At 48.4% G+C, this 57,671-nt stretch carries 54 protein-coding genes and 2 tRNA genes; all 56 read right to left on the minus strand.

The window, feature by feature from the left end; translation table 11 throughout:
• Window positions 1-56: 56 nt before the first annotated feature.
• Window positions 57-1,157, minus strand: a complete 1,101-nt coding sequence (gene tsf / locus DWZ61_RS02210) for a translation elongation factor Ts (RefSeq protein ID WP_022313053.1) — start codon at window positions 1,155-1,157, stop codon at window positions 57-59.
• A gap of 102 nt (window positions 1,158-1,259) precedes the next feature.
• Window positions 1,260-2,015 carry a 30S ribosomal protein S2 gene (rpsB, locus tag DWZ61_RS02215; protein WP_022153930.1) on the minus strand — a complete coding sequence of 252 codons (756 nt, stop codon included), beginning with the start codon at window positions 2,013-2,015 and terminating at the stop codon, window positions 1,260-1,262.
• 183 nt (window positions 2,016-2,198) lie between these two features.
• Window positions 2,199-2,840: a hypothetical protein gene (locus tag DWZ61_RS02220; RefSeq protein ID WP_118537275.1), complete on the minus strand. Its 642-nt coding sequence runs from the start codon at window positions 2,838-2,840 to the stop codon at window positions 2,199-2,201.
• Between the two features lie 33 nt (window positions 2,841-2,873).
• Window positions 2,874-3,542, minus strand: a complete 669-nt coding sequence (locus DWZ61_RS02225) for a DUF6115 domain-containing protein (protein ID WP_118502488.1) — start codon at window positions 3,540-3,542, stop codon at window positions 2,874-2,876.
• Between the two features lie 20 nt (window positions 3,543-3,562).
• On the minus strand, window positions 3,563-3,877 hold the full coding sequence (locus DWZ61_RS02230) for a hypothetical protein (RefSeq protein ID WP_022313056.1): 315 nt from the start codon (window positions 3,875-3,877) through the stop codon (window positions 3,563-3,565).
• A gap of 52 nt (window positions 3,878-3,929) precedes the next feature.
• Window positions 3,930-5,519 (minus strand): FapA family protein, encoded by a 1,590-nt coding sequence (locus DWZ61_RS02235; protein WP_182426966.1) that lies wholly within the window; start codon window positions 5,517-5,519, stop codon window positions 3,930-3,932.
• Window positions 5,520-5,572: 53 nt separating this feature from the next.
• The gene (locus tag DWZ61_RS02240; protein WP_022313058.1) at window positions 5,573-6,337 is read right to left on the minus strand and encodes a FliA/WhiG family RNA polymerase sigma factor; all 765 of its coding nucleotides are present in this window, start codon (window positions 6,335-6,337) and stop codon (window positions 5,573-5,575) included.
• Entirely contained in the window at window positions 6,330-6,626 is a 297-nt protein-coding gene (locus DWZ61_RS02245) for a hypothetical protein (protein WP_022313059.1), read from the minus strand. Before DWZ61_RS02245 ends, DWZ61_RS02240 begins: the two co-directional genes overlap by 8 nt.
• Before the next feature lie 25 nt (window positions 6,627-6,651).
• Window positions 6,652-7,140, minus strand: coding sequence for a chemotaxis protein CheD (locus tag DWZ61_RS02250; protein WP_022313060.1), 489 nt, complete (start codon window positions 7,138-7,140; stop codon window positions 6,652-6,654).
• Window positions 7,141-7,169: 29 nt separating this feature from the next.
• Window positions 7,170-7,790 carry a chemotaxis protein CheC gene (locus tag DWZ61_RS02255; RefSeq protein ID WP_022313061.1) on the minus strand — a complete coding sequence of 207 codons (621 nt, stop codon included), beginning with the start codon at window positions 7,788-7,790 and terminating at the stop codon, window positions 7,170-7,172.
• A 13-nt stretch (window positions 7,791-7,803) separates the two neighbouring features.
• Complete coding sequence (locus DWZ61_RS02260) at window positions 7,804-8,295, minus strand: chemotaxis protein CheW (protein ID WP_022313062.1); 492 nt, start codon at window positions 8,293-8,295, stop codon at window positions 7,804-7,806.
• Between the two features lie 17 nt (window positions 8,296-8,312).
• A complete protein-coding gene (locus DWZ61_RS02265; RefSeq protein WP_118537277.1) occupies window positions 8,313-10,421 on the minus strand; it encodes a chemotaxis protein CheA in 2,109 nt (702 codons plus the stop codon).
• A 54-nt stretch (window positions 10,422-10,475) separates the two neighbouring features.
• On the minus strand, window positions 10,476-11,558 hold the full coding sequence (cheB, locus tag DWZ61_RS02270; protein ID WP_118502498.1) for a chemotaxis-specific protein-glutamate methyltransferase CheB: 1,083 nt from the start codon (window positions 11,556-11,558) through the stop codon (window positions 10,476-10,478).
• Window positions 11,558-12,289 carry a flagellar brake domain-containing protein gene (locus DWZ61_RS02275; protein ID WP_117467252.1) on the minus strand — a complete coding sequence of 244 codons (732 nt, stop codon included), beginning with the start codon at window positions 12,287-12,289 and terminating at the stop codon, window positions 11,558-11,560. Before DWZ61_RS02275 ends, cheB begins: the two co-directional genes overlap by 1 nt.
• A gap of 15 nt (window positions 12,290-12,304) precedes the next feature.
• Window positions 12,305-13,207: a MinD/ParA family protein gene (locus DWZ61_RS02280; protein WP_118537278.1), complete on the minus strand. Its 903-nt coding sequence runs from the start codon at window positions 13,205-13,207 to the stop codon at window positions 12,305-12,307.
• A 39-nt stretch (window positions 13,208-13,246) separates the two neighbouring features.
• Window positions 13,247-14,485: a flagellar biosynthesis protein FlhF gene (gene flhF, locus DWZ61_RS02285; protein WP_118537279.1), complete on the minus strand. Its 1,239-nt coding sequence runs from the start codon at window positions 14,483-14,485 to the stop codon at window positions 13,247-13,249.
• Between the two features lie 41 nt (window positions 14,486-14,526).
• Window positions 14,527-16,566, minus strand: a complete 2,040-nt coding sequence (gene flhA / locus DWZ61_RS02290; protein WP_118537280.1) for a flagellar biosynthesis protein FlhA — start codon at window positions 16,564-16,566, stop codon at window positions 14,527-14,529.
• 73 nt (window positions 16,567-16,639) lie between these two features.
• On the minus strand, window positions 16,640-17,752 hold the full coding sequence (flhB, locus tag DWZ61_RS02295; RefSeq protein WP_337544842.1) for a flagellar biosynthesis protein FlhB: 1,113 nt from the start codon (window positions 17,750-17,752) through the stop codon (window positions 16,640-16,642).
• Window positions 17,749-18,531, minus strand: coding sequence for a flagellar biosynthetic protein FliR (gene fliR / locus DWZ61_RS02300; RefSeq protein WP_118537281.1), 783 nt, complete (start codon window positions 18,529-18,531; stop codon window positions 17,749-17,751). The genes flhB and fliR overlap by 4 nt, the downstream gene beginning before the upstream one ends.
• Window positions 18,532-18,542: 11 nt before the next feature.
• The gene (gene fliQ, locus DWZ61_RS02305; RefSeq protein WP_118537282.1) at window positions 18,543-18,815 is read right to left on the minus strand and encodes a flagellar biosynthesis protein FliQ; all 273 of its coding nucleotides are present in this window, start codon (window positions 18,813-18,815) and stop codon (window positions 18,543-18,545) included.
• Window positions 18,816-18,837: 22 nt separating this feature from the next.
• A complete protein-coding gene (fliP, locus tag DWZ61_RS02310; RefSeq protein WP_243026330.1) occupies window positions 18,838-19,713 on the minus strand; it encodes a flagellar type III secretion system pore protein FliP in 876 nt (291 codons plus the stop codon).
• Entirely contained in the window at window positions 19,694-20,059 is a 366-nt protein-coding gene (locus DWZ61_RS02315; protein WP_022313072.1) for a flagellar biosynthetic protein FliO, read from the minus strand. Before DWZ61_RS02315 ends, fliP begins: the two co-directional genes overlap by 20 nt.
• Window positions 20,059-20,421, minus strand: a complete 363-nt coding sequence (locus tag DWZ61_RS02320; protein ID WP_022313073.1) for a response regulator — start codon at window positions 20,419-20,421, stop codon at window positions 20,059-20,061. Before DWZ61_RS02320 ends, DWZ61_RS02315 begins: the two co-directional genes overlap by 1 nt.
• A 36-nt stretch (window positions 20,422-20,457) precedes the next feature.
• Window positions 20,458-21,936 (minus strand): flagellar motor switch phosphatase FliY, encoded by a 1,479-nt coding sequence (gene fliY, locus DWZ61_RS02325; protein ID WP_118537283.1) that lies wholly within the window; start codon window positions 21,934-21,936, stop codon window positions 20,458-20,460.
• Between the two features lie 2 nt (window positions 21,937-21,938).
• Entirely contained in the window at window positions 21,939-22,919 is a 981-nt protein-coding gene (gene fliM / locus DWZ61_RS02330) for a flagellar motor switch protein FliM (RefSeq protein ID WP_118537284.1), read from the minus strand.
• 37 nt (window positions 22,920-22,956) lie between these two features.
• On the minus strand, window positions 22,957-23,475 hold the full coding sequence (locus DWZ61_RS02335; RefSeq protein WP_022313076.1) for a flagellar basal body-associated FliL family protein: 519 nt from the start codon (window positions 23,473-23,475) through the stop codon (window positions 22,957-22,959).
• Window positions 23,476-23,504: 29 nt separating this feature from the next.
• Window positions 23,505-24,335 carry a flagellar motor protein MotB gene (locus DWZ61_RS02340; protein WP_118537285.1) on the minus strand — a complete coding sequence of 277 codons (831 nt, stop codon included), beginning with the start codon at window positions 24,333-24,335 and terminating at the stop codon, window positions 23,505-23,507.
• Window positions 24,335-25,132: a motility protein A gene (locus tag DWZ61_RS02345; protein ID WP_022313078.1), complete on the minus strand. Its 798-nt coding sequence runs from the start codon at window positions 25,130-25,132 to the stop codon at window positions 24,335-24,337. Before DWZ61_RS02345 ends, DWZ61_RS02340 begins: the two co-directional genes overlap by 1 nt.
• Window positions 25,133-25,157: 25 nt before the next feature.
• Window positions 25,158-25,343: a flagellar FlbD family protein gene (locus tag DWZ61_RS02350; protein ID WP_118537286.1), complete on the minus strand. Its 186-nt coding sequence runs from the start codon at window positions 25,341-25,343 to the stop codon at window positions 25,158-25,160.
• A gap of 239 nt (window positions 25,344-25,582) precedes the next feature.
• Entirely contained in the window at window positions 25,583-27,274 is a 1,692-nt protein-coding gene (locus tag DWZ61_RS02355; protein WP_118537287.1) for a flagellar hook-basal body complex protein, read from the minus strand.
• A gap of 79 nt (window positions 27,275-27,353) precedes the next feature.
• Window positions 27,354-27,770, minus strand: a complete 417-nt coding sequence (locus DWZ61_RS02360; protein WP_022311828.1) for a TIGR02530 family flagellar biosynthesis protein — start codon at window positions 27,768-27,770, stop codon at window positions 27,354-27,356.
• Between the two features lie 29 nt (window positions 27,771-27,799).
• Window positions 27,800-28,510: a flagellar hook capping FlgD N-terminal domain-containing protein gene (locus tag DWZ61_RS02365; RefSeq protein WP_022311829.1), complete on the minus strand. Its 711-nt coding sequence runs from the start codon at window positions 28,508-28,510 to the stop codon at window positions 27,800-27,802.
• A gap of 25 nt (window positions 28,511-28,535) precedes the next feature.
• A complete protein-coding gene (locus tag DWZ61_RS02370; RefSeq protein WP_022311830.1) occupies window positions 28,536-29,912 on the minus strand; it encodes a flagellar hook-length control protein FliK in 1,377 nt (458 codons plus the stop codon).
• A gap of 95 nt (window positions 29,913-30,007) precedes the next feature.
• Window positions 30,008-30,883 (minus strand): hypothetical protein, encoded by an 876-nt coding sequence (locus DWZ61_RS02375; RefSeq protein ID WP_022311831.1) that lies wholly within the window; start codon window positions 30,881-30,883, stop codon window positions 30,008-30,010.
• 54 nt (window positions 30,884-30,937) lie between these two features.
• Window positions 30,938-31,384 carry a flagellar export protein FliJ gene (gene fliJ / locus DWZ61_RS02380; RefSeq protein WP_117464786.1) on the minus strand — a complete coding sequence of 149 codons (447 nt, stop codon included), beginning with the start codon at window positions 31,382-31,384 and terminating at the stop codon, window positions 30,938-30,940.
• 5 nt (window positions 31,385-31,389) lie between these two features.
• Window positions 31,390-32,673, minus strand: coding sequence for a flagellar protein export ATPase FliI (gene fliI / locus DWZ61_RS02385; RefSeq protein WP_347475406.1), 1,284 nt, complete (start codon window positions 32,671-32,673; stop codon window positions 31,390-31,392).
• A gap of 42 nt (window positions 32,674-32,715) precedes the next feature.
• Window positions 32,716-33,573, minus strand: a complete 858-nt coding sequence (locus DWZ61_RS02390) for a FliH/SctL family protein (RefSeq protein WP_118537288.1) — start codon at window positions 33,571-33,573, stop codon at window positions 32,716-32,718.
• The gene (fliG, locus tag DWZ61_RS02395; RefSeq protein ID WP_022311835.1) at window positions 33,566-34,585 is read right to left on the minus strand and encodes a flagellar motor switch protein FliG; all 1,020 of its coding nucleotides are present in this window, start codon (window positions 34,583-34,585) and stop codon (window positions 33,566-33,568) included. Before fliG ends, DWZ61_RS02390 begins: the two co-directional genes overlap by 8 nt.
• A 14-nt stretch (window positions 34,586-34,599) precedes the next feature.
• Window positions 34,600-36,204 carry a flagellar M-ring protein FliF C-terminal domain-containing protein gene (locus DWZ61_RS02400; RefSeq protein ID WP_022311836.1) on the minus strand — a complete coding sequence of 535 codons (1,605 nt, stop codon included), beginning with the start codon at window positions 36,202-36,204 and terminating at the stop codon, window positions 34,600-34,602.
• 40 nt (window positions 36,205-36,244) lie between these two features.
• Window positions 36,245-36,580: a flagellar hook-basal body complex protein FliE gene (fliE, locus tag DWZ61_RS02405; protein WP_117464782.1), complete on the minus strand. Its 336-nt coding sequence runs from the start codon at window positions 36,578-36,580 to the stop codon at window positions 36,245-36,247.
• A 74-nt stretch (window positions 36,581-36,654) separates the two neighbouring features.
• Window positions 36,655-37,098 (minus strand): flagellar basal body rod protein FlgC, encoded by a 444-nt coding sequence (gene flgC / locus DWZ61_RS02410; protein WP_022311838.1) that lies wholly within the window; start codon window positions 37,096-37,098, stop codon window positions 36,655-36,657.
• A gap of 11 nt (window positions 37,099-37,109) precedes the next feature.
• Entirely contained in the window at window positions 37,110-37,499 is a 390-nt protein-coding gene (gene flgB / locus DWZ61_RS02415; protein WP_118502512.1) for a flagellar basal body rod protein FlgB, read from the minus strand.
• A gap of 209 nt (window positions 37,500-37,708) precedes the next feature.
• Window positions 37,709-38,497, minus strand: a complete 789-nt coding sequence (gene codY / locus DWZ61_RS02420; protein ID WP_118537289.1) for a GTP-sensing pleiotropic transcriptional regulator CodY — start codon at window positions 38,495-38,497, stop codon at window positions 37,709-37,711.
• A 123-nt stretch (window positions 38,498-38,620) separates the two neighbouring features.
• On the minus strand, window positions 38,621-40,696 hold the full coding sequence (gene topA / locus DWZ61_RS02425) for a type I DNA topoisomerase (protein WP_118537360.1): 2,076 nt from the start codon (window positions 40,694-40,696) through the stop codon (window positions 38,621-38,623).
• A 231-nt stretch (window positions 40,697-40,927) separates the two neighbouring features.
• Window positions 40,928-40,999: transfer RNA gene (locus DWZ61_RS02430), tRNA-Glu, on the minus strand.
• A gap of 88 nt (window positions 41,000-41,087) precedes the next feature.
• A tRNA-Glu gene (locus DWZ61_RS02435) sits at window positions 41,088-41,159 on the minus strand.
• 327 nt (window positions 41,160-41,486) lie between these two features.
• Window positions 41,487-46,088 (minus strand): PolC-type DNA polymerase III, encoded by a 4,602-nt coding sequence (locus tag DWZ61_RS02440; protein ID WP_118537290.1) that lies wholly within the window; start codon window positions 46,086-46,088, stop codon window positions 41,487-41,489.
• Window positions 46,089-46,093: 5 nt separating this feature from the next.
• Entirely contained in the window at window positions 46,094-47,161 is a 1,068-nt protein-coding gene (gene ispG / locus DWZ61_RS02445) for a flavodoxin-dependent (E)-4-hydroxy-3-methylbut-2-enyl-diphosphate synthase (protein WP_118537291.1), read from the minus strand.
• 66 nt (window positions 47,162-47,227) lie between these two features.
• A complete protein-coding gene (gene dprA, locus DWZ61_RS02450; RefSeq protein WP_147354664.1) occupies window positions 47,228-48,397 on the minus strand; it encodes a DNA-processing protein DprA in 1,170 nt (389 codons plus the stop codon).
• Between the two features lie 105 nt (window positions 48,398-48,502).
• On the minus strand, window positions 48,503-50,047 hold the full coding sequence (locus DWZ61_RS02455; RefSeq protein ID WP_022311816.1) for a YifB family Mg chelatase-like AAA ATPase: 1,545 nt from the start codon (window positions 50,045-50,047) through the stop codon (window positions 48,503-48,505).
• Between the two features lie 309 nt (window positions 50,048-50,356).
• Window positions 50,357-51,409 (minus strand): type IV pilus twitching motility protein PilT, encoded by a 1,053-nt coding sequence (locus DWZ61_RS02460; protein WP_022311815.1) that lies wholly within the window; start codon window positions 51,407-51,409, stop codon window positions 50,357-50,359.
• Window positions 51,410-51,421: 12 nt separating this feature from the next.
• The gene (locus DWZ61_RS02465) at window positions 51,422-52,495 is read right to left on the minus strand and encodes an HD domain-containing phosphohydrolase (protein ID WP_118537292.1); all 1,074 of its coding nucleotides are present in this window, start codon (window positions 52,493-52,495) and stop codon (window positions 51,422-51,424) included.
• A gap of 74 nt (window positions 52,496-52,569) precedes the next feature.
• The gene (sigK, locus tag DWZ61_RS02470; protein ID WP_022311813.1) at window positions 52,570-53,205 is read right to left on the minus strand and encodes an RNA polymerase sporulation sigma factor SigK; all 636 of its coding nucleotides are present in this window, start codon (window positions 53,203-53,205) and stop codon (window positions 52,570-52,572) included.
• A gap of 79 nt (window positions 53,206-53,284) precedes the next feature.
• Window positions 53,285-54,448, minus strand: a complete 1,164-nt coding sequence (gene hemW, locus DWZ61_RS02475) for a radical SAM family heme chaperone HemW (RefSeq protein ID WP_118537293.1) — start codon at window positions 54,446-54,448, stop codon at window positions 53,285-53,287.
• A 21-nt stretch (window positions 54,449-54,469) separates the two neighbouring features.
• Window positions 54,470-56,287 carry a translation elongation factor 4 gene (gene lepA / locus DWZ61_RS02480; protein WP_118502524.1) on the minus strand — a complete coding sequence of 606 codons (1,818 nt, stop codon included), beginning with the start codon at window positions 56,285-56,287 and terminating at the stop codon, window positions 54,470-54,472.
• A 111-nt stretch (window positions 56,288-56,398) separates the two neighbouring features.
• Window positions 56,399-57,553, minus strand: coding sequence for a stage II sporulation protein P (locus DWZ61_RS02485; RefSeq protein ID WP_227064079.1), 1,155 nt, complete (start codon window positions 57,551-57,553; stop codon window positions 56,399-56,401).
• Window positions 57,554-57,671: the final 118 nt, after the last annotated feature.

The following is a 57,671-nucleotide window of genomic DNA, read 5'->3' on the forward strand; positions in this document are numbered from 1 at the left end:
CATCAAACAAAAAAGGCATACTCGCGTATGCCTTTTTCTATCGTATCATCCTATAATTAACCTTTCATCTGAGCGGCAACTTCTGCTGCGAAGTCTTCATTCTTCTTTTCCATGCCTTCGCCAACTTCGAAGCGAACAACCTTAGCGATGGTCAGAGCCTTGTTAACGCTCTCCAAATACTTAGCTACGGTCTGCTTGCCATCCTCAGCCTTAACGTAGGTCTGATCTAACAGACAGATCTCCTTCAGCTGCTTGGATACACGACCGTCTGCCAGACCCTTGAAGATCTTGTCAGATACGATAGCGTCCTTGTCAGCCATAGCCAGCTCAGCCAGAGCAGCTGCAGCTTCTTTGGACAGAAAGTTGAACAGGTAGTTCATGTTGCTCTTCTTCTCTTCGTAGATAGCCTTGTCCTCATCGCTCCATGCAGAACTGTTCATAGCCTTGTCGATCAGCTTGTTCAGAATGGGCTTAGGCAGGGATGCAGGATCGTTCAGAGCTGCGTCAACAGTGATCTCCTGTAACTTAGCCAGCTCTTCTGCGGAAATATCATTTCTGCTGATGTAGGTAGGATTCATAGCTGCTACCTGCATAGCGATGTTGGTCAGTGCTTCTCTTGCTGCGTCATCAGATGCGCCGTTAGCTGCAACGATAACACCGATACGGCCGCCACCATGGATGTAGGATACTGCTACATCTCCGGCTACCTTCTCGAAACGGCGAATGGACAGCTTCTCACCGATGGTTGCAGTCTTCTCTACCAGAGCATCCTTAACGGTTGCGCCTTCGAAAGGAACTGCTAACAGTGCTTCGATATCTTCGCCATCCTTGCCACCCTGTAAATCGGAAGCAAGTGCTGCTGCATTAACAGCCTCTACGAAAGAAGTAAAGGTCTCGTTCTTTGCAACGAAGTCGGTCTCGGAGTTTACTTCGATTACGCAAGCGGTCTTGCCATCTGCGGAGATAGCTGCTCGAGCAACACCTTCTGCTGCGATACGGCTTGCTTTCTTCTCAGCCTTAGCCTGTCCGTTCTTTCTCAGGAACTCAACAGCTGCGTCCATATCTCCATTGGTCTCGTTCAGAGCCTTCTTACAATCCATCATACCAGCGCCGGTCATTTCACGGAGCTCTTTTACCATAGATGCGGTAATTGCCATTTTTTTATCCTCTCTTCTTAATTAATATATTATCCTCAAGAACCCAGACCGTAATGACAGGCATCGCAATCTGGGTTCCTATGCTTTTCTTATGGAATCGGATTATTCGGCGTCAGCTGCAACCTCTTCGATATCCTCAGCCTCGGTAGCAACGTCAGCGTCACTGTATACAGCTTCGCCCTGCTTTGCTTCGATCACAGCATCAGCCATCTTGGAAACGATCAGCTTAACGGCTCTGATAGCGTCATCATTACCGGGGATGATGTAATCCAACTCTTCAGGATCACAGTTGGTATCACCGATACCAATCAGAGTGATGCCCAGTGCATGAGCTTCCTGTACGCAGATTCTCTCCTTCTTGGGATCTACAACGAAGATAGCGTCGGGAACTCTGGTCATGTTCTTGATACCGCCCAGGTTCTTCTCCAGCTTCTCCCATTCTTTCTTTAACTGAATAACTTCCTTCTTAGGCAGTACATCGAAAGTACCGTCCTGAGACATGGTCTCGATTGCATGCAGTCTTGCGATACGGGACTGGATGGTTCTGAAGTTGGTCAGCATACCACCCAACCATCTCTCGTTTACATAGTACATACCACAACGCTCAGCCTCAACCTTTACAGCGTCCTGTGCCTGCTTCTTGGTACCAACGAACAGAATGGTGCCACCCTGTGCGGCGATCTCGGATACTGCCTTGTAAGCCTCGTCAACCTTTACAACGGACTTCTGCAGGTCGATGATGTGGATACCGTTTCTCTCGGTGAAGATGTAAGGAGCCATCTTAGGGTTCCATCTTCTGGTCTGATGTCCAAAATGAACACCTGCTTCAAGTAACTGCTTCATAGAAATAACGCTCATGTCTTTACCTCCATTTGGTTAAAATCTTCCGCATTTCTTTTCTGCCGGGACGCGTTAAGAACCCGGTTAGCTCTGGCGAAGACCTCTGCATTTTGGCAGGAGCACCATCGTCAAATCGAAAGGCGTGTTTTTTGTCACAACAGTGCGATTATAACATAGAAAAACCCCTATGACAAGGGGTTTTTAATGTTTTCCTGTGATTATTTTAGCAATTTCCTCTTCGGAAGTCCCGGGAGCGATCTCATATGTGCCGGGATTGATACTGCGGCTGTAGCCGTTGTTGCATAAATAATTGTCAAATGCCTTTGCATTCTCCACCAGTCCGGCCTCATAGAGCCGTCTGCTGGCACTGCCGGAATCATCGCCTCTCTGGATTGTTATGCTGGCGGTCTGTGTCCGCTGTGGTGCTTCGGTTACTTCCGGCTCTGCGGTTGTCTCCGGTGCCGCCGTCTTTTCAGGTTCCGCCGTCTTCTCAGGCTCTGGCTCTGCTGTAGTTTCCGGTTCCTGAGTTGTCTCCGGTTCCACCGTAGCCTGTGTCTCTGCGGGAACCGTGGTCTCCGGTTCCGCTTCTATATTGTTCTGTTCCTGTGTCTGCGTGTTTTCCTCCGCTGTGCCTTCCGTCGGCTGTTTTGCACTGTTTTGCAGTGCCGCCAGCGTCAGTTCACTGCTGTCCACCATTCCAAGTTCTGCCGCACGCTCTCTGATCTGGTCATCCGTCATGATCTGGGATGTCTGATCCTGCCGGTTGGAAAAACTGATTCCCAGGATCAATGCCGTCACGATCATACCGATTCCGAGACCTCGCAGATAATATTTTAATTTCATCGATATCTCCGTCCTTAATTCACACGATTACTGTCAGGCCTTATATAGGTCGATCACAAGCTTTACTTCACCGACACCCAGCCCCAGTTCCTTGGCAATCGCCACTGTGGATTTGCCCTGTCTGTGCATTTCCAGAATCTTCTCGTTATTGTTCTGACCTTCTTCTGCGGTCTCCCCCATGAATCCGATCTCCGGGGAGCCGGACGGCTCTATCGTCTCTGCCGGTTCCTGTACTTCTGTCAGCTGTTCTTCCGTCACATTCTCCTTCTGTGTCTTCACGTTCTCTTCCGCTTTGACCTTAGCCTTGTCTTCTGCCGCCTTCACTGCCTTATCCATTTTGGATACGGTATCTTTGATATTGGCATGCTTATTGTTCAGCATATCGTATAAAAACATGGCTTCCTCATGGTTCTTGTGAATTTCCTGCAATACCGTATCGGAATATTCACTCACTGCCATGATCTTTTCATTAGTCAGACGTTCCAAGGAACGTTCCGCCTTCTCCAGCGCATCTTCCGAGGTCTCGTCCATTTTATCCTGCATCTGACTGCGAACTGTCTGCATTTCTTCTTCCATAAGACCTTTGATCTCTTCTTTTGCTGCTTCTTTATTGATTCCGCTTTCTTTTCCGGAAGGCAATAAAAAACTTCCTATAAATATTACGATTCCTGCGATCAGCAGAACCACTTCTAATATACCCATACTGCTTTTCCTTTGTATTCTCAGATCTTAATGTCAAATCCCTGATGCTGTTTCGTCACCACCACACCATCTTTTTCGGAATTTTCTTTTTTCCGGTGTTTACCACCGTTACCGGCATACTCATTCTTTCCTTTTTCCTTGGCATCATACTGCCCCGTATACCAGTCTGCATTATCACTGCTGTGCACTTCTCTGGTCCGCTGTTCACTCTGTTTCTGTGCATGCTCTCCCAGCGTCATCTGTTGAAATGCACCCTTATTGTCTTCATTCTGCTTCATCGTCGTGTAATCCTGCGTTCGCGGGATCGACGCAACCTCCAAAGATCCAAACGACATAAGACATTCCTCTTTTCTGCCATTTTCTGTTCCTGCAACAATCTGCTGCCGGTTACAATGGTGTGGACTTCACATCTCCGTCAATGCGCTCGAACCGGCAATAATGATAGGTACTCTTCACCTGCATGGAAGAATCTCCGATGATGATCGTAGTACCCGGGTACACTTCTCCCCGTACCTGCACCATGGCCCGCTCCTGCGGATTGAACTCCAGCTGCAGTTCCTGCATACGCCGGTTCTTTTCCTCCAGACTCTTATTGAGTGTCTCCATGGAAGCTGCAGTGTTTCTGATATAGTTGATCTGATCCGGTGTAAAACGGACTCCCTTGCTCTTTTTTTCTGCAAAATTCGCAAGGATCGGCTGCAGACTGCGGATATTCTTCACAATCTCGGAGACTTCCTTCTGCATCTTCATATATTCTGCCTTTTTCTCCGGATCCACACCAACTTCCACTACCGTCGGCGCTCCCAGCATTGCCCCCAGCGTCTTAACCTCAATCTTCTGTCCGGCACGTACATGACCGCCGGTGATAAATCCTCGCTTGCCGGTTACCTGAATCTCTGTTGCCGCTATCACATTGCTGTGCAGGATCGACTCCGTGCTGACATAGCCTCCGGCACTGGCTGTAGCATTCTCCAGGAATTTTGCCACAATATTGCCCCCAGCTTTCAGCGTACCCTTTGCCATACCATTCATTCCGCGGGCAATGATGATATTGCCCCCAGCCTCAATGTAGGCACCTTCCACGACACCGCTTATGATCACATTGCCGCCTGCCCGGATGACGAAATTGGAGGAAACATTGCCATTTACCTGTACGCTTCCCTCAAAATCAATATTTCCGGTAGACAGATCCACATTTTCCACTTCGTAGACATCCGATACAAACACCTTTCCCTCTACCAGGGAAACATGTCCATCCACCAGAGAAGTGAGTCTTCTCCGGTCTTCGGAAATCTCTATATTATGACCGAACTCCAGATGGGCTTTTTTCACCTGTCTGGGCCGGATCTTGGCACCCTGTACGGTAGTTCCGTACTCTCCCTCGTCCTCCGGAATGACCTCTGCCAGCAGCTGTCCCTTTTTACAGGGGTTGATCATGTTCAGATGGAAATAATCCACCGTCCCATCATCTTTCAGTGTCGGCTGTGCGTGAACATCCGTATTAAAATAATATTTGATATAGGCGTCTGTGCCATGTCTGGGTTCTTTTCCCCGGGCCACTACCAGATCGGTGCAATAAATTCCGTCAGACATAAAATGATCCTGCAGAACACTCATCTGGATTCCATAGACAATATTCCGGAACCGGAGATCTTTGATCACACTGTCCATTGTTGCCCGTTTCCCGGTCTGTGAAGCCGGATAGAACCGTACGATTGCCTGCAAATTGTCCTCACTGACTTCTATACGACAGGATTCCTCGATTTCCGGACAATCCTTTCGTTCCAGAAAGCAGACCGCGTCTTCTTCTGCGAGTATCGCCTTTTTAATGGACATGGGATCATAAGGTATGGATTGTCTGTCCAGATAATCCATTACCTCCTGCAGTCTTACGTCCTCTCCTCCATCCTTGGGTTGGAAGATCTGTAATCCATAACCTCCCGGTGTTCTCACCACTTGAAAATAGCCATTCTGCATACGCCTTTTCCTCTGCCTTCCCATCCCGCATTCCATTACGGGTCAACGAGGTTCTACAAAAGTCCCATGTAGTCTCCCATTTTTGTCTTCATTTTCTGTAAAGCACGGGTATGTAGCTGGGATACCCTGGACTCCGACACCTCCAGAATGTTACTGATTTCCTTCAATGTCAGATCCTCATAATAATATAGCGTAACTACTTTCTTTTCCTTTTCCGTCAGAAGTTCCAGTGCTTCTCCCAGAACCTTGGTCAGTTCTTCTTTTTCCACACTTTCTTCCGGACCATCAAAACGTGCTGTCATATGTCTGCTATAATCCTGTGAGACATCACTTCCCTGATCCATATACTCGTTCAGGGATATCAGGCCGGTGATCTTCATCTGGGACTGCCAGTCCAGATATTCCTCTGAAGAAATTCCCAGTCCCGCTGCAATGTCTTCATCCGTTGCACTGCGTCCCGTGGTCTGTTCCACTTCCTTGATGACCGCGTCGATCTTCTTCTGCCGTTGTCTTATCGTTCGGGGAATCCAGTCCATTTTACGGATCTGGTCCAGAATGGCTCCCCGGATCCTCAGACTGGCATAAGTCTCAAACTTTACCTCTTTGAGGCAGTCGAACTTGTCAATGGCATCAATCAGTCCAAAAATCCCGTAACTGACCAGGTCTTCGTAATCCACATTATAGCCCAGATACATACTCAGCCGTCCCGCTACTGCCTTGACTAGCGGAGCATACTCCAGTATCAACTGTTCTCTGGTCTCCGGTCGTTTATTAGCAGCATATTCTTCTAATAACCTTTTCTTACCGGCTTCATCCATTCGAATCGCTTACACCCTTCTGCGCTGTGTCCTCCTGTGACCCAGCAGCTTCTTCCTCTTGTAAAGCCTTCTCTTTTTCTTCCTGCTCCTGTTTTGCCTTCTCTTCATTCTGTCTGTCGAACCGGTCCAGCAACAGCCGGATCACACTTCCCAGACAATAAAACAGCAGCATAACAGTAAAAAGTGCCACAAGACTTGCCAGTAACGAATAACTTCTCACCAGCGTTACGATCCAGGTACACGCACCTGCGATCAGCATCAAAAGCAATGGCATATTCTTTCTGTTCATAATTTACCCATCCGGTCATCCATCCTTAAATGATGGACTCACTCTTTCCTACCGCACGAATATGGAACTCTCCGGTCTCCGGATAAAAAGTTACGGTTCTTCCGTAATTCTTACCTGTATCCTGTGCCAAAATAGGAATACTGATCTCTTTCAGTTTCTTCTTCACAGCCTCCACGTTACGGTCCCCCACCTGCATCATGTCGTTTTTCCCCTGAAACGTGAACATAGTAGCTCCGCCAGCAATCTTGGCAACCATTCTCGCTTTTTTGGCTCCCAGCTTCTCCATCTGTCGTACCAGTTCATCGATTCCGGTATCTGCAAATTTTGCAATGTTCTGACTGCTGTTACGGATCGTAGTGCTGTCCGGCAGCATAATATGTGCCAGACCGCCTATTTTTGTCACCGGGTCGCGGATTGCGATTCCCACGCAGGAGCCCAGTCCCAGAGTTGTCACTCCATCTGGGCTTACACAGGTCTTCAGGTCCGCCATCCCTACTTTAATAATCTCGCTCATTCTGCTCCCCTTCTTCTGCGCTTCTGAATCTATGCTATAGGTATTCCCAAAGATGTCAGAATCTTCGGGTAGGATTCAATATCGGGAACCAGAATAAAATATCCGTCGATCTCAACTTCGTCATAAAACTGAGATTGTATCAGCAGAATCTTGTCTCCCAATGTTCCGAATTCAATGGCTGGAACACTGAGAATAGCTCCTGCCATATCCAGTGTCAGAGACGGTGGGGTAGGAATAATGGTCAGATTCGTCATCATGGACAGGGAATTCAGGTAAGCTCCCGTAATAATGTTGCCGATCTCCTGCATGGCAGAAAATTCGATCTCGGAGAACCCTTCCTGCTGTACCATGTCTCCCATGATCTTATGGAGAAGATGCTTGGCGCTGCCCTGTTCTACCAGAAACATCATGCTGCCGGTGATATCTCCTTCCACTCCCAGGAAGACACCGACCATTACCTGCTCTTCTCCTCCCATCAATGCTCCTACTTCGTTGAAATCCAAAAGCTTTACCTGCGGTACCTTCATATCTACCTTACAGTTCAGCATCTGGGAGAGTGCTGTCATAGCGTTGCCCGCTCCAATGTTGCCAATTTCTTTTAAAACGTCCAGATATGTTTCCGAAACTTTCTCTAAACTCAGATCTCCCATGGATCAGTCTCCTTTATGCATTTTCCTCCAATGTGATGGAATTCAGATCCAACAGAGAGATCAGTTCCCCATTGTGTTTGCCTACACCTGTAATAAAGCTCTTTTTGCTCTCAGCGGTATTCTGTGATAATTTCTCAATCTCACTGCTTCCCAGAGTCACTACTTCTCTTACTTCATCCACAATGATTCCTACACTGCCCTGCTGTTCCTGCTTCAGAATGATGATTCTGGTAGCACGGGTCAGTTCGTCTGCCTCCAGTCCCATCTTCACGCGAAGACTCATGACCGGCAGAACCTCACCACGCAGATTGATGACACCTTTTAAATATGCGGGTACCTTGGGCACTCTGGTGATATGCTGCATTCTTACAATATTGTCAATGTATCGGATATCGATACCGTACTGCTCATCTCCGAGGCGGATCACAATATACTGGAAAAAATCCTCCTCAACTTTACGCTCGTCTCCGGCCTTTAAAGTTTCTTTCATGCTAAGTTCTTCCATAACTGTCATCTCCCTCCTTACAGTAATGCGTTGGCATCCAGGATCAGTGCTACTTCGCCGTCACCAAGGATCGTTGCACCACTGATGAATTTGCACTGCTTGATGTATTTGCCAAGAGACTTTATAACGATCTCCTGCTGTCCGATCAGTTCGTCGATAACCAGACCTGCCATCTTATCGCCCTTCTTGACAATGACAACGATCAGGTTGTCCTCAGGGGATCTGGTACTCTCTACATCCAGTACCTCAGTCAGACGGATCAGAGGAATCACGGTTCCTCTCAAGTTGATCACTTCTTTGTTCTCTACCAGTTTGATATCGTTGGGAGAGATATCTTCGATCGTCTGGATGGATCCCAGAGAGATCGCATATTTTTCTCCTCCTACGACTACCATCAGTGCCTGGATAATTGCAAGGGTCAGAGGCAGTCGAATGGTCCAGGTACTTCCCTCTCCCCACTTGGATTTCACTTCCACTTCACCGCTTAAGGATTCGATCTTGGACTTAACAACATCCAGACCTACACCTCTGCCGGAAACGTCGGTCACCTTCTCAGAAGTAGAGAATCCAGGCTGGAACAGCAGGTTGATAATATCCTTCTCAGACATATTAGCAGCCTGCTCCGTGGTTACCAGATTACGTTCGATTGCTTTATTCTTAACAGCTTCTACATCAATACCGTTACCATCATCCCTTACTTCGATGACTACGTTATTACCATCCTGATAAGCATCCAGGAAGATAGATCCCTGTTCCGGCTTGCCACGCTGTGCACGTACCTCTGCGGATTCCAGACCATGGTCTGCGGAATTACGAAGCAGATGCATCAGAGGATCTCCGATCTCGTCTACTACGGTACGATCCAGTTCGGTCTCTTCACCACTCATATACAATTCCATCTTCTTGTCCAGCTTCTTGGACAGATCACGGATCATTCTGGGGAACTTCACAACAACGCTCTCAATAGGTACCATTCGTACCTTCATTACAGATTCATGAAGGTTCGTGGTTACGTTTTCCAGATACTCGATCTGCTCATTGAATGCGGAATTATTGCCCTGGTCATTGCTGGACGCAGCTACCAGAGAGTTCTTGGCAATGATCAGCTCACTTACCAGATTCATCAGGGAATCCAGTTTTTCAATATCTACACGCACGGTACGGTTGACGACCGGCTTATTGGCGGGTTTCTTTTCCGGTGCCTTGGCTGCGGCTACAGGCTTCTTTTCTTCCTTCTTGGGCTGTTCTGCAGCCTTGACCTCTGCCACTGCTTCCTTCTTCTCTTCTGCGGGTTCGATTGCTTCCTCTTCCGCATGGTAATTCTTGGTCTTCTCCAGTTCCAGTACCGCACCGGTTACCTGTGCGATCTCAGATACGCTCTCTGCGGACTTGATAATATCATCCAGAGAGTAATCAGACAGAACGATCAGTGTGAAGTCCTTGTCGAACTTCTCATCCTCTACATCCTGTGCGCTGGGCATGGATACGATGATCTCACCTTTTTCCTCCACTGCCTTGAATACCAGGAATGCTCTTGCGGCCTTCAGGATACAGCTTTCCTGTACCACTACATTGATGCCGTATACATTTTTACCCTGCTTCATAGCCTCTTTGATCACACGGATCTGGCTGTCATCAAAAGCAATGTCATTCCATTTTTCACCACCGTCTGCGCCGGATTCAGCTGCAGGTGCTGTGGCAGTGGGAGCCTCTTCCTTGGCAGCGGGAGCCTCCTCCGTCTTGCCATCGTTTAAAATATCATTCAGGGCCTTGATCAGATTCTCATTGTCGTTGGTTCCCTCATCAGAGGTCTCCTGAATATTGTTCTTGTACTCTTCCAGAGCATCCAGACACTGGAACAATACATCGATCATTTCCGGTTTTACTTTAATATTGCCGTTACGTACTTCCGAGAACACATTCTCCATGTCATGGGTCAGGTTCTGCATACGCTTGTAGCCCATGGTTCCTGCCATTCCTTTCAGGGAATGCGCGGCACGGAATATCTCATTGATATTGTCCATGTTTTCAGGATCTGACTCCAGTTCCAGAATCTGTGTGTTCAAGTTCTGCAGATGTTCATTTGTTTCATCCAGAAAAATTTCAAGATATTGGCTTACGTCCATCTCTTCCTCCATTCTGCCGGTCACGGTATTGCCGGAAACGGCATATATTGCTTGCTACTTTACTACTCCTACATGCAGTATGATCTCCTGGGCGATCTGATCTAACGGTACTACCTGATCTGCCAGCCCGGCTGCGATGATACTCTTAGGCATTCCAAATACTACGCTGGTATCCTGATCCTGTGCAATCACATAGGACTTTTTGGAAGCTTTCAGTTTCCCGATTCCTTCCGTTCCGTCCGCTCCCATTCCCGTCATAACGGCGCAGACTACCGAATCAAAGCGGCTGGTCTGCAGGGACTCATACATATAATTGGCACAGGGTCTGACACCTTCCCTGTAAGGTTCCTCCGACAGATGCAGCGTATGGCGTCCAGCCGGGGATGTGACAACATTAAGGTGTTTGCCGCCCATGGCGATGTAGACCCATCCCTTTTTCAGTTCTTCTCCCTCTGCTGCTTCCTTTACATGAAGCTGGCTCAAATTATCCAGCCGTTCTGCAAGGGATGCTGTGAATCCCACAGGCATATGCTGTACTACCAGCACCGGTGCATCCAGATTCGCCGGCAATAAGGGAATCACCGACTGGAGAGATTTCGGGCCTCCTGTGGAACTGGCAATGGCTACGACCTTGCTACCCGACACGCTGACCGGATGATGATTGATGATCTTCATCATCTCTTTTACCGTGCCTTTTTCCTCGGTAAGCTTCGCTTCCTCGGCAAATACCGGCAGTTTGCTGTTCGCTACCACATTCAGTGTCCGCAGGAATTCTCTGCGGAAATTCTCACCACGACAGTCTACTGCGCTGTCCGGCTTATGTACAAAATCCAACGCTCCCAGTTCCAGAGCATCCAGAGTGGTTCTGGCGCCTTCCTTCGTATCGGTGCTGGCCATCATCACACGGGCGGGAATCTTGTATTTACGCAGCTCCTGTAAAAGCTGCAGGCCGTTCATACGCGGCATATTCACATCCAGGACAACTGCGTCGTAACTGTTTCGGCTCAACAGATCGAATGCTTCCAATCCGTCTTTTGCCCGGTCAGCCACCTGGAACCTTATGTCAGTATCTATTATATCACACAGCACTCTTCTCATGAGTGCAGAGTCATCAACAACCAGTATTTTTTTTGGCATTAGTCCAATCTCTCCTTTTTACGACTCTTACGCTCTTCTTCAAAAATAAAGCGGATGATTTCTTCTCTTGTATTTACGTCCAGGTTATAGTACTGTACCCGGTGTTCGAACGTCCCCTTGCGTTTCTCCAGTTCTCTTACCGCCAGTACTTTGCCTACCACCTCGTACTTTTTCTGTTCTCCGTCTTTCACCAGATGATAACTGCACAGGATCAGACTGCCGGGTTCATATCGCTGGGTAGACACAAATCGCAGTCCTCCGCCGCTGATGTCCACGATCACGCTGTGTTTCAAAGGAAGTCCCGGCTGCAGTTCATAAGGAGAATTTTTCTCCAGTGCCTGGATCTCTTCTTCCTCCAGATTTCTGGCACACATATCCAGTGCGCAGCTGAAACGATAATATTCTCTTCTCTGATATTTCCGCAGATTGCTGGTCAGTTCCATGACCAGCACATATACGTTGTTGCTTTTGTACCGGTCTATGATCCTTGCAAAGCACTGGTACAGGCTGTTCTCCTCGAAAAAGATCATGTCGTATTCCGAGTCCACCGGCAAAAGTATCAGTCTGGTCTGCTCCATGGGCATGGAGATCTCCAGGGTATCCTCCGACAGAATCTGCAGCACCCGGCTCTGGTACACCTTTGCCGTGCTTTCTGCTCCCTTTTCCTCCAACCCCCGCTGCAATGCGCGGAGCTCTATTTTCGATCCTTCTTCCACAAATCTGGATAACATAAGTTCATACCTCTCTTATCTGGACTGTTTTGTAGCTCCATTTCTCGTACCTATAATGTGAGAAAAAAATGCTGCCATTCCGCGCCTGGGCTGCTGCTCCTGCGCTGTATCGTCTTCTTTTTCGCACATTCTCTCTGCGATTCTCTGATAAGCCTGGCTTGCCTTTGCTCCCGGATTCTGTATGGATACGGGTACCTGCTGCATCACCGCCTGCATGACCTGAGGATCCTGAGGTACACATCCCATATAAGTCATGGGAATTTTCAGGTATCTGGTCACGACTGCATTCAGCTTGTCAAACAGTACCTGGCCTTCCTTGATATTACTTACCCGGTTGGCCACCATCATCACCTTCGTGAAATCCTCCTGGAATCTCGGATGTCTGTACAGTGCCTTCAGCAGAGAATAGGAATCCGTGATGGAAGTAGGCTCCGGTGTGGTCACCAGCAGCACTTCCCCGCTGGCCACCAGAAATTCCAACACACTGTCAGAGATTCCCGCTCCGGTATCCACGATAATGATATCCGTCAGGGCATCCAGCTCCGCCAGATTCTGTATGATACAGGTCAGGGCATCTTTTCCCAGATTGGACATCCCGGCAATTCCCGAACCACCAGAAATAAATCCCACTTCCATAGGGCCCCAGGTAATGATATCACTGATGCTCTTGCCCTCGTAAACCAGATCACACAGGTTGTGCTTCGGTATTGCTCCGAACATGATCTCGATGTTCGCCAGCCCGAAATCAGCATCCAGAATGATCACCCGTTTGCCCATTTTGCGGAATTGAATTGCCAGATTGATGGACATATTGGATTTTCCCACGCCACCCTTGCCGGAAGTAACGGTAATGACTCTTGCAGTAGGTCGTATTTGGTTATTTGCTTTAATGATCCTTAGCTGTTCCGCCTGATCCATTTTCACGCGCCTTTCTGTTAAAGCTTTCTTCCTTCCTCTCTATTCCTTACCTCCGAGGATCTGTTTCACCGTCTTCTGAGGATTGAACATTTCCATGTCATCCGGAACGTTTTGACCACAGGTCACATATGCGATCGGTGCATCCGTATAAAGCTTTATGTTCAGCAGATTCCCCACTGCTTCTGTTTCATCCAACTTTGTAAAAATCAACTCAAACTTTGCGATCTTTCCGTAACAGTCTGCGATCTTCTGGAGATCCCTGTATTTTGTGGTAGCACTTAATACCAGAAATACCTGATAGTCCTCCGGTCTCTTCAGTCCACCCACCATTTCCTTCATTTTCTCCAACTGTTCCGCATTCTGGTGCGATCTCCCCGCTGTATCGATAAAAATATAATCACAGTCCCAGTAATCATCAATGGCGGTCTGCAACTCCTCCGGTGTATAGATCACGCGGAAAGGTGTCTCCAGAATATTGGCATAGGTCCGCAACTGCTCCGCTGCCGCAATACGATAGGTATCTGCCGTAAGGAGAGCCACCTTTTTCTTGTCTTCCACACAATATTTTCCTGCCAGTTTGGCGATGGTAGTCGTCTTACCCACACCGGTAGGTCCGATGAACCATACGATTCTCGGTCCGTCCTCCGCCGGAGTGATTCCTTCGGATTTTCCGAATTTCAACACCATCTTCTGATAAATATTCGCCAGTAGATAATCAAAGGGAAGATCCGCTTTCTTTGTCTTGGAAGCATCCTCCAGAATACTGTTGACATATTTTTCATCCATCTCATTATCCAGCATTTTGTTATACAGCAGACGGATGAACTTATCCTGCTCCGGATTCTGCTCGTCCTCTTTTTCTTCCTGCTTTTCCACTGCTGCTTCCGCTTCACTGTCCAAAGCTTCTTTCTGTGCTTCCGCTGCCTTCTCCGTATTTGCATCTACCGGTCTGCTGTTTAACTGACTTTCCAAAAGCGTCTGCAGACTATCCAGCTTTTTTTCTATATTTTCCGTGCTGTTTTTCATCGATACAGTCTTCGCCGTACCTACACCTGCCCCGGAAGCTTCCGTACGATTCAGACTGTTTACCACAGATCTCTGTGGGGACTCATCCTCCAGCGCAGCGGTCACCTCGATCTGCTTCGGTGACAGAAAAGAGAACAGCCCTTTCTTTTTCACTTCACGGACATTCATGATCACCAGTCCGTTTCCCAATTCTTTTTTCGCAGCCTCTGTTGCCTCTGCTTCTGTTTTCCCGGTAAATTTCTTAATTATCATACTGTTCCTCGTTCCTGTGTCGGTTCAATGCGCTTAATATCTTAAGCTGTGACCATACCCACAGACTGCAATTCCACATTCGATTCTACTTCGTTGTAAGACACTACGACCAGATCCGGATAATAATCTTCGGTCAGCCGCTTGAAATACATTCTTACGATCGGTGATGTCATGATAATGGGGGTCTTTCCCATGTTTTCCAGCTTTTTGATCTCTTCTCCCACCGCATTGAGAATTGCTTTGCTTCTGGCGGGATCCAGATTCAGGAAAGCTCCTGTCTCTGTCTGTTTTACGCTTCCCATGACTTCCTGCTCGATCTTTGGATCCAGCGTCAGCACACTGGTAGTCTCGTGGGAAGGGAAATACTTGGTGGAGATTGCTCTCTTTAAGCTCTGTCTCACATACTCCGTCAGGATATCGGTATCCCTTGTCGTCGGTGCATAATCCGCCAGAGTCTCCAGAATCGTCAGCAGATCCCGGATGGAGATTCCCTCCCGCAACAGATTCTGCAATACTTTCTGGATCTCGCCCAGTCCCAACAACTTTGGTACCAGCTCGTCCACCAGAGAAGGATTGTTCTCTTTTACATTGTTGATAAGGTTCTGTACATCCTGTCTGGTCAGCAGCTCCGCAATGTGCTGGCGGATGATCTCCGTCAGATGCGTAGCGATGATGGAAGGGGGATCTACTACCGTGTAGCCCAGGCTCTCCGCCCGCTCTCTCTGACCTTCCGTGATCCAGATAGCCGGCAGATGGAAGGAAGGCTCGAACGTGGGGATACCCGTAATCTCCTCTTCCACATAACCGGGATTCATTGCCATATAATGGTCAAACAGGATTTCTCCCTCACTGACCTGAATACCTTTGATCTTGATGATATACTGATTCGGATTCAGCTGAATATTATCACGCAAACGGATAATAGGCACCACCGTACCAAGTTCCAGCGCAATCTGTCTTCGGATCATAACCACGCGATCCAACAGGTCACCGCCCTGGTTCACATCCGCCAGAGGAATAATACCGTAACCGAATTCCAGCTCGATGGGATCCACCTGCAACAGACTGTTGACATTTTCCGGCTGCCGGATCTCCTCCGCCGCAGCTTCCTCACTGTCTACCTCCTGTTCGATCTGTGCTGTCTCGATCGTGCCCTCGATATTTCTTGCCACGATGATAAACACCAGTCCCAATCCCACGAACAGGATCGTGTTCAATTCTGTCACGAATCCCAGGATTGCCAGCATGGCTCCCACCAGGTACAGACCCTTGGGTACACCGAACAACTGGCTTACCAGTGTCGTACCGAAGTCAGCATCCTTGCTTCCCTTGGTCACCAGAATACCGGTGGACAGTGAGATCAACAGGGAGGGGATCTGGCTTACCAGACCGTCACCGATAGTCAGGATAGCGTATTTATTCAGAGCGCTGGTAATATCCATGCCTTGTCTCGTCATTCCCATGATGATACCACCCACAATATTGATGGTGGTGATCAGAAGACCCGCAACCGCATCTCCTTTTACATATTTTACGGCACCATCCATGGAACCGAAAAAGCTTGCCTCTTCCTGGATTTTCTCTCTTCTCTTCTTTGCTTCCGCATCTGTAATGGCTCCGGTGTTCAGATCCGCATCAATAGCCATCTGCTTACCGGGCATTGCATCCAGGGTAAATCTCGCTGTTACTTCAGATACACGCTCTGAACCTTTGTTGATGACCATAAACTGGATCAGGATCAGAATGATGAAGATAATGACACCGATGACCAGATCACCGCCACCTACGAACTCACCGAAAGTTTCTACGACATTACCTGCATTGCCGTCTCTCAGGATCAGACGGGTGGATGAGGTATTCAGCGCAATACGGAAGATCGTGGTAAACAGCAGCATCGTAGGGAAGAAGGACATATCCAGAACTTCCTTACTGAACATCGTGGCGAACAGGATCGTCAGCGCCACGGAAATATTAATTGCTAACAGAATATCCAGCAGCCAGGAGGGAATCGGCACAATAAACATGATAATGGCAGCCATGATATAAATTGCTACCGCCACATCCGCTTTTTTCATTTTCATCTGTGCCTGACCTCCTTTCTCTTTTTGTGTATTTTCATCTTTTTGCTAATGTTTCTATTTCTTCTCTATACTTCTATACTTTCCCTTGCAGATGATATACAAACGCCAGGACTTCTGCTACCGCCTGGTACAATTCCGGTGGCACCGCCTGTCCCACATCCACGTTTGCATACAGCATTCTGGCAAGTGGTTTGTTTTCTACGATTTCTATCTGATGCTCTCTGGCGATCTCCTTGATCTTCGCTGCCAGATAATCCTCACCTTTCGCGATCACAATAGGGGCATCCGCCACCTCCGGATCGTATTTGATTGCCACCGCATAATGAGTGGGGTTCGTGATGACCACGTCCGCCTGGGGCAGATTCTGCATCATTCTCCGTCTGGAAGCTTCCTGCATCTTCTGACGGATACGCCCCTTGATCTGCGGATCACCTTCCTGCTGCTTGTACTCTTCCTTGATCTCCTGCTTGGTCATTCGCATGTCTTTGCTGAATTTGTACTTCTGGTAGATAAAATCCGCAGCCGAAATGATCATATAGACCAGAGACACCCGGATTCCCAGATCTGTCACCGTTCCGCCGATCAATGCAATAGCCTGCATCAGATCCATATCATACAGGGAAAACAGCAGAGGCCATTTATCTTTCAGATAATTATAACATATGTAAGTGATCAATCCAATCTTCAGAATGGACTTGATCAGTTCCACCAGCGCATTGGCAGAAAAAATTCTTTTGAAGCCCGAAAGCGGGTTCAATTTACTGAACTTGGGCTGTAGCGGTTTTCCCGTAGGCTTCCAGCCCACCTGCACCACATCGCTCAAAAATGCCACCACTAATCCCAGCAAAAGGAGCGGTGCCATAATGATGATGGCCTGTAAAAGCATCTGCCGGAATGCGATTGCGGTGTCCTGCTGTGGCATATTTCCATGCCAGAAAGTCACCACCTCGGGAATTCTCTCGTAAATGACGCTGAACACATTTATAAACTGATACCCCATGTGTCCTACCCATATTTTCAATACCAGGAACACCGTCAAAAGTCCAAATCCATTGGCAATTTCACGGCTTTTGGCAACCTGACCTTCTTTTCTGGCATCAGATAGTTTTTTCTCGGTAGCAGGCTCTGTCTTCTCTCCGCCCATCCCTTCTGCAGCGAAGAATTGCAAATCATATTCCAGGATCACATCATACCTCCGATAAAAGATACTACCATCTTTTTCATTTCCTGATAGACAAAATCGGCAGCCCCCGGAAGCATCCCGGTGGTAAGGAACATTGCCGTCAGCCCCGCCAGAACCTTCAGCTGAATACCTACTGCAAACATATTCAGCTGGGGAGACACCTTGGCCAGCACTCCCAGGATTGCATTCAGAAGCAATATCACACAAAAAATCGGCAATACAATACGAAAGCCGATCAGGATATAATCACTCATAAATTCTGTCATGGATTGTAACAGACTGTCCGCGTGAAACACCACCCCGTTCACCGGGATCAGTGTAAAGCTGTCTGCCAGTGCTCCGAAAAGATACCTGTACATTCCGGAAGCGATCAGCATCAGCATAAAAGAATACTGATACAAGACACCGGTAATGCTGGTGGTCTCTTTCGTAGCCGGATCCAGTAACGTAGCCATGGACAGGCCTGTCTCCATGTCAGCAATGGAACCGGCAAAATTCACGACTGCCATACAGATATTGGCCCCGAAACCGATCAGCAGCCCGGCAATTGCCTCTTTCATGACGATCACCGCATATTCCATCACAGTGTCAACAACTACCGCATCCGCCGGTGTCAGCGTCTCATAAAGCAGCCACGCCGTAAAAAAGCTGATGCCGATCCGGATTCTGGCCGGGGTGTCATTCATCCCGAAATAAGGCGCTATATATACAAAGCAGGATACTCTTACGAATATCAGCAGAAAATATTCAAGATCATATATTGAAAAAGAAAGATCTACCATATTTCTTCCCGTCACCTATGTACATACTGGCTGAAACTTGACCACAATTGCACCGTGTACTCCACCATCGTGTTCATCATCCAGTGACCGATAACCACCAGACACAAAAAGATGGCAACGATCTTCGGTACAAAGGTCAGTGTCTGCTCCTGAATGGAAGTCACCGTCTGGAAAATACTGATGACCAGACCAACAACCAGGGATACCAGCAACACCGGCAGGGATACCTTGATGATCACATATAACGCATTATTCGTCATTTCCGATACTGCATCTATCGTCATAGCAAAACCTCATCTTACGAATCTAATAAAATGTCTGTACCAGTTGCCCTATGATCAGTGCCCAACCGTCTGCCAGTACGAACAGCAGGATCTTGAAGGGCATGGAGATCGTCGTCGGCGGTAGCATCATCATACCCATACTCATCAGAGTGGATGCCACTACCATATCAATTACAATAAAAGGAATATAGATCATAAAGCCGATCCAGAACGCCATTCGCAGTTCGCTGATCATAAAGCTGGGAATCAGCACGGAATTCGGAATATCCTCCAGGGTTCCGTCCCACTCCTGACCCGCAATATCCATGAACAGCTCCACATCCTTCACCTGGGTCTGGGGATACATGAATTCCCGTAAGGGAGCCATGCCTTTTTCCAGAGCCTCATCCTGATCGATCGTGCCCTCCTCAAAAGGCTGGATTGCTTCCTCATTGATCCTCGTGATCGTAGGCTCCATAATGAAAAATGTCAGGATCAGTGCCAGTCCGATCAGGATCTGGTTCGGCGGTGCCGTCTGGGTATTCAGTGCAGACCTGGTAAAATGCAGCACGATGATGATCCTCGTAAAAGAGGTCATCATGATAATAATGGTCGGTGCCAGTGCGATCAGCGTCAGAGTGATCAGAATCCGAAGCGCACCGTTGATCTGTCCGTTACCGTTATTGTAGGTAATGCTGACAGTATTCGCCGTATTCAGCTGTCCTACCTCTTCCGGGGTCGTGGCTGTTCCCGCCGGATTGATCACCGTGGAAACTTCCGTATCTCCCGTCAGATGACGCTCCGATGCCTGCACCTTTACCGGTGTACAAATACACAATATGCCTACCGTGACCAGCAGGCATACCATATAGATAATCGTCTTTAATTTTATACTTGCATCAATGATCTTTCTCTTCATTCTCTTTCTTCGCCGCACGTTCCAATAATTCCCGGAACCCGGAAGTACTTTCCAATGTAGTCTTACCTTTCAGTTGTTCTGCAGGAATCTGTCCCAGGGCCGTTACGGTATCCTTGCAGACCGCAATGGCAAAATAAGACTCACCGATCCGGACCAGCTGAATGTATTTGTTATTTGCGATCCGAACGGTCTCTCTCACTTCAATATTGCCTGCCGCTCCCTGTTGTTTCTGGTATCCTGCGATCCATTTCGTTACCAATGCGGTTACCGCCAGTACTGCCACAAAGATGAACAATACTGTAATGAACTGGGCATAACTGTCTGCTTTTCCGGTAAGTATGATCATTAACCCACTACCTTTTTCACAGCTTCAATAACACGTTCTGCCTGAAAAGGTTTTACAATGAAATCTTTGGCACCGGCCTGGATAGACTCGATAACCATTGCCTGCTGGCCCATTGCAGAACACATGATAACCTTAGCACCACCGTCTAACTTCTTGATCTCCTTCAGTGCCTGGATGCCGTCCATCTCAGGCATGGTGATGTCCATCAGAACCAGATCGGGATTCACTTCCTTGAACTTCTCCACTGCCTTCATTCCGTTCTCTGCTTCTCCTGCAACATTGTAACCGTTCTTGGTCAGAATGTCCTTAATCATCATTCTCATGAACGCTGCATCATCGCAGATCAAAATATTCTTTGCCATTTAATTTTCCTCCATTTGTTTGGTCTATTCTCTGTTTTATTTAATAATTTCCGTAATACGGACGCCAAAGCTTTCTTCAATTACAACAACTTCACCCTTGGCTACAAATTTTCCGTTTACCAGAACATCGATCGGTTCTCCTGCAATACGATCCAGTTCAATGATCGTACCCGGTGAGAACTCCAGAATCTCGGAAATGGATTTCGTCGTTCTGCCAAGCTCTACGGTAACTTCCAAAGGGACATCTTTGATCAGACCAATATTTTCCTGTCCGGAAAGTCCCATGCTGTCATTTGAGAAGCTCTGGAACTGTGCAGGCTGCACATTGACATTCTGCTGCGGCATTCCCATATTGCCCATCTGGTTCATCATGCCCATGCCATTCATCTGTTGCATTCCCATGTTCCCCATCTGCTGCATTCCCATCTGAGGCATACCATTCATCCCCATCTGGTTCATGCTATTCATGTCCATGCCAGGCATCTGATTCATACCCATGCCACCCGTCTGGTTCATGCCATTCATCTGGTTCATGCCGTTCATCTGTGGCATTCCCATGTTGCCCATCTGATTCATGCCATTCATATGATTCATAGCCATGGGATCCGGTTGCTGCATATTCATCTGAGTCATATTGTTTGCGCCGGCATTCATCTGTCCTGCATTGTTCTGCGGAGCTGCTGCGGGAGCAGGTATGCTTTCCGGCTGAGTTGCTGCCTGATCGTTGCTTTCTCCCAGGCTTCCCATCTGGGTATTGATAAAGGTCTCTACCAGCTTACGGGCAAAATCGATGGGATACAACTGCATGATAGAACTGTCTACCAGATCATCGATCTGCATACGGAATGCGATTTTTACAAAGGTTCCTCCTAAAAACGGAGATATTTCCTTGCCATCCTTTACCTCTGTCAGATCAAAAAGAGAAGACTCAGGCGGGCTGATATCAATTACCGTCTGCAACAGTGTGGAAAGGGAAGTCGCTGCGGAGCCCATCATCTGGTTCATCGCCTCGGAAATTGCACTCAGATGCAGTTCTCCCAGCTCTCCATCTGTATTCGTACCGTCACCGCCCATCATCAGGTCAGTGATAACTTTTACATCATGTTCTTTTAATACCAGAATATTGGTACCGTCCAGTCCCTGGGTATACTTGATCTGAATAAATACACAGGGCTTTTCATAGGCGTCCAGCAGGTTTTTCCATGTAGCCAGCGTAACCACAGGAGTTGTAATATTTACTTTGCGGTTTACCAGTGAATATAGGGTTGTGGCAGAGGATCCCATACTGATATTGGCCACCTCGCCAATCGCATCCTTCTCTACATCCGTCAGTTCCTCTCCGTCACTGACAACCGGTGCTGCGTTCTCCGCAGCTTCATTCTCATTATTATAATTTTCAGCCGTACTGTTCTCCGGTGCCGGATCTGCTGCCGCATCACCGCCATCCGCGGTATCCGACAGATCCATACCTTGCAGCAGGGCATTTATCTCATCCTGAGATAACATCCCATCCATCGTTACTCCTCCTCTCTGATCACCGATGTGATCTGAACAGCATACGAATCTCTATCCGTACCGGGCAGTGCCGTGAACTTTTTAATATTGCCCACATACACATTCATGTCGGTATCGACTCTGGAATCCAGCCGGATACAGTCGCCCACCTGCAGATTCAGGAAATCATTCACCGAAATGGTGCTCTTTCCCAGCACTGCCTTGATCGGAATATCTACTCTCCGGATCATGGACTCAATGTACTCCTCGTAGTGTTCATCGTGATTCTCCTGCATTGTGGAGAACCAGTATTTGGTGTTCAGTTTATCCATCACATCTTCCAGTGTAAAGAAAGGAAGACAGATATTTACCATTCCTTCGACATCCCCGATTTTCATATTCAGGGTAACAATAGCGATCATATCGCTGGGAGCAATTACCTGTGCGAACTGGGGATTCGTCTCCAACCGGCTTAACACCGGTGAGATCTCAACAACGTTTTTCCAGGGTTCACGCATCAGCTGCGTAAACATGACCAAAAGCTTCTGTAAGATTGTCAACTCTATATCGGAAAAATCTCTGCTCTTTTCCAATGGCTGGCCGCTGCCTCCCAGCATACGATCCAGCATGGCATAACATAGATTAGTTGCAATCTCTATAATAATATTGCCGTTGAGTGGTGCAAAATTAACAATTCCAAGCACCGACGGATTCGAAAGTGCGTTGGAGAACTCACTGAACGTAACCGTTTCCGAACTTGCTACCGATACCTGCACGTTCTTGCGCAGATATACCGGAAGGTTCGTAGAGATCAGTCGGCTGTAATGCTCGAATATGATCTCCAGGGTTCGTAAATGTTCTTTGGAGAATTTGGTAGGGCGGCTGAAGTCATAGTTTTTGACCTGCTTCTCGTCCTCCCCCTGGATCTGGTCTACATCCAGGTCTCCCTCAGACAACTGTTTCAGAAGATTATCAATTTCACTTTGTGAAAGTATATCACTCACAGGCCCTCACCTCCTGTCATCTTATTTTCCCGCTTCATCAGCCGAATTTCACTCCGCTGATTGCGACCTTGTAGATGAAGTCGGATTGGAATAGATCCTGAACAGACTTCAGAATCTCCTCTTTTAAGCCTTCCATATCCTCTCTGCACTCATCCTCTGTATGTGCGGAAACGGTAGCCGTGATAGCATCCTTGATCAGGTTCTCATAGCTTGCCAGCGTGTCACTGCTGCCATAGGTCTTATAATCCTTATGCTTCTTGTTGATAGACAAAGATACATCAAACATGATGTAATCCTGTTTTGCTCCTGCTTCGCTCTTCAGAGGAATTGTCATGGAGTCTGCAATATTATATACCTCTGTATCGGTAAGGGCAACATTCGTTGTTTCTTCATCCCCCGGAACGGTAAGTTCCAGATTCATGGCAGTGGTAATATTGTCTACCAGTTGTGCGGTCTTCTTATTCGTACCCACAATGCTCACAAGCATGACGCTGGTCAACACAATGTTCACCACCAGCAGTGCCAGAATCAATACTGTCATCAGATTTTTCTTCATTGGTCTTATGCTTCCTTTCCCTCTCCACACTAATATGTTGTGGATGGATTATAGATTCTGATCTCTACACGCCGGTTCTTGCTGCGCCCCTCTTCTGTGGAGTTATCAGCTACCGGTACACGGTCACCCATCCCTGCGTGTCTCAGATCAGATGGATCCAGAGAGGTAGTCTCTGTCAGATAATAGAACACGGAAAGTGCTCTGGCGCTGCTCAATTCTTCATTATCGGCAAACCTCGCACTGTGAATAGGGACATTATCTGTATGTCCTTCGATTTCTATGGTGGAATTACTTCCGTAACGTTCCAGGATCACTCCCACCTTGTCCAGAACTTCCTTAGCCTGATCCTTCAGGCTGTCACTTCCGGAATCAAACAACAGCGCTCCCTTCATAGATAGCTGCACATATTGTGCCGTAAATGACACACTGACCTGATCTGCAAGGCTGTCCTCCACCAGAGCTTCCTGTACTGTTTCAGCCAGTTCTTCGTTGCTCTCCAGATTTTTCTCATTCAGTGCCTCTTCCAAAGCTTCTGCGCTGTCATATTTCTCATAATTATCAGAATCCGTCTCACTGTCTGCGTTTCTTCCGGCATTACTGATATACTCATCCAGATCATTCAACTGGCTGACGCCGTTGCTGATCAGGATACCCTCACCGATTGCCGTGGATCCGGCATTGAAAATGCTAAAAGTGCTGTTCGACATAGCTGCTGCCATTTCGCTGTACTTGGTTGCATCTATCGAAGACATGGAAAACAACATAACAAAGAAGCACAGCAGCAAGTTCATCAGGTCACTGAATGTGGTCATCCATGCCGGGGATCCAGCAGGTGGATCTTCTGGCTTACGTTTTGCCATTATGCTTCACCCCCTGCTTCCTCTTCACCATCTGCACTTGTTCTGTCCTTCGGAGGAAGGAATGACTTCAGTTTTTCTTCGATGACACGGGGATTTTCACCAGCCTGTATGGATAAAAGCCCCTCAATCATAACTTCCTTCTGCTGCATTTCCACAGCATTATCTGCTTTTAATTTATTGGAAACAGGCGTACAGATCCAGTTTGCCAGCAAGGATCCGTACAATGTAGTAATCAACGCCACTGCCATTGCAGGTCCCAGTGTGGACGGATCGTCCATGTGATACAACATATCTACCAGACCGATCAGGGTACCGATCATACCCCAGGCAGGGCCCATGGCCGCCAGTGTATCCCAGAAACCGATCGTCTCTTTATGTCTTCCCTCTACACTTACCAGTTCTGTCTCCATGATGGCACGTACCAGTTCGGGATCGGTACCATCGACGATCAGAAGAATTCCCTTTTTCAGGAAAGGTTCCTCCAGATCCGTTGCTGCTTCTTCCAGAGACAGCAGACCTTCCTTACGTGCCACATTGGAAAGTTCTATGATCTTGCCGATCATCTCGGAAGTATTCAGTGCCGGTGCCTTGAAGATCAGAGTAAAGGACTTCAGACCCGCTATGTAATTCTGTAAGCTCATGGACATGAGGGTACAGGAGAAAGCTCCACCGAAAGTGATAATTGCAGACGCCGGATCCAGATATTCTCTGAATCCTCCGACGCCCGCGGAGCTTATGATACCGAATACCAACATGAATAATGCCAATAAAATACCAGCTAAAGATGCTATATCCACTTAAATCACCTGACATTCTGCTTTTTTATCTTGCAAAAATATCCTTTCTGTATAATATTACAAGATTTTTTATTTCTTGTCTACTTTCTTTTACAATTATTTTTTTTCCGGTGGTAAGTGTCAACACCGTATCCGGGGTCTCTTCCACCAGTTCAATCAGGTCTGGATTCACCAATACCCTGACCCCATTAATCTTCGTAACTTCTATCACGCTGTCTTCTCCTTCCCTGTTATCCGAACATTTTCTACACTTTATCCGTTTTGTGCATTTTTCTCATTTTTTCTTATAGTACTTTTTTCCCTTGATCTTTTATATATACAAAAGGGACAGGTTTTTTCCTATCCCTTTATGTAGTCATTTTATTTTTACAACTATTCAGAACCCCATTTGCAAAATCGCCTCTGCGAGGCTTCCTTTTTTGCATTTGCATGGCTCTGAATAGTTACATATTAACGCTTCAGATTGGTCAGTTCTTCCAACAAAGTATCGGATACGGTAATGATACGGCTGTTGGCCTGGAAACCTCTCTGAGTGGTGATCATCTCAGTAAACTCGGAAGACAGGTCTACATTACTCATCTCCAGCTGACCGGTGGACATGTATCCACCGCCTGCGGTGATGTCTACGCCGATACCATCGAACTCACCGGAGTTCAGGGTTGCAGAGTAAAGGTTGTCTCCCTCTTTCTCCAGACCGGAGGCATTGGCAAATGCTGCGGTAGCAATCTGGCCTAACAGTTTGGTCATACCGTTGTCATAGCTTGCGTAAATCATACCATCCTTCTGGATGGATACACCGATCATATCTCCCAGACGACGTCCGTCACCACTGGTGGCACCGATGGTGGAAGTACCCTTGTTATCGTAGTTGGTGCATTCGGACAGGTCGATGGTAATATCGGAGAAGTTGCCACCTAACTGTGAAAATGCTGCATTAATGCCCAAGTTTGTAGTAGAACCGCCGACACTTTCCAGTTTAGCGGTGTCTTTATTGAATACCACAGTAGTTCCTTCAAAATAACGACCTTCCATGGTAATAGCACTGCCGTCTGCCGGAAGCAGCTGATCTCCGGTACCAGATCTCATATTGCCAAGCAGCTGCTGCATGGTAAGCTGTTGCGTTGTGTCTGTAGGGCTGGTAATATACAAATTCAAAAATTCATTGGTAGATCCCTCATATCCATAAGCTGCTGCAATGGCATCCAAAGCCTCCTGCTGTTCCTTTGCTGCTGTAGCATTGTTTGAAGTATCAATCAGGCTTCCATCAGCATTAAAAATTTTCGTCAGGTCAGCTATATCTTTGGTTCCATCCTTTGTTTTCAGCATCGTTCCATCCCACTTGTAGGCATCGGTATTCAATGTCACCTTAGTCTCCATCTTCTGCTGGGTACGGTTTCCGAAATCCAGTGCGGAAATATCGATCTCTGCTCCGGTGGAATCCAGCAGTTTCGTCAGTTCCATACTATAAACATTGGTGTTCGGTTCGCCAGACTGTTTAAAGGTAAATTTTGCAGTATAACTGTAACCTCTCGCATCGAAGAAGTTCAGGTTTACGGTCTTACCGTTGGCACTGGTCACATCCTTATCGTTCTCATCCAGAATACCGGAAATATTTGCCTGTGTGGTAGCCTCAGGAGGATATGTCATATTTGCTGTACTCATAATACGCAGTGCGGTTACGGTATCCTGCTTGATGTTACCTGTGGTCTTATCCACGCCCCATCCCATGACGTTGTAACCGGTACTGGTCATTGCCAGGTTGCCGGCGCCATCTACATAGAAAGAACCGTCTCTGGTAAAAAAGTTCTCGGAGCCGTTGCTGACTACGAAGAAATTGTCTCCGGTGATCATGATATCAAAGGGGTTGCCAGTAGACTGTGCGGAACCCTGTGTGGTAATGGCAGTGTTGATAGCTCCTGCCTTAACGCCCAGACCGATCTGCTTGGCATTGGTACCGCCGACACCAGTGGTAGCGTTGGCACCACTGGCCTTCTGTGTGGTCTGGCTCATCAGTTCACTGAAAGTCATGGAACTGGATTTGTAAGCTGTTGTGTTGACGTTGGCAATATTATTACCGATTACGTCCATTCTGGTCTGGTGTGTCTTAAGTCCTGCCACGCCAGAATACAATGATCTCATCATAGTGCTTTGTTCCTCCTGTATTGGAACCGTGCTCCCTCTCTGTCATTCAAGGGAGCATGACCTCCATCCCTGGTCCGGTCTACATAATAACGGCTCCGTTAATATTTGTAAATACGTTTTCTTCGGTTTCTCTGCTGTTCATGGCAGTCACCACGGTCTTATTGGGTACATTCACAATAAAGGCCAAGTCATCCACGATCACCAGAGAATCCCTGATTCCCTTCTGTCCCGCTTTTCTTGCTCCGTCATTCAAGCGTTCCAGCTGTGCGTCTGTCAGCTCAATGCCTCTGTTTTCCAGCCGTACGGCGGCATGCTTGGAGAATTTCAGATCCTGCGTTCCGGAAACATTCTGTTCCTGGCTTTTGTTCTGTAGGATCTCCTGGAAAGATACCAGATTTTCCTGTGCTGCTTTTACGGTCTTGCGGCTGCTGTTTAAGTACTGATTTGCCAACTGGTCAATGGACAGAAAACTGTTGTTCTGAATATCCATATCCATCTGCCCCTCTGCGTCAGCTGCTTACTGCATTATACGCTCTCTGTGCTGTCAGTTTCTTCTGACTCATCCTTGCTCTCGGTATCCTTCTTTTCTTCTGCTTCTTCGGCAGCTTTGCGGATCTCCTTGAGACGTTCAATGTACTTATTCAAGCTGTTCACGGTATCTTTTGCCAGGAAGGATTTCTCGTAATCAGTCATATCGTTGTATTCCTTCTCCAGATCATCAATGGTCTTGCCATCACTGGAATCAATGCCGTTTACATTAGGAAGCTTGTTCAGCTTTACGGTAAAGTTGTAAGCCTTGTTGTACGCATTCAGATAATCCGTATCCACTACGGAATCCAGATCATCAATGGAGTACTTCTTTTCGTTGATATAAAGGTAAGCTTTGTTGTTCTCGTAGGACACATAATCCACTTTTCCCTGCACCAGTTTGGTATCGCCGGAGGATGTGGTGGTCTTGATATAGACCTCCTTGCCTACCAGAGAACTTGCTCTCTGCAGATCCATACTGTTGGACATATTCTGCATCTGCTCTACCTGTGAGAACTGTGCATACTGTGCTATGTATTCCGTATTGGACGTAGGCTCCAGAGGATCCTGATATTTCATCTGTGCTACCAGAAGCTGTAAAAATGCTTCCTTGTCCATTCCGCTGCTGGACTTTGCAGCTTTACTCACGGAAGTCTGGGATGCGGTCTCTACGATCTTACCGTTTTCCACGGGTGCAACCAATGCCATTTCCTTTTTCTCCTTTCGTTATTTATTATGCGGTAAAATCCACCGTATTGCCGTTCGCCGACATCATATCTGCTGCGATCCGGTCTTCTTCGGTCTGAGGCTCTTCTTCTGCAAATGCTGCGTTCAGATTGATCCTGCGGGTACGCTTTCTACCTGCACCCGTTTCATTTGCCGTATTACTGTTATTGCCTCTTCCCTGCTCCAGATTCTGTTCGAACTGGTGGGTCTGAACGGTAACTTCAATAGCTTCTACCTTGACACCCTGCTCTGCAAAGTTTTCCTTCAGCTGTACCATCTGACTTTCCAGTGCTGCCTTGACTGTTTCATTCTGTGCAATGAAATTGGCCGTAACCACACCGTTTCTGGATGCCATCTGTATATGCAGAGTTCCCAGGCTCTGGGGATGAAGCTGCATTTCCAGTTCAGAGCTGTCCGCCTTGACGGATACTTTCATATAATCCATGATCTGACGCATAATGTCCTGCGTATCTGCGGTTCTTGCTTCTTCTGTCTGTGCCGTCTGCTGTAACTGTGCCAGGAAATTGTCTTCCTTCAGATTCTGTAATAACAGATTGCCATGCTGTCCACCGTCGTTGTGTTCCTGTCTGCTGCCGGAATCTTCGGTCTTGTTCTCCTGTGCGTTCTGTACGGGAACTTTTTCCCCGCTGTCAGGTACCTGTGTCACGGTTGCTTCTGTGGTATCCACAGTAGATTCTTCCGTAGTAACGGCCACATTCTCTGTTTTATCTGTTTCCACGGTGATCACCGGTTCCGCCACAGTTTCCTGTGTGATCTGTGTTACCGCTTCCTGCCATTTTTCAGGAGATAGCTGTAACTCTTCCTGCGCCTGCCCTGTCAGTTCCTTCTGCAGATCCATAATTCCTTTTACATCATTGTACAGATTCTCATCCGTCAGTAATGCGAACGAATCCTGTGCTCCGCTGACTGCCATCAGCAATTCATTCAGTTTCCCGGGATCTGTCAGATCCACTTCTGTCATTCCCAGATCTTCCATGGTGGCCTGCAGTTCTTCTTCACTGACGGAAAATGTATCCGTGATCTGTTGGATCAGGTTCTGTACCACCGTTCCCACAACTTCCTGAACTTTCTCCAGATCCTTTGCATCCAGGCTGTCATCTTCCATCGTCTTGTTTCCATCAGAGACATCCGCTACATTGTCGCGTTGTCTGCCGCCGGCTCTCAAAGATTCACCACGTCTGACATCGTTCCGTCCCGCCTGGGTGCGGTCCCCGTCGGCTGCATTAGTTGTCTGGGCATTGCTCTGGGTCTTATTCCATACCGCCTGGAAGCTGGTTCCCGCATTCTGCTTCGCTGCTGTGACCATATCCGGTATCTGCACATTGCCGCTGTTACCGACACCTTTAATTGTCGTTCCTGCCATAACTCCTCCTTTCCCAGGCCCCTTTTACCACCTTATGACGGTCTATGACCTGTAATTATACTACAAATCATGTATCGGATCTTTTCTGCTTTTTCTTAAGATTCCGGATCCATAATTTTAGTAATCTTTGCCGCTACTTCTGAATTCATAGCTCCCAGGATGGCACCTCTGTCATCCGCACTCATGACCTTCAGAATTCTGGCTGCCAGATCCAGATTGTTCGTCATCTGTTCAAAAATTGCCGCTGCCTGCTTCGGCTTCATGGCTGAATAAGCGGCCGCATAATCCTGCACTTCCTGACTCTCCTGCAGCTGAGTCACTACCTGTTTGTAAATATATTCCGCAGTGGCCGGATCCATGGACTCATAATATTTCTTATATTCTTCCGCTCCGGGTCCCTTATCGGAATAAACGACCTCGTCATAGAATTCCTTCTGAATCCGTTGGAATTCCACCTGCTGATTTTCGAATTCCTTCAGCCTGAGAACTTCGGCTTTCAGCTGATCCAGTTCTTCGTCCTTGGCGGAAGATGCATTCTGTATCTGCTCCAGCTGTAGTTCCAGACTCTTGATCTGATCCACCGCATCCTGTAAGCTGGTATAGCCGCCGTAAGCACCGGAATTCGTTGTCTCAGTCACAGAGTTGCCGGGAAGAATCCGGTTAAGTACCGGAACATCCTTTAAGATCGGTGTTACTACCGAGCTTCCAAAGCCGCCGATATCCAGCTTGATGATTACACAGATCACAGCAAGCCACAATGCCACGATCAGGATCGTGGCCCCGAAGGTCAAAAGGCTGTTCCCCTCATTCCCGTCCTCCAGTTCATCTTCCTGTTTGGCAATTTCCCTTGCCCGGCGCTTTGCTTCTTTTCGCTGGGCCTGCTGTTCTTTCTTTAAATTTTTTTTCTCTTCCACCAGCTGTTTTCTCTCGTTATCCGCTGCGTTTTCTTCCGGAGTTTTTTCTCTTGCCATACTAAACCTCATGCCTTTCCATCACCTGCCGGCTTTTCGCCCCGCATCCCCGTTCTAGCGGTTCTTCTGTCCGTAGGTGTAACTGGTCAGTTCATCAATTGCTTTACTTTCCGCATGGTTTTCTTCCTGCAGAAAAGCCTCAAATGCCTTCTCCCGCAGTGTCTCATGCATCTTTCTTTCCTTCATGGCCTCTGCCATCCGTTCTCTGGCAGCTTCCACATTTTCCTTTGCTTTTTCCACCCGGATTGCCTGCGTTGCCACAATGCTGTCCATTTTCAAAAGTGCTTCCTTGTTCTCTTCAATGGCCCGCAGATCCAGCTTTCCTTTTAACAGCCCCGCAGATTGCTCTTCATACTCTCTTCTGCGTTCTTTCAAGCGCTCCAGATGTTCTGTTTCCACATTCAGAGCCGCCTGCGCCGTTCCGAATTCCTGTTTCGCCTGTGTTTCCATTTTTTCTTTGATATTCAGGATGTTTTGCAGAGAATATCTGAATCTCGCCATTTATCTCACCCCTGATCTGCGAACAGCTCTTCCAGCATCTGTACGGTCTCTTCAAAGGTAAATTTTTCATCCGTACCCTGGCATAGGAAGCCGTTCACAGCATCGATTCTGGAGATTGCATAATCAATATTCGGGTTGCTGCCCTTTTTGTATGCACCGATATTGATCAGATCCTCCGCCTCATTATAGGTTGCCAGTACATTTTTCAGCTTGTTGGCTGCCTGTTTGTGTTCCCTGGTGGCGATCTGGCTCATGCATCGGGAAATGCTCTGCAAAATATCGATAGCCGGGTAATGGTTCTTATGTCCCAGCTTTCTGTCCAACATAATATGACCGTCCAGAATGCTTCGGGCGGTATCTGTAATGGGCTCGTTAAAATCATCGCCGTCTACCAGAACTGTATACAATCCGGTAATAGAGCCTACTGCGGCTCTTCCGGCTCTCTCTAACAGCTTCGGCATCTCCGAGTACACACTGGGAGGATATCCTCTGGTCACCGGCGGTTCTCCGCTGGCCAGTCCAATCTCCCGCTGGGCCATGGAAAAACGGGTCAGGGAGTCCATCATCAGCAGGACATCCTTGCCCTGATCTCTGAAATATTCCGCGATAGCGGTAGCTGTCTTGGCCGCCTTGTTACGCTCCAGAGCCGGCCGGTCGGAGGTTGCCACAACCACAACAGATCTGCGCATACCTTCTTCACCCAGATCTCTCTCAATAAATTCCCGTACCTCTCTGCCTCGCTCGCCGATCAGTGCTATGACATTGATATCCGCTTTGGTATTGCGGGCGAACATACCCATCAGGGTGGATTTGCCCACACCAGAGCCGGCAAAGATACCAATTCTCTGACCTTTTCCTACCGTGATCATGCCGTCTACCGCCTTGACTCCCAACGGCAGTACCTGATCGATAATAGTTCTGGACATAGGATCGGGAGGTGCTGCCTCTACCGGATAGGCGGCTCCATTGATCATTTCGCCGTCAATAGGCACGCCCAGTCCGTTCACCGTCTTGCCCAGCAGTTTGTCGTTTACCGTGACCTTCAGGGGATCTCCGGTATTTTCCACCACACATCCCAATCCGATACCATCTACGGAATCATAGGGCATAAGCAGTGTCTTCTTGTCACGGAAGCCTACCACTTCTGCCATGATGGGCCTTGCCCCTTCCGCATCCGGAAGGATCCGGCACAGATCCCCCAGTTTGGAATCCGGTCCGGCGGACTCTATGGTCAGACCTACCACATTGACCACTTTCCCCAGCTTACGGTAAAAGCTCTTTTCTGCCATTTTATTATATTTTTCAAAATCAATGTTCTTAATGACCATTTATCAGCCTTCGTAGGATAATAATTTTAGTTTCTGACGCAGTTCCGACAGTTGAGTCCCCAGTCCACAATCAAAAATGCCGCTTTCGGTCTCGATCATGCACTCACCTTTGCCCAGGGTCATGTCCTCAACGATCTCCACCGTACTGTTCGGTGCAGTTGCCCCTGCCATGATCTGCTTTTTCTGCATGCTGACATAGGGATAATCTTCTTTGGAAACATGTACGAGAAAGCTCCGGTTGTCCTCTGTTTTTCTCATGGTAGCAGAAATCAGATAGCAGAGCACTTCTCTGTAAGAATGCAGATCCACATCAAAAATATGCTCGTAAATACCCGTAATGGTATCTACGAACTGGGGCTCCAGTTCATCCATTCTCTTCTGATATTCCGCATCCAGTCCGGCAGCTTTTTTCTGATATTCCGCTGCTCTCTGGGCCTCTGCGCGTTCAGCCTCCGCTTTCGCTTCCTGCTGTCCCTGCCTTCTGGCCTGCTCCAGTGCGTCTGCTTTCTGTGCTTCTGCCTGTGCTCTGGCATCCGCCAGAATGCTCTCAGCCTTTGCTTTGGCATCCTCTATGATCTTCTGAGCCTCTGCTTCGGCTTCCTCTTTTAATTTCTGCAGGTCTTCTCCGGCCTTGATCACATTGCCGGAAGTCTGCGGATTTTCTTCGCCATCCCCGGTGTCCGTCACCAGTGCCTCTACTTTATCTGCCGCCAGTCCGGAGATAAATCCGGTTCCTTCGTCCTGCTGCATTTTGGCAGCCAGTTCCCGGATCCTTTTCGCTACCAGATCGTTGGTATTGATCACCCGGGCATCTTCTTCCACAAGCTGTGTAAATCCCCGTTTTAAAAGATTACTAGACAACGATCTCGTCACCTCCACCTCTGGAAATGATGATCTCTCCGGAATCCTCCAGCTTACGGATAATATTGACGATCTTCTGCTGTGCTTCTTCTACATCCTTCATACGAACAGGACCCATGAATTCCATATCTTCCTTGATCATAACAACCAGACGTTTGGACAGGTTGTTGAAGATAGCATTCTGTACCTGCTCGTTGGCACCCTTCAGTGCCACTGCCAGATCGTTGTTGTCCACGTCACGCAGCACACGCTGAATTGCCTTGTCGTCCAGGAGCAATATGTCCTCGAAAACGAACATCTTTTTTCGGATCTCGTCTGCCAGTTCGGGCTCTTCGATCTCCAGAGTCTCCATGATATGTTTCTCGGTACCACGGTCTACAGTATTCAGGATATCCACCACTGCATCCACACCACCGATAATGGTGTAGTCCTGATTCACCAGACTTGCCAGCTTGGACTCCAGTACTTTTTCCACTTCCTTGATGACATCCGGACTGGTACGATCCATGACTGCAATACGTCTGGCTACCTCTGCCTGGCTGTCGGGTGGCAATGCGGAAATGATCAACGCCGCCTGGCTGGGTGACAGATAAGACAGAATCAGAGCAATGGTCTGCGGATGCTCGTCCTGAATGAAGTTGATCAGCTGGCTGGCATCCGTCTTACGCACAAACTCGAAGGGCTTTACCTGTAAAGATGCAGTCAGCTTGCCGATGACATCCATAGCCTTGTCGGAACCCAGTGCCTTTTCCAGCAGTTCCTTTGCGTAGTTGATACCACCCTCGGCAATATACTGCTGTGCCAGACACACTTCGTAAAATTCGTTGATCACTTCTTCTTTGACCTGAGGAGTCACACTTCTGGTATTGGCGATTTCCAGGGTCAGTTCTTCGATTTCTTCTTCTTTTAAGTGTTTAAAAATTCCGGCGGATCTCTCCGGTCCCAGAGAGATCAGGAGGATTGCAGCTTTCTGCAGTCCCGATATTCCACCTTCTGCTTTTGTCCTTGCCATAGTTACTCCGTTTCTTAGTTCCAGTCCTCGTTCAGCCAGTTACGCAACAATGCCGCTGCGGATTCCGGATTCTCATCTACGAATTTTTCAATCATCTTACGTGTCTCAGACTTAGATTCCACATCAATATCTTCCAGCTCTGCTTCAGGGGTAGACTGCAGCATATTCTCCACAGATACCTCTTCCTCCTGCTGTACCGCCTGTCTGGTACGCATGCTGTGCAATATCACAAATGCCAACAGTCCCAGGATCAACAGCAGCATAAGCACGCTCAACACATTCTGTGCCGTAACCGGGCTGCTTTCCTTATCGTAAAAAATAGGACTTTCGTAAGCAATAATCGTAATATTACTCTCATTGATACCGGTGGCATTGGCTACCAGGCTGTACATATCCTGATCAACTGTCATCTTGGTATCTGCGCTGTTCTGGGATTTGTATTCATCCCAGGTAGTGCCATCCAGAAGCCCCTGTCGTTTTACATCCTCATAATGAATTTCTTTATAAGTAATTGCTGCAATAGATATGGAGGAATTAGTGTAGTTGATTCCTCCTGCCGGTGTCACAGTATCCTTAATAGACTCATTCGGCAGATAATCCCGGCTGGTTTCGGAAGTAGAGGAAGAACTGTTGCTGCTGTCCGGAGATACATAGGTAGTATTTCCGCTCTCCCCGTTGGAAGTTGTCCCCGGTACACCGCCGCCGTCATTGGTATTCTCGCTCTCATAAGTCTCCTCATGGGAAAGCATACCTTCATCTCTGCCGGAGTTTGCATAATACTCTTTTACGGTCTCCTTATAATCAGAGAAATCCATGCTCAGGTGGCTGGTAACGGCCGCATCATTATACTGTTTTGTTCCCAGCAGTACCTTCTTGACCTGATTGGCGATCATGGATTCCGCCTGATTCTGCAGCTCCTGCATAGAATTAGCGATTCCTGCGGTAGAATAATCATCTCCACCTGCAAACAGCAGGTTGGAATCTGTATCCATAATAGTGATATTCGCCGTAGTATCGTTGCGCAGCCAGGTAGCCACACATTTTGCCAGTGCCGCAGCATTGGCGGAGGTAAAGGTGCCGTCCAGTTCCAGTTGGATGAAGGCAGACGCCTCTTCCTTCTGTGCTGCCAGAGTTCCGTTATCTTTCGGGAAACTCAGATGTACCTTGGCGGATTTTACTGCGCTCTGTGCTTCTATCGTCTGTGTTATGTATTTTTCCAGATAGGAATTGTAAAGTCTCTCTTTGTCAGTGGCGGTCGTAGACATACTACCGCCCAGATAATCATTCAAATCTAACGCATCCGGTACATATCCTGCGGAACCCAGTGCCAGGTTTGCCGCACTCTGTTGGCTGCTCTCTACATCGATCTTCAGTCCGTCATTGGATTCTTTATGTGCAATTCCCGCACTGTCCAGAGTATCTATGATCTCCGAAGCCTGTGATGTTGTCTCACAGGTGATCAGCCGTACATACTGGGGCTTACTCATAACGTACATGATGATTGCAAATGCAAATATCACAACCGCCGCCGCTCCAACGATGATGCTCTTCTGCCTGGTGGTGAATTTGTTCCACCATTCCAGTATTTTTGCAGGTATTTCTTTTAATTTGTCTGCCATTGCAGCTCTCTCCTCTTACGTCAAGAATAAAAATACTTCTTTAGATCTGGATCTGCATCAGTTCCTTGTATGCTTCCATCACCTTATCGCGGATGGCTACGGTATACTGCAATGCAGTCGAAGCCTTATCCATAGCAATAGTAAGGTCGTGGGTGTTGTCGGTCTCACCCAATGCAAATCGTATCTTCTCATTCTCGGCATCCGAGAGATAACTGTTGGTGATCTTCACATTGTCGATTGCTGTATTCAGAAAAGTTTCGAACATAGTGCCTTCTGCCTTTTTCTCCTTCTCCGCCAGCATTCCGGTCAGAGAAGTGGGAGATACTGTGGCAGTACCGTTTACACTGTTCAAAGCTGTAATTGCTGAAATATCCATTTTAATAAACCATGTCCTTCCTCACATATATTCCGGCGCCGCTATCCGGAGCCCGGTAATAAAGACCCGTCAGCTTACTGACCGATCTCCAGTCCTTTTAATGCCATGGACTTGCTGGCGCCAAATGCCGTGGAATTGGCTTCATAGGATCTGCTGGCATCGATCAGATCCGTCATTTCCTGAACAATATTTACATTCGGATATGTCACATAGCCGTTCTCATCCGCATCGGGATGGGAAGGATCGTATACCATATTCATCTCCGTAGTAGTATCTTCAAAGATCTGGCTTACCTTCACGCCGCTGCCGGTATAACTGCTACTCACATTGTGCAGCACCTGACTGAAAGTCTGCTGCTGCCCCTTCTGCTGGAAAGTAACGATCTTGCGGCGATAGGGGGTGCCATCCTCGGTTCTTGTAGTATTGGCATTGGCAACGTTTTCGGAGATCACGTCCATACGAAGTCTCTGGGCAGTAAGTCCCGATGCCGTAACATCAAATGCTGAAAACATACTCATACGCTAATTCCTCACTTCATCACTGTCTTTAAATTAGTAAATTCCTGATTAATGCTGCTGATCAGTCCCTGGTATTTCAGCTGGTTCTCCGCCAGCATTACATTTTCATTTTCAATATCCACGTTATTGCCATCCAGGCGATAGGAATAATTGGCATAGTCCAAGTAAGCCCTGCCCCGCAGTCGGCTCAGATCCACATTGGCCACCTTATCATCCATGGACTCATATCTGTTATTGCCAAGAGCCTGCTGCAATACCGATTCGAAAGCCACATCCTGCCTCTTGTAGCCCGGAGTATCCACATTGGCGATATTATTGGAAATGGCTTCGTTCCGCTGCCAGGCTGCGTCCGCTGCCCGGTCCAGAACATTGATATAATCAAATGCGTTTGTCTGTATCATATTACCTCACATTCCGCGGTCTTCTGACAAGAGCACCCAAAAACCGCTTTCTACCATATACCCATTTTATTTTATTATAAAGTATTTCGACAAAAACACAATAGTAAAATAAACTCACACAGAATAAATATAAAGAAAAAAGACTATTTTTCGCAATAGTCTCTTCTTCCTAAATTTTTCTTATTCTTGCAAATTCTTACATTTTTCATTTAATTTCTGCCGTTCTGACGCTTCAGTTCCTCGATCTCATCGAATACGGCATCATTCAAAACTTTAATATAGGTTCCTTTCATACCGGAGGAACGGGATTCAATCACACCGGCACTTTCGAACTTCCGCAGGGCATTGACGATCACAGATCTGGTGATACCGACTCTGTCAGCGATCTTGCTGGCAACCAGGATTCCCTCCATGCCGTTCAGTTCGTCGAAAATATGGGTGATGGCTTCCATCTCTGAGAAAGAAAGAGTGCTGACTGCAGATTTTACGACAGCCACCTTACGGCTCTCCTCCGCACTCTCTTCATTCACAGCCCGCAACATTTCCAGTCCCACCACTGTGGTACCATATTCGCAAAGGATAATATCATCAATATCATACTGTTCATTGCATTTGTAAATGAAGAGGGTTCCCAAACGCTCTCCGGCAATCTCGATCGGAGTGATGATCGCCTGAAATTTTCTCGTATCGGTATTTTCAAAGCCAAGAGTCTCCAGGTTGACGTTCTCTTTCGTGGATAATACGCCCAGCAGTCTCTCGTTTAACATCGGATCAATAAATCCACCGATATTGTCATCCAGCAGTTCTGTGATCGACTCAATTCCGTCGGATTTTCCTACGCCGAGGACCTTTCCTTTCCGGCTGATCACCAGTACATTGGAATTCAGAATTTCCCGCATCACCTTACAGATGTCGCTGAATACCACTTTGCTGGAGTTATTGTTGTGTAATAATTTCCCGATTTTACGTGTTTTGTCCAACAGTTGTACGCTACTCATCTATTTCCCTCCGTCTACACATACTAAGAAACTACCAGATGTTATGCACATTGTAGCACATGTAATTTCAGATTACAATGAAAATAGCGTTAATTTATGAGAAAATTCTGACAGTATATAAAACTACTTCTCTTCCGTCGGTTTATTTTTCACATAGCCGCACTGTTCGTCCATGCAGACCAGTTTGTTGCCTTTTTCCAGCAGCAGCTTGCCACAGCGGGGACACTTCTCTCCCGAAGGCTTCTGCCATACCATGAAATCACACTCCGGATTATCGATACAGCCATAATATTTTCTGCCTTTTTTGGTCTTTTTCATGACAATATCCTTGCCACACTTGGGGCAGGCTACACCGATCTTTTCAAAATAAGGCTTGGTATTACGGCATTCCGGGAATCCAGGACATGCCAGGAATCTGCCGTGGGGTCCGTATTTGATCACCATTCGTCTGCCGCACAGTTCACAGACCTCATCGGATTCCTCGTCCGCAATGGTCACCTCTGCCAGGTCCTTCTCCGCTTTTTTTACTGCTTCATCCAGATCAGGATAGAAATTGGACACGATGGTCTTCCATTTTACCGTGCCTTCTTCCACACCATCCAGCAGAGCTTCCATGTTGGCCGTGAAATTCACATCCACGATGGAGGGGAATGCTTCCTTCATCATATTGTTGACCACTTCCCCCAGTTCCGTAACGTAGAGATTGCGGTTCTCCTTGGCAATATATCTCCTGGCAAGGATGGTGGTAATGGTAGGCGCATAGGTACTGGGACGTCCGATGCCCAGTTCTTCCATGGCACGCACCAGACTGGCTTCGGTGTAATGTGCAGGGGGCTGGGTAAAATGCTGTTTCGGATCAAAGCTCTGGAATTCCAGCACGCTGTTCTCGTCCAGATTACCGCCGAGCACATTTTCTTCTTCCTTATCATCTTCCTGGGTGTAGACACTCATGAATCCATCGAAACGCATTCTGGAAGCTGCCAGAGCAAAAATCTGGTCCTTTGCCTGAATCTTCACAGAAGTGGTATCATACTGTGCAGCACTCATGCGGCTTGCCACAAATCGTTTCCAAATCAGCTGATACAGACGGAACAGATCTCTGGGAAGCTGCTCCTTGATAGCAATAGGCATCCGGTTCAGATCCGTGGGACGGATAGCTTCGTGGGCATCCTGAATCTTCTGGCTGTTCTTCTTCTCCGTTGCTGCAGCGGTCTTGTATTTTTCACCGTAATGAACATCAATAAATTCCGCTGCCTGTGTCTCCGCCTCTTCGGATACACGGGTAGAATCGGTACGCAGGTAGGTGATCAGACCAACAGTGCCCTCTCCCTTGATATCCACACCTTCATATAACTGCTGTGCCAGACGCATAGTCTTCTGGGTAGAGAAATTTAATACCTTGCTGGCTTCCTGCTGCAATGTGGAAGTCGTAAAGGGAAGCGGCGCTTTTTTCACACGTTCGCCGTGACGCACTTCTTTTACTTCGAATTTTGCGCCATTCAGGGAATCCATAATGCTGTCTGCCTGTTCCTTGCTGGTAATTCCCTGTTTTTTTTCGGTGGTACCGTAATATTTTGCACAAATAGGCTTCTTCTCGCCTTTTACTTTCAGATTCACATCCAGAGACCAATACTCTTCCGGAATAAATGCGTTGATCTCGTCCTCTCTGTCACAGATGATACGGAGTGCCACAGACTGTACACGGCCGGCACTTAAGCCTCTCTTGATCTTTGCCCACAGAAGTGGGGAGATCCGATAGCCCACCATACGGTCCAGCATACGTCTTGCCTGCTGGGCATCCACCAGATTCATATCGATCTCTCTGGCGTTTTTCAGAGATTCCTTTACCGCATTCTTGGTGATCTCATTGAAGGTAATACGATATACTTTTTTGCTTTCCAGTTTCAAGGCATAATACAGATGCCAGGAAATAGCTTCTCCTTCACGGTCCGGGTCGGTTGCGAGATAAATCTTATCTGCCTTTTTTACTTCTTTGCGCAAAGAAGCAAGAAGGTCTCCCTTTCCGCGGATGGTAATATATTTCGGTTCATAATCATGTTCCGGATCAAATCCCAGCTGACTCTTGGGCAGGTCCCTCACATGCCCCTGGCTGGCCATAACTTCATAATTTGCTCCCAAAAACTTTTTGATTGTCTTCACCTTGGCCGGTGACTCTACAATTACTAAATATTTTGCCATATGCACTCCCATCTATCCGTCTGTCTACGGACCTACGGCATCCGGTTCCCGCCTCTTTGCCGTATTTTCCCCTGCTTTGAGTAATCGTGAACCACTATACAACAAAAAAATGGGAATGGCAAGAAGATTTTTCATTTGCCCAGCCCCAGACAGTATAAAAAAAGAGCCAAAAAGCAATTTTCTATGCTTTCCGACACTTTTCAGGGTTGGGCTATTCTATTAAAGAATAAGCAGCTGATAGGGGAATCGAACCCCTGTTTTCGCCGTGAGAGGGCGACGTCTTAACCGCTTGACCAATCAGCCATAGGTTACTTACGAACCTTGTTCAGTATAATACATTCTTTTGAAAATTGCAAGTATTTTTTGAAAAATTTCTACAATTTTCAAAGAGCAGCTGATAGGGGAATCGAACCCCTGTTTTCGCCGTGAGAGGGCGACGTCTTAACCGCTTGACCAATCAGCCACAAAAACAGTACTTGCATAGTATAATCGAGTTGTCGAAAAAATGCAAGCACTTTTTTTAAAAATTTTTAGGCCAGCTCAGCCCACGGCCATTCGCAAAAGCGGCTGGCCGGACTACAGCTCAGCCCACGGCCAATTCATAAAAGCGGCTGGCCGGACTACAGCTCGGCCCACGGCCATTCGCAAAAGCGGCTGCTGCGCAGTCGACGCCGCTTGCGCGGCTCATCTTTTGCTTCATGGATTGGGCGCTCCGCTCATGGGCTAGCCAAAACGGTGCTTTGTGTGCAAGCACCCACGCCCCCGTTTCGGCTGTCCCATGGCTGAGCTGTTACACCAGGTCAAATATACTGATCTGATTGGACTCCGGGAGGTCTCCCAATAATCCCAAGGAATCCATCAGGTCGATGATGGTCTTGGAGACTTTGGTTCTCTGGCGGAAATCATCTTTAGACAGGAAGGGGCCGTCTTTTGCCGCTTCCACGATGGCATCCGCCGCCTTCTCTCCCAGTCCGTCGATACTGTTTAAGGAAGGCATTAATTTGCCATCCACGATCTGGAAGGATCTGGACTGGGCTCTAAAGATATCAATTGGCTCGAATTCAAAGCCTCGTGCATACATTTCCTGCACGATACGCATATCACCCATGGCATCCTTCTCCTTATTGGAAAGCGTATCCTGTCGCTTTTTGTAATCCACCATAACGCTCTCTAAATGCTTCTGTCCCTGACACATAATTTCATAAGAAAATGCCTTGGCACGAATACTGAAAAACGCTCCGTAATAGGCTAACGGATAATGGATCTTACAATATGCAATACGCCATGCCATCATAACGTATGCCGCCGCATGGGCCTTCGGGAACATGTACTCGATCTTCTGACAGGATTCAATATACCACTGGGGTACATTGTGGGCCAGCATGTCTTCTTTCCACTCTTCCCACATGGCGCATCTGCCCTTCGCCACCATGCCTTTACGCACGGCCTCCATGATCTTGAAGGACTTCTCCGATTCCACACCCATCTGGATCAGATACAGCATGATATCGTCACGGGTACAGATGGCGGTGGAAATCGTTGCCACGCCGCTCATGATCAGATCCTGTGCATTTCCCAGCCATACGTTGGTACCGTGGGACAGGCCGGAAATACGCACCAGATCGGAAAATGCCTTGGGCTTGGCATCGATAACCATCTGCATGGCGAAATCGGTACCAAACTCCGGGATACCCAATGCCCCCAGCTTTGTTCCGCCGATCTGCTCCGGAGTAATGCCCAGCGCATCCGTATTCTGGAACAGACTCATGACATCCTGTCCGTCTAAGGGAATCGTCAGAGGATCTCTCCCTGTCAGGTCCTGAAGCATACGGATCATGGTAGGATCATCGTGTCCCAGAATATCCAGCTTCAACAGGTTATGGTCAATGGAATGGTAATCAAAGTGTGTGGTTATGGTATCCGTAGTCATATCATTTGCGGGATGCTGCACCGGGGTGAAGGAGTTGATATCCTGTCCTAAGGGCAGTACGACGATTCCGCCGGGATGCTGACCGGTACTGCGTCGTACTCCGGTACATCCCGAAGCAATACGGTCAATCTCACTGGTCCGCTTGTGAATGCCTCGTTCTTCAAAATAATTCTTCACGTAACCGAAGGCCGTCTTATCCGCCAGGGTTGCAATGGTTCCGGCACGGAAGGTCTGTCCCGCGCCGAAGATAACCTCAGTATATTTATGAGCCTTGGACTGGTACTCACCGGAGAAATTCAGGTCGATATCCGGCTCCTTGTCTCCCTTGAATCCCAGGAACGTCTCAAAAGGAATATCAAATCCGTCTTTATGGAGCTTTTCTCCGCACACCGGACATACCTTGTCCGGCATATCGATTCCAGCCTTACCGGCATAGGCCTTAACCTCATCACTGTCAAAGTCCACATAATGGCATTTGCTGCAATAATAATGAGGGCTTAAGGGGTTGACCTCCGTGATTCCCGCCATGGTCGCCACAAAGGAGCTTCCTACGGATCCACGGGAGCCTACCAGGTATCCATCCTCCACCGACTTCCATACCAGCTTCTGCGCAATGATGTACATTACGGCAAATCCGTTCTTGATAATGGAGTTCAATTCCTTCTCCAGTCTTGCCTCTACGATCTGAGGCAGATCTGGTCCGTAAATTTCATGGGCTCTGTTATAACAGATCTCCGTCAGTGTCTTATCACTGTCGGGAATGACCGGAGGACATTTGTCCGGGCGCACCGGTGCAATAGTCTCGATCATGTCTGCAATCATATTGGTATTGGTAATAACGATTTCTTCCGCCTTATCACTTCCCAGATAAGAGAATTCTTCCAGCATCTCTTCCGTGGTATGTAAATACAATGGTGCCTGATCATCCGCATCATCGAATCCTCGTCCCGCCATGATGATACGGCGGTAGACCTCATCCTCTGGATCCAGGAAATGCACATCACAGGTAGCCACTACCGGCTTGTGGAACTGTTCTCCCAGGGACACGATCTTCCGGTTGATATTCTGAATATCCTCAATGGAATTTACATTCCGCACACGTTCCGAAGCGATCATGAATTTGTTATTGCCGCAGGGCTGGATCTCCAGATAGTCATAGAATTTCACCAGTCTGGCAATCTGGGCATCCGACTGTCCGTCCAACAGTGCCCGGTACAGTTCTCCCGCCTCGCAGGCACTTCCCAGTATCAGTCCTTCCCTGTACTTCATCACCAGACTCTTGGGAATCCGGGGATGTTTGTTAAAATAGGTCAGATGCGACTGGGACACCAGACGATACAGGTTGATACGCCCCAGATCATTTTTCGCCAGAATAATGGCATGGTAAGAGGGCATCTTCTTCACGGCATCCACACTGGAAGCTCCCAGTGCATTGACTTCCGTCAGATTATGAATATCCTGCTCTTCCAGCATTTTAATAAATTTCACGAAAATATGGGCCGTGCACTCCGCATCATCCACGGCTCTGTGATGATTCTCCAGGGAAATCCCCAGGGTCTTGGCCACCGCATCCAGCGTATGCTTCGACTGGTTCTTCAAAAGTACTCTGGAAATGCCCACGGTATCCACATAGGTAAACTCCTGCGGATAGCCCAGTCTTCTGCAATTCTCCATAATGAAACTCATATCAAAACTGGCATTGTGAGCCACCATGATACAGCCTTCACAGAACTGCAGAAACTGCGGCAGGATCACGTCGATCTGAGGGGAATCCATGACATCCTCATCCCGGATACTGGTCAGCTTTTCGATCTCGAAGGGAATGGGCACATCCGGATTGACAAAGGTGGAAAAACGATCCACGATCTCTCCACCGGATACCTTTACCGCACCTATCTCGATAATGCGGTTGTTGACCGGGGAAAATCCCGTGGTCTCGATATCGAATACCACATAATCCTCATGCAGACTCTGTCCCTTATCATTCGTCACTATCTCTTTCAGATCATCCACCAGATAGGCTTCCACACCGTAAATGATCTTGAAGAAATCCTGCTTGTCCGGATTCTCGTCTCCGGCTTCTTTCCGCTTGCCTTTTTCCGCTTTCCACAGGTCGTCCCAGACATGGTTTGCATCGGTAAAACTCTGTACCACGCCGTGATCCGTGATGGCAATGGCCCGATGTCCCCATTTGTAGGCGCGCTTTACAATGTCCTTGGCCTCGGAGACACCGTCCATATCACTCATCTTTGTATGACAGTGCAGCTCCACACGCTTTCTGGCGGAGGTATCCATTCTCGTATTGGTAAAATCAGGGATCTTCTTGATTCCCGCAATGGAACCGATGGCCAGCTCGTGGTCGAACTTATCCATCATACAGATTCCCTTGACCTTTAAGAAAGCTCCCGGCTTGATGTCCCCGGTCACTTCCTTCACCTGCTCGGTACGCACGAACATCTTGATGGTCATGGTATCGGTAAAATCAGAGATATTGAAAATAATAATCGTCTTCTCGTTCTTGATGTCACGGGTATCCACGGACAGTACCTTACCGCGGATGACCACCTCACCCATCTCTCCGATGAGTTCCTCAATCTTCATGGCCTCTTCTTCGAAATCACGCCCGTAGATGACATCCGGATTGTCTGATCTCTTCAACGCACCTTTTTCAAAGTTACCACCCTTACGAAACTCGCCCTTTTTGAATTCTCCACGCTTGAATTCACCGCGGCTGCCACCCTGAAAGCTCTTGGTCACGCCACCGGCATTCTCGGTCTTCGGCTTTTGTGCGGTCTCTGCAGCCTTGCCGGTTTCCGGATCCTGTGCTGTACTTTGCCCGCTTCCTTCCGCCGATGCAGTCTGCTCTCCTTCTTCTCTTCTGCCTTTCGTACGACTGTAAATGGCATCCACCTTCAGACGGATCTTTGCGTCCTCTTCCTCCTGGAAACGCCCGGTCTCTTTTTCCACATAAGCCGTATGGATCTTCACGGAGAATCCGCAACGTTCCACCAGGATCTTCTCCAGAATCTGCAGGATCTCCCCTTCCATACTGTGATTTAATACCGTATCTTCCAGCGTTAAAAGCATTTCATTTTCCGAAGGATACTCGATTTTCGCCGTCTTCAGGGCATTATACTGGATATGGCTGTACTCCCGGAATTCCTCCAGAATACTTTCCTTATAAATATCCATCAGCTTTTCCGGATTGTACTGGGAAGACAATTCGAACTTTTCGTATATTTTCACTGTCAGGTTGGCCTGAGGGAACAGCTGCTTCTTGATCTCCTGTTCCGTGGTCCAGATGTCCACTTTCTGGATCAGGCGGGTACTTTTTAAGTACACCCGAAGAAAGTCTCTGCGTTTTGTCGCCGAGACTCTCTCCACTTCTGTCTGCCCCATCAGGTCACGAATGTCCGTATTCAACTGTAACGAAGGAAACACTTCAAAAAACGGTTTACTCATTTATTTTAACTCCAATGATCCAATTCCTCTTTCAAGGCGGGGAGTAGCTGATCCTCCGGAAGCTTTTTTACGATCTCGCCATGCTTGATCAGCAGACCTTCTCCGATACCGCCCGCAACTCCCAGATCCGCTTCTTTTGCTTCTCCGGGGCCGTTTACCACGCAGCCCATGACAGCCACTTTGATATCCAGCGGGTAATCCTCTACCATTTTCTCCACTTTAGTGGCCAGATCGATCAGATTGATCTGGGTTCTTCCACAGGTGGGACAGGATACGACCTCAATGCCGCCCTTGCGCAATCCTAATGTACGCAGGATCAGCTTTGCGGATTTGATCTCCTCTACGGGATCTCCTGTCAGGGATACCCGGATGGTGTCACCGATGCCCTGGCTTAAGATCAGGGACAGACCGATGGCTGACTTGATATTACCGCTGTTCACAGTACCGGATTCGGTAATGCCCACATGCAGAGGGTACACCGTACGGCCTGCCAGCAGTTCATGGGCTTTCACGCACATCAGCACATCCGAAGATTTGATACTGATGACCAGATTGTCATATCCCAGATCTTCGATCATGTGTACCTTGTCCAGTGCGCTCTCCACAATACCTTCCGCAGTCACTCCACCGTATTTTTCCACCAGCGGCTTCTCCAGGGAACCGCTGTTCACTCCCACACGGATCGGGATATTCCTCTCTTTTGCTGCATCTACCACAGCCTTTACCCGCTCCGGATTTCCGATATTCCCAGGATTGATGCGGATCTTGTCGGCACCGTTCTCAATGGCTGCCAGTGCCATACGGTAGTCAAAATGGATATCCGCCACTAAAGGAATGTGGATCTGCTTCTTGATCTCCAGGATAGCTGCTGCCGCCTCCAGCGTCGGTACTGTGCAACGGATGATCTCACAGCCTGCCCTCTCCAGACGCAGGATCTGCTCTACGGTTGCCTTCACATCCTCGGTCTTCGTATTGGTCATGGACTGGATGGCGATAGGATTGCCGCCGCCGATCTTCCGGTCTCCGATCTGTATTACTTTGGTATGCATTCTGTAAGTATCTTTATCGTTCATAAGGGCACCTGACCTTTCTCGTCATTCTCATATGTCTATTACTATACCCCTTTTCCGAAAGCCTTGTCAATTCGCAGAAGTGCTGAAATGTCCCGGACTGTTCTGTCTGGCATATCCCAAAAGTTCCAGTTCCATCAGTGCCCGGTTCAGTGCGGAAATGTCCGTATATTCTCCCTTCTCCCAAAGTTCCTGCAACAGCGTCTCCGATGTCTTTGGCACAGGTTCCAGACATTCCAAGATCTTTTGCAGGGATTCTTTGGGCAATTTTACTTTTGCCGTATTTCTGCCGGTTTCCCTATTATTTTTCCGCCCGTTCTTTCCTCCGGAGCCATCTGCGGAAAGTCCCTGTTTTTCCTCCCAGCTCCGCAAAAAATCCTCTGCAAAACTCTCTGGAGATAAAAACACTCCCGCTCCCTGCGTCAGCAGATGATTGCAGCCGTCACTGAGCCTGTCCGTAAGCCTGCCCGGCACCACATAGACGTCCCTGCCCTGTTCCAGTGCCATATCCACCGTGATCAACGTCCCGCTCTTCTGTCTGGCCTCAATGACGATCAGAGCATCCGACAGTCCGCTGACAATACGGTTTCTTGGTGGAAAATACTGGGGCAGCGGCTTTGTTCCCGGCGTATAGGTGGAGAGCAATCCCCCTTTTTCCAACAGTTCTTCATACAATCTTCGATTCTGTGCGGGATAACAGATATCCACTCCGCATCCCAGCACACCATAGGAAGTTCCTCCCGCAGATAACGCTGCCTGCTGGCTGATCCCGTCAATCCCCCGGGCCATTCCGCTGATGACCTGTATTCCCGCTCTTCCCAGATACTGTCCCAGTTCCTCGGCCACATATCTGCCGTATTCCGAACACTCTCTGGCACCGATGACCGCCACCGCCGGTTCGTTCTCATCCGGCAGTTTTCCCCGGTAAAAAATGCCGTAAGGCGGATCCGGAATTTCTGCCAGTTTCCCGGGAAATCCTTTCTCCTCCCGCAAAAGAAAGTGGATCTGTTGTTCCGAAAGCTGTCCATATTCCCGTTCCCACTCTCCGCTTTTCTTCTGCCGTTCCAAGGCTTCCGCCGCAGAATTGCCCACGCACTCCCTCCATTCCTCTGTCTCCGCCTCATATACCGCCCGGGGTGACCCGAAGCGTGCAAGCAGCCGTTCTGCCCGCACGCCCCCGATTGTATAGGTGCTGCACAAAAAATATGCATATTTTCTCTCTTCCTCCGCCATAAACATACCTGTCCCTTTCCCTGTTTTCACACAGCCCGCACGTTTTCCGTTATTTTCGTACCGGCCCCTTTTTCTTGCCGGACACTTAATGTACCCGGTTCCGGCACACAATTAATTCCAATACGTCTCCGAAGGGCGATAACACGCTGCCTCCAGCAAATGTTCCCCCGTGATCTCTTCCCGGTCCTCCAAATCAGCTATGGTTCGGGCAGTTTTGAGAATCCGGTGATAAACTCTGGCACTGAGCTGCAGCGTACGATACAGCTGTTCCATGACTTTCTGACCCTCCTCTCCCAACGGGCAATATTCTTCCACCTGTGCAGACCGGATGTCCCCATTGAAACGGCAATCCGTTCCTGCAAAACGCTCCGCCTGCCGTTCTCTTGCATGCCGGATCTGCCGCTTCATATCTTCACTGCTTTTTTCCGTTTTCGTTTTCTGCAGATGTAGAATATCCACGGGATGCAGTTCCACACATAGATCAATCCGGTCTAAAATCGGTCCCGATATCTTTCCCAGATATTTCTCGATCTGGGGCTGGGTACAGCGGCATTTATTCCGGTCCGGATAATACCCGCATGGACAGGGATTCATAGCCGCCACCAGAATAAAGTCCGACGGATAAGTGACCATCCCGGCACTTCTGGCGATCTGCACTTTACGCTCCTCCATAGGCTGTCGCATGCCATCCAGCACGTTTTTCCGGAATTCCGGAAGCTCGTCCAGAAACAGTACACCCCGATGGGCCAGCGATACCATACCAGGTCTTGGGATGCCGCTTCCCCCGCCGATCAGTGCTGCCTGTGTCACAGTATGGTGTGGTGCATAAAAAGGCCTCCTTGTGATCAGTGCCTGTCCCGGCGGCAGAAGTCCCGCCACACTGAAGATTCCTGTCACCTCCAGACTTTCTTTCAGTGTCAGAGGCGGCAGGATTCCGGGAATTCGCCCGGCGACCATGGATTTTCCCACCCCGGGCGGCCCTATCATCAACAGATTGTGGAATCCCGCCGCAGCGATCTCGGCACCCCGTTTAGCATTCTCCTGTCCCGCCACTTCCCGGAAATCTCCCGTATCCTGTCCGGTTCCTTCCCTTAGCAAGTCCTCCGCCCGGATCCTCGGCTGATACACTTTTTCAGTTTCCAGCTCCGGATGGTTCAGTGCCGCCAGCAGATCGTTCAGACAGTTCACACCCCAGACCGTGATCCCCGGTATCACCGCAGCCTCCATGGCATTTTCTCCGGGCACCACCACCCTTCGGATACCGCTTTTTGCCGCCTCCTGAACAATGGGAAGTACACCCTTCACCTTCTTGATCTCCCCATTCAGGCCCAGTTCTCCCAAAAACAATGTATCCTGCAGCGCTTTCTCCGGTACCAGTTCCATATCCCGCAAAAGTCCCACAGCTATAGGCAGATCAAAGGCGGTACCATCTTTACGTCGACCTGCCGGAGCCAGATTTACTGTGATATGTGCCGGTGGGATCTGGAAACCGGAATTTTTCATGGCCACACTCACCCTCTCCCGGGATTCCTTCACCTCACTCCCCAGCGACCCCACCAGCTGAAACGATGGTAGTCCCCCTGCCAGATCCACTTCCACGCGGACCAGATATGCCTGCAGACCATAGACTGCAGCCGAACAAACTGTAGTAAACATAAAATACCTCCTTTAAAATGTTTTATTTATTATGGAAATAACAGTGAAACAAAACAGAAACAGATAAAACGAATGAATCTGACAAAAATAATCAGACTTAACAAAACAATTCATACAATGGGTGATCATAAGAGCCCGCAAAAGGGCAGTGAAACTACCGGAATCTTCTTAGAATTAATATCAGAAATTTTAAATGAAAACGTCTTTTGGTGAAAAATCCTCCGGAACCTCACTACAGATTCACAAAACCGTACGCTTTCCGCTGCGTCGTCTGGTCTGCTCCTATATAGCCGGTTCCGGATCATTCCTTTAAATTTTATTTTCCATGCTGTCGGGATCCTGAGCGAACTGGATCGCATGTTCCCTGTCGATCTTGCCTTCAAAATACAACTGAACAATAGCCTCATCCATGGTGATCATACCCAGTTTCCGGTTGGTCTGCATGACGCTGGCCAGCTGGTGGGATTTGCCCTCACGGATCAGGTTGCGGACCGCATGATTGGCATGCATGACCTCAAAAGCTGCCACACGGTGCTTGCCGTCCGCTGTCGGGATCAGCTGCTGGGATATGACTGCTTCCAGTGTGTTGGACAGCTGGACACGGATCTGTTGCTGCTGATGTGGTGGGAAGACATCGATCACACGGTCTACGGTGCTGGCTGCACCGATCGTATGCAGGGTGGACAATACCAGATGTCCGGTCTCCGCTGCCGTAATAGCTACACTGATGGTCTCGAAGTCACGCATCTCTCCGACCAGAATGACATCGGGATCTTCACGGAGTGCCGCTCTTAAAGCATTGGCATAATTATTGGAATCTATGCCGATCTCACGCTGGTTGACCATGGACATCTTATGCTGATGCAGATACTCGATAGGGTCCTCCAGAGTGATGACATGGGCATCTCTGTTGTTGTTGATCTTGTCGATGATGGCGGCAAGCGTCGTGGATTTACCGCTTCCGGTAGGTCCGGTGACCAGTACCAGACCACGTTTGCGCTGATATAGTTCCACCACGGATTCCGGTACACCCAGCTCTTCCGGAGAAGGCACCACGGTTCCTACCAGTCGAAACGCCAGAGCCACGGAACCTCTCTGCTTGTAGGCATTGACACGGTAACGTCCGCAGTTGGGAATAGAGAAAGACATATCGTATTCTCCCCGTTCCTCAAAACGTTCTCTCTGCACTTCCGTCATGATATTGACTAGTACTTCCAGCGTGTCTGCCGGAAGCATCCTGGGATAATCCATGGTGATCAGATTGCCGTTTACACGCATTTTGGGTGGGATACCTACCGTCAGATGTACATCACTTGCTCCCGCTTCCTTGGCGGCTCTGAGTATTTCTTCGATTGTTGGCATAATTGCTCCTCACTATTTATTGAATATGTACCGGTTGTCCATGGTCTTCATGACATCCACGATCTGGATGTCCTCATTCCCGGGAAGGGACAGATCCAGGATACTGTTATCGCGGAAGCTTACCACTGTCGGCCGCAGTACATTTTCTTCATTTTCATTCAATACCAGTGCTTTCTCTCCCGTACTGAGTTCCACGCTGGCACCGGGCGGAAGGATATTGATGGAACGGATCAATGCCCGTACCGTCTCCGGATCATATACCTCCGGGTGCTCCAGAAGTTCCTGAAGAGCCTTCACCTCAGACTGTGCCGTTCCCTGTAATGTCATGGCCGTGATCTCATCATAACGGTTCGCCACCAGCAATACATTGGCTCCGGCCAGCATTTTATACCTGCTCTTCTCTCCGTCTTCCGGGAACAGGTCCAGCTGTTTTCTGGCTGCCTGCTGGCAGATCCTGCGGATGCCGGATCCGTCGGTGGCAAAAGCCTCCTCGATGATACCGTAGGCCTCTTCCTGCGTCTCGCAGTTCCGCAGCATATCCTCTCTGGTATAAGGTGCCCCGGAATACACGTCATCATGTTTTTTCACTTTTCCCATATCGTGAAGGATTGCAGCACATACGGTATGATACTGTTCTTCCCGTCTGATATTCATCACATGGGTAACCATGGCACAGAGTATTGCCACGTTCAGGGAATGTCTGGAGAAATAATCCTCCCGGCTTCTCAGATTCTGGTAGAAATTGATTTTCTCATCCAAGTGTCCGTAATTGCGGATGACCATATCTGCGATGGACTGGGTACGGTTCTGCTTTCTGGTCTTCAGGATACGATCCTGTTCCTCTTCGATGGCACTGACCGCCTGAATCTGAAACCGTTCGAACTCCAGGTCCTCCTGAGTCAGGGGTGGAAGCGGTTCTGCCGGTTCCAGTACATAGACACCGATCAATCCGAAATTACGAATACTTTCTATTGCCTGTAATGACAAAAGGGAATTTCTGTCAAACAAAAGAATACTCTTCTTATTATAAACAGGTCTTGCCAGACGCATTCCCGTCTTCAAGTCTTCCGTTCTTACAAAATGCATTCCTGTCCCCCCTTATCTTTAGTCACTTATAGAAATAAATATATCACAGTGTTCCTTAATTGACAAGGTGATGTTTAGTCCTCACGCAGAGCCTCCGCCAGCTTATGCAATGCTCTTTTTTCCATGCGTGAGACATAGCTTCTGGAAATTCCGAGAACATCTCCCACCTCCTGCTGTGTGTGTTCTTTACAGCCCAGGATCCCATAACGCATCACCAGAATCCGATACTCCCGCTCCGTAAGACAGTGGTCCAGAGCCAGGAACAGGCGCCTGATATTTCTGTCAAGCTCCAGATCCTCCACCACGTCCTTCTGCTTCTCTTCGATCACGTCCAACAGATGGATGGCATTTCCTTCCTTATCCTGTCCGATAGGTTCATACAGGGAGACTTCCCTGGAAAGTTTTTTGCGGCTGCGCAGCATCATCAGAAGTTCGTTATCAATGCATCTGCAGGCATAGGTAGCCAGTCTTCCTTTTCCTGAGTCAAAAGAATTCACTGCTTTGATCAGTCCGATACATCCGATAGAGATCAGGTCCTCCATGTCCTCCTCAACATTCTGGTATTTTTTGGCAATGTGTGCCACCAGGCGCAGATTCCTCTCCACCAGGATCTCCCTGGCCTGTCTGGATTCTTCCACGGTACCTTCCCTGAGCAAGCGGATATAATACGCTTCTTCTCCTGCGGTTAATGGCTGCTGAAAGGTCTTCAAAAAATCCCTCCGTGGACAGTTGCTTATGATAGTTTATGTGATTTTCTGTCCACAAGTGCCTGTCAGTCTCCCACGTTCCTCAGAATAAAAACTGCGCCATCACGTAATTGCTCAGATCCAGCCCTCTCTTTGTCAGTGCCAGGAACCGGTCTTTTTTCTGGTTCTCTTTCCTCTCCGTAACGGTCAAAAGACCATCCGCCACATTCCGGGCGATCACTTCTCCGTAGACTTCCTCCACAGTCCTGCCGTATTGTTCTGCAAAATCCACACAGGATACTCCTCTTGTCAGCCGCAATCCCAGAAACATGGTCTCCTCCATCCGGTCCTGTACCGTCAGTGTCTGCTCCTCTTCCCTGCTTTCCAGCGGATGTGCCAGATAAGCTCCCAGACTCTTTTCGTTCTGAAACCGCACATTATCGATAAGGGATGCCGCACCGATACCGAATCCCAGGTAATCCCTGCGGATCCAATAGCCCACATTATGTCTGCATTCATAACCATCCCTGGCATAGTTGGAAATCTCATACCGATGGAACCCATACTTTGCCAGCACCTCTATGGTCTCCTCATACATGGCACGCTCCGTCTCTTCCTCCGGCAAGGGCAATTCTCCCCTCTCTGCCATGGCCGCAAAAGGGGTTCCCTCCTCCACGATCAGGCTGTAGGCAGAGATATGCTGCGGCATGGGTTCTAAGTGCAGCACCTTTTCCAGCGTATCCCGATAGCTTGCAAGCGTCTGTCCCGGCAGTCCGCTCATGATATCCACATTGATATTCGTAAATCCTGCCTCCACGGCCTCCCGGTACACCTGGCAGAAACCTTCAAAATCATGGATCCTGCCCAGATTTTTCAGTTCTTCTGCCTGGGCAGACTGCATACCGATACTGAGACGGTTGATTCCTGCCGTGTAAAAATTCCGAAGTTTCTCTGCGCTGGCCGTCCCCGGATTCACCTCCATGGTGATCTCCGCGTCCTGTGCCATTGCGAACTGCTCTCTGATACGGTCCATCAACTGCCCGATCTGTTCCCCGGACAACAGCGACGGCGTACCTCCTCCGATAAATATACTGGTCACGGTACGGTCACTGTAATCTTTTGCTCTTCCCCCGATCTCTGCAAAAAGTGCAGCCATATAGGCTTCCCTTGTCTGCTCCGTGGCAGGGGCAGACAGGAAATCACAATAGCTGCACTTTCTTACACAAAAGGGAATATGAATGTATAATTCCAGTTCCTTTTTATTCATATTGCTCCTTCAATTACTTCATCAGTTTTTATCATCCAGCTTCAGAACACTCATAAATGCCTTCTGCGGGATCTCTACATTGCCGAACTGACGCATACGCTTTTTACCCTCTTTCTGCTTCTCCAACAGCTTCTTCTTACGGGTAATATCACCGCCGTAACATTTCGCCAGCACATCCTTACGCATGGCCTTTACCGTTTCTCTGGCAATGACCTTGCCGCCGATGGCTGCCTGGATAGGAATCTCGAAGAGGTGTCTGGGAATCTCGTCCTTCAGCTTTTCACACATCCTACGTCCTCTCTCGTAAGCGGAATCTGCACAGACGATGAAGGACAGGGCATCCACTTCCTCGCGGTTGATCAGAATGTCCAGCTTCACCAGATTCGATCTCTCGTAACCCTTCAGATCGTAATCAAAAGATGCGTAACCACGGGAACGGGATTTTAAAGCATCAAAGAAATCATAAATGATCTCGTTCAGGGGCAGTTCGTATTTCAACAACGCTCTGGTGCCCTCGATGTATTCCATGCCGAGGTATTTGCCGCGGCGCTCCTGACACAGTTCCATGATGGAACCGATAAATTCGGAAGTCACCATGATCTCTGCATTTACCACCGGTTCTTCCATATATTCGATCTCGGAGGGATCCGGCAGATTGGAAGGATTGGTCAACTCAATTACTTCCCCATTGGTCTTATGCACCTTATAGACAACGCCGGGGGCGGTAGTCACCAGATCCAGATTGTATTCTCTCTCCAGTCGTTCCTGAATGATCTCCAGATGCAGAAGTCCCAGAAATCCGCACCGGAAGCCAAATCCCAGTGCCACAGAAGTCTCCGGTTCATAGAACAGGGACGCATCGTTCAACTGTAACTTCTCCAGCGCATCTCTCAGATCCGGGTACTTGGAACCGTCTGCGGGATATAATCCACAATATACCATGGACTGTACCTTTTTATAACCGGGCAGAGGTTCTGCGCAGGGATTGTTGTCGTCCGTTACGGTATCACCCACTGCTGTATCTTTTACATTCTTGATGGAAGCCGTGATGTAGCCTACCATTCCGGCAGAAAGCTCGTCACAGGGGATAAACTGTCCCGCTCCGAAATAACCGACCTCCACGACCTCTTCCTTCGCTCCGGTAGCCATCATGCGGATCATGGTACCCTTTTTCACTGTGCCTTCCATGACACGGCAGAAAATGATAACACCCTTATAGGAATCATATACAGAGTCAAAGATCAGTGCCTGTAAAGGGTTGTCCGGATTCCCCTTGGGGGATGGGATCTTTTTCACGATCTGCTCTAAGACTTCCTCAATACCGATGCCGTTTTTCGCGGAGATCAGCGGAGCATCCTGTGCCTCGATACCGATGACGTCCTCGATCTCTTCAATGACTCTCTGGGGATCTGCGCTGGGCAGATCGATCTTGTTGATGACCGGGAAAACATCCAGATCATGATCCAGTGCCAGATAGACATTGGCCAGTGTCTGTGCCTCAATGCCCTGTGCCGCATCCACCACCAGAATGGCGCCGTCGCAGGCCGCCAGAGAACGGCTGACCTCATAATTGAAATCCACATGGCCCGGAGTATCGATGAGGTTGAAAATGTATTCCTCTCCGTCCTGTGCTTTATATACGGTACGCACGGCCTGTGCCTTGATGGTAATGCCACGCTCTCTCTCCAGGTCCATATTGTCCAGGACCTGTGCCTGCATCTCTCTGCTGGTGAGCAGACCGGTCTTCTCAATGATACGGTCCGCCAGGGTGGATTTGCCGTGATCTATGTGTGCCACAATACAAAAATTGCGGATTTTGCTCTGATCTATTACTGCCATACTACTGTCCTTTCCTGACATATTCTTGCATCTAACGATTGTAGCATAAATTCCGCATTCTTGTCTATGATTTTACTTCGATTCGTTGTCTTATCCTGCTTTTATGTATCGCTACTCTCCCTTAAGCACCATATCCAGAATATGTGCCAGAGGATCACAGGCATTTATGGCCTCCTCCACAGTATTGTTCTGGGCTCCCAGTTCCACCAGAAGTGTCCGGGGACGCAGATGCATATTGTAGCGGTAGCCCTTCAGATAGATCCTGCGGGTCAGTCCCGGGTAATACTCCGCCGCCTTCAACTGCATCTGAAAAGAAAACGCCAGATTGGCCTCCTGGTTCTCGTTGGCCAGGTAGTCAATATCTCCCGTCTTGCGGGTCCTGCTCAGACCGTTAAAGAACATAAATCTTGCCGTGGGTCTCCCTTGAATATCCGTCACCAGCTTTGTCTCTTCCGCCACCTCATCCCGGTGCAGATCGATGATCACCTGGATAGAGGGATTCTCCGCAAGGATCTGTTCCACTGCCGGAAGTGCCCGGGAATACGCATTGTCTCTGGTCTCCACATCATATTGACCGGTATTGTGCAGCACCCGGTAACCATATTGTTCTGTCAGGATCTTGGTCAGACACTCTCCCACTCCCACGATACCGGTGTTCACATCTCCAGGAACCGAATCCGCAAAAGCCTCCTGGGAATGGGTGTGATAGATCAGGATCTGTGGTCCGTCACCTTCCTGTGGCAACGTCATATCCATTCCCAGCAGTTTTTCCACGGATAACTGATCACTGCCTGCCATGGTATTGGCATCTATGGCATAAAAATTCCGTACCAGTGTCTCATAATCCGCAAGCTGTGTGCGGTCAATCTGCACCTGTTGTACCGCCGGACGAAAATTGCTCAATGCAGTCCCGGCTGTCGCCTCCACACTCTCCGGGATAAGGGCCGTCTGCTGCGTTTCCTCCGGCTGCGGAAGGAGAAGTTCTTCGCTGATCAGATCTTCGGTGGTCAGGGTCCGGCAGGTAGTCTCATCCTCCTCCGGATTCTGTGTCCCCTGCTGCTCCACAATACCATAGCCTAATAGCGGTACTACTTCCCACATATTCTGCTGCAGCAGTAATCCGGTACTGCCGCTTTCTCCTGACAAAGCTTCGGAACAGGCAAATACCGGAAACTCATTTTCTCCCCGATCCGCCATCAAAAGCCCACAGACAACTGTCAGCAAAAACAGTGCGATCCGCCAGACAGTATTTTTCGGATTCTTCACGGTCCGCGCTCTCCTTCCGCACTTTTTTTTGTTACGACAGTTCAGCCCGCGTCAGTCGCAAAGTCGCCTTGACCTGCTCTTACGTCACTTCGTGACTACCTTTGCTCGTAATCCGGTG

Origin of the sequence: Clostridium sp. AF34-10BH, assembly GCF_003478095.1 — a bacterium.
Taxonomy (GTDB): domain Bacteria; phylum Bacillota; class Clostridia; order Lachnospirales; family Lachnospiraceae; genus Acetatifactor; species Acetatifactor acetigignens.

Coding starts and splice junctions, on each gene's coding strand:
- tsf (WP_022313053.1), bottom strand. CDS start 1,157: ATGGCAATTACCGCATCTATGGTAAAAGAGCTCCGTGAAATGACCGGC.
- rpsB (WP_022153930.1), bottom strand. CDS start 2,015: ATGAGCGTTATTTCTATGAAGCAGTTACTTGAAGCAGGTGTTCATTTT.
- DWZ61_RS02220 (WP_118537275.1), bottom strand. CDS start 2,840: ATGAAATTAAAATATTATCTGCGAGGTCTCGGAATCGGTATGATCGTG.
- DWZ61_RS02225 (WP_118502488.1), bottom strand. CDS start 3,542: ATGGGTATATTAGAAGTGGTTCTGCTGATCGCAGGAATCGTAATATTT.
- DWZ61_RS02230 (WP_022313056.1), bottom strand. CDS start 3,877: ATGTCGTTTGGATCTTTGGAGGTTGCGTCGATCCCGCGAACGCAGGAT.
- DWZ61_RS02235 (WP_182426966.1), bottom strand. CDS start 5,519: ATGCAGAATGGCTATTTTCAAGTGGTGAGAACACCGGGAGGTTATGGA.
- DWZ61_RS02240 (WP_022313058.1), bottom strand. CDS start 6,337: ATGGATGAAGCCGGTAAGAAAAGGTTATTAGAAGAATATGCTGCTAAT.
- DWZ61_RS02245 (WP_022313059.1), bottom strand. CDS start 6,626: ATGAACAGAAAGAATATGCCATTGCTTTTGATGCTGATCGCAGGTGCG.
- DWZ61_RS02250 (WP_022313060.1), bottom strand. CDS start 7,140: ATGAGCGAGATTATTAAAGTAGGGATGGCGGACCTGAAGACCTGTGTA.
- DWZ61_RS02255 (WP_022313061.1), bottom strand. CDS start 7,790: ATGGGAGATCTGAGTTTAGAGAAAGTTTCGGAAACATATCTGGACGTT.
- DWZ61_RS02260 (WP_022313062.1), bottom strand. CDS start 8,295: ATGGAAGAACTTAGCATGAAAGAAACTTTAAAGGCCGGAGACGAGCGT.
- DWZ61_RS02265 (WP_118537277.1), bottom strand. CDS start 10,421: ATGGACGTAAGCCAATATCTTGAAATTTTTCTGGATGAAACAAATGAA.
- cheB (WP_118502498.1), bottom strand. CDS start 11,558: ATGCCAAAAAAAATACTGGTTGTTGATGACTCTGCACTCATGAGAAGA.
- DWZ61_RS02275 (WP_117467252.1), bottom strand. CDS start 12,289: ATGTTATCCAGATTTGTGGAAGAAGGATCGAAAATAGAGCTCCGCGCA.
- DWZ61_RS02280 (WP_118537278.1), bottom strand. CDS start 13,207: ATGGATCAGGCGGAACAGCTAAGGATCATTAAAGCAAATAACCAAATA.
- flhF (WP_118537279.1), bottom strand. CDS start 14,485: ATGATAATTAAGAAATTTACCGGGAAAACAGAAGCAGAGGCAACAGAG.
- flhA (WP_118537280.1), bottom strand. CDS start 16,566: ATGAAAATGAAAAAAGCGGATGTGGCGGTAGCAATTTATATCATGGCT.
- fliR (WP_118537281.1), bottom strand. CDS start 18,531: ATGGTAGATCTTTCTTTTTCAATATATGATCTTGAATATTTTCTGCTG.
- fliQ (WP_118537282.1), bottom strand. CDS start 18,815: ATGACGATAGATGCAGTATCGGAAATGACGAATAATGCGTTATATGTG.
- fliP (WP_243026330.1), bottom strand. CDS start 19,713: ATGAAGAGAAAGATCATTGATGCAAGTATAAAATTAAAGACGATTATC.
- DWZ61_RS02315 (WP_022313072.1), bottom strand. CDS start 20,059: ATGATCATACTTACCGGAAAAGCAGACAGTTATGCCCAGTTCATTACA.
- DWZ61_RS02320 (WP_022313073.1), bottom strand. CDS start 20,421: ATGGCAAAGAATATTTTGATCTGCGATGATGCAGCGTTCATGAGAATG.
- fliY (WP_118537283.1), bottom strand. CDS start 21,936: ATGGATGGGATGTTATCTCAGGATGAGATAAATGCCCTGCTGCAAGGT.
- DWZ61_RS02335 (WP_022313076.1), bottom strand. CDS start 23,475: ATGAAGAAAAATCTGATGACAGTATTGATTCTGGCACTGCTGGTGGTG.
- DWZ61_RS02340 (WP_118537285.1), bottom strand. CDS start 24,335: ATGGCAAAACGTAAGCCAGAAGATCCACCTGCTGGATCCCCGGCATGG.
- DWZ61_RS02355 (WP_118537287.1), bottom strand. CDS start 27,274: ATGATGAGATCATTGTATTCTGGCGTGGCAGGACTTAAGACACACCAG.
- DWZ61_RS02360 (WP_022311828.1), bottom strand. CDS start 27,770: ATGGATATGGATATTCAGAACAACAGTTTTCTGTCCATTGACCAGTTG.
- DWZ61_RS02365 (WP_022311829.1), bottom strand. CDS start 28,510: ATGGCATTGGTTGCACCCGTGGAAAACGGTAAGATCGTAGAGACCGCA.
- DWZ61_RS02370 (WP_022311830.1), bottom strand. CDS start 29,912: ATGGCAGGAACGACAATTAAAGGTGTCGGTAACAGCGGCAATGTGCAG.
- DWZ61_RS02375 (WP_022311831.1), bottom strand. CDS start 30,883: ATGGCAAGAGAAAAAACTCCGGAAGAAAACGCAGCGGATAACGAGAGA.
- fliJ (WP_117464786.1), bottom strand. CDS start 31,384: ATGGCGAGATTCAGATATTCTCTGCAAAACATCCTGAATATCAAAGAA.
- fliI (WP_347475406.1), bottom strand. CDS start 32,673: ATGGCAGAAAAGAGCTTTTACCGTAAGCTGGGGAAAGTGGTCAATGTG.
- fliG (WP_022311835.1), bottom strand. CDS start 34,585: ATGGCAAGGACAAAAGCAGAAGGTGGAATATCGGGACTGCAGAAAGCT.
- DWZ61_RS02400 (WP_022311836.1), bottom strand. CDS start 36,204: ATGGCAGACAAATTAAAAGAAATACCTGCAAAAATACTGGAATGGTGG.
- fliE (WP_117464782.1), bottom strand. CDS start 36,580: ATGGATATTTCAGCAATTACAGCTTTGAACAGTGTAAACGGTACTGCC.
- flgC (WP_022311838.1), bottom strand. CDS start 37,098: ATGAGTATGTTTTCAGCATTTGATGTTACGGCATCGGGACTTACTGCC.
- flgB (WP_118502512.1), bottom strand. CDS start 37,499: ATGATACAGACAAACGCATTTGATTATATCAATGTTCTGGACCGGGCA.
- codY (WP_118537289.1), bottom strand. CDS start 38,497: ATGAGTAGCGTACAACTGTTGGACAAAACACGTAAAATCGGGAAATTA.
- topA (WP_118537360.1), bottom strand. CDS start 40,696: ATGGCAAAATATTTAGTAATTGTAGAGTCACCGGCCAAGGTGAAGACA.
- DWZ61_RS02440 (WP_118537290.1), bottom strand. CDS start 46,088: ATGAGTAAACCGTTTTTTGAAGTGTTTCCTTCGTTACAGTTGAATACG.
- ispG (WP_118537291.1), bottom strand. CDS start 47,161: ATGAACGATAAAGATACTTACAGAATGCATACCAAAGTAATACAGATC.
- dprA (WP_147354664.1), bottom strand. CDS start 48,397: ATGTTTATGGCGGAGGAAGAGAGAAAATATGCATATTTTTTGTGCAGC.
- DWZ61_RS02455 (WP_022311816.1), bottom strand. CDS start 50,047: ATGTTTACTACAGTTTGTTCGGCTGCAGTCTATGGTCTGCAGGCATAT.
- DWZ61_RS02460 (WP_022311815.1), bottom strand. CDS start 51,409: ATGCCAACAATCGAAGAAATACTCAGAGCCGCCAAGGAAGCGGGAGCA.
- DWZ61_RS02465 (WP_118537292.1), bottom strand. CDS start 52,495: ATGCATTTTGTAAGAACGGAAGACTTGAAGACGGGAATGCGTCTGGCA.
- hemW (WP_118537293.1), bottom strand. CDS start 54,448: ATGAATAAAAAGGAACTGGAATTATACATTCATATTCCCTTTTGTGTA.
- lepA (WP_118502524.1), bottom strand. CDS start 56,287: ATGGCAGTAATAGATCAGAGCAAAATCCGCAATTTTTGTATTGTGGCA.